Here is a 57,671-nt window from a genome sequence, read left to right as displayed (position 1 = left end):
AAGCAACGAAGTGCGTGGCGACCAACTGTTGGCACAGATCGAACGGGTGCTGGAAGGAACCGGCGCCCAACAGGTCAACCTGATCGGTCACAGTCAGGGTGCCCTCGCGGCACGTTACGCAGCCGCCATCGCGCCGGAGATCGTCGCGTCGGTGACCTCGGTCAGCGGCCCGAACCACGGCTCGGAACTGGCCGACTTCCTGCGCAAGGCCCTCACGCCAGGACGACTACCGGAACACGTCGCGGCAACGGTTGCGACGCTGTTTGCTGATTTCCTGTCGCTGCTCAGCGGCCACCAGACATTGCCGCAAAATGCCATCGCCGCGCTGAATGCGTTGACCACTGAAGGCGTGGGTGCTTTCAACGACAAATACCCGCAAGGACTGCCGAAAACCTGGGGTGGCAAGGGCCGTGAACTGGTTAACGGCGTGCGTTATTACTCCTGGAGCGGGACATTGCAGGGTGACCTTCTCGATAAAGGGCTGGAGGCGGTCAGTCCGCTGCACGGTTTCCTCCAGGCCTTCTCCCGCTACTTCACCACCGAGGCGGAACAGAATGACGGCATGGTTGGCCGCTACAGCTCCCATTTAGGCAAAGTTATCCGTTCCGACTATCCGCTGGATCATCTGGACAGCCTCAGTCAAACCGCCGGCCCGCTGCGCAAGGGCATCGATCCGATTGCCTTGTATGTGCAGCACGCCGAGCGCCTGAGAAATGCCGGCCTATAATTCGTCCGGAACTTTGACGAGAAATAGGCCACTGAATCCGGTAGGCTCCGCACTTTACTGAACATTGAAAGGAGAATTTTTTCATGGCTAAAGCCACTGCCCGTCACATCCTGGTTGCCTCGGAAGCCAAGTGCAACGAACTCAAAGCGCAGATCGAAGGCGGCGCTGATTTCGCCGAAGTTGCCAAAGCCAACTCCACTTGCCCGTCCAGCCGTCAGGGCGGTGACCTGGGTTCGTTCGGTCCAGGCCAGATGGTCAAGGAGTTCGACGCCGTCGTCTTCAGCGCACCGATCAACGTGGTGCAAGGCCCGGTCAAGACCCAATTTGGTTATCACCTGCTGGAAGTGACCAGCCGTCAGGACTGATCAACGCTCTGATATTCTGCACAGCGGCCCGCCTTTTGGTGGGCCGTTGTGTTTCGGATATGTAATACGGCTGGCGAGGGACGCGCCGCTAGCGTACAAATTGCGGTTATCGACCACCCGGCTCTAAGGCTGACAATGCGACTGGCTTTCCCCACTTTGTTGTTCACTGCCGTGGCCCTGCTATTGGGTGCTGCCGGTGTGAATGCAGCACCGCAACATGCGTTGACCGTGTACGGCGAACCGGCGAAGTACCAAGCCGGCTTCAGTCATTTCGCCTACGCCAACCCGCGAGCCCCCAAGGGCGGCACGATGCGTCGCTCGGCCATCGAAATCGGGCATTTCGACCATATATTGCCGTACATCGACAAAGGCATTGGCGTCACGCAGATCGACGGCTTGCTCTACTCGCCCCTGGCCCAGCGTTCGCTGGACGAACCCTTTACCGTGTACGGCCTGGTGGCACAGAAAATGGAGCGCTCCGACGACGGTATGTCGCTGCGCTTCTACTTGAACCCGAAGGCGCGTTTCGCCGACGGCACACCGATTACCGCCCAGGACGTGCGCTACACCTTCGACCTGTTGATGACCCAGGGCAGCCTGCGCTATCGCACCCAGTTCGCCGACGTCAAAGGCGTCGAAGTCGAAGCACCGCTAACGGTCCGGTTCGACTTCAAAAGCAACGAAAACCGCACCCTGCCCCTCGACATCGCCACGTTGCCGGTATTTCCCGAACACTGGTGGAAGACCCGCGACTTCGCCAATGGCGGTGGTTATGAGGCGCCATTGGGCAGCGGCCCTTACAAGGTGGGCAAAGTCGATTCCGGTCGCAGCATCACCTTCGAGCGCAACGCCACCTGGTGGGGCAAGGATTTGCCGGTCAGCCGCGGCCTCTACAACTTCGATCATTTCAGCATTGAGTACTTCGGCGATACCGACGTCGCACGCCAGGTCCTGCGTGGCGGCGCCTACGACTACAACCGCGAATTCTCCGCGACCGGTTACTCCATCGGCTACGAAAGCCCAGCCCTGAGCGACGGCCGCCTGCAAAAAGCGCATCTGGCCACAGAAGCCCCGCAATCGGCCCAGGGTTTTGTCTTCAACCTGCAAAACCCGATGTTCCAGGACCGCCGAGTGCGCCAGGCCCTGGCCATGCTCTGGGATTTCGAGTGGAGCAATCGGCAGATGATGCGCAACCTCTACATCCGCCAGCAGAGCTTCTTTTCCAACAGCGACCTCGCCGCTCGCCACCTGCCGGATGCCGGCGAACTGGCGATTCTCGAACCGCTGCGCGGGCAAATTCCCGACGAGGTCTTCACCCACGTCTTCGAAGCGCCGAAAACCGATGGCAGCGGCGTGATTCGCGACAAACAACTGCAAGCGCTGGGCTTGCTCGAGCAGGCCGGCTGGAAACCCGATGGCGACCATTTGGTCAATGCCGAAGGCACGCCGCTGAGTTTCACCTTCCTGGTCAGCCAGAACGGCATGGACCGGTTGCTGCTGCCTTACAAGCGAACCTTGAAACAGATCGGCATCGACCTGAATATTCGCCGCATCGACTCGTCCCAGTACGTGAATCGCCTGATGAGCCGCGATTACGACATGATCGTCACCGGCTACCCGGTCACTACTTCACCCGGTGGCGAGCTGTTCAACTACTTTGGTTCGACCTCAGCTCACGATCCCGGCGCCAACAACTACATGGTGCTGAAGAACCCGGCGGTCGACACCCTGATCAACGGGCTGGTCCGCGCCGACACCCAGCCGCAAATGCTGCGTTACGCCCACGCACTCGACCGGGTGCTGCAATGGAACTACTACTGGATTCCCAACTATTACCCGCCGGGCACTTCAACGGTGTGGTGGAACCGGTTCGGCATGCCCAACGAGCAGGCCAGCAATGACGAAGCCATCGAAAGCTGGTGGGAAGTGAGCACCACGCCACTGACCAACCAGCAGATGACAGCCGAAAAAATCCGCCGAGGCACACCCGGAGGGCCGCATTGATGTGGGCTTATATACTGCGGCGCCTGCTGCTGATCATCCCGACGCTGGTGATCATTCTTCTGGTCAACTTCATCATCGTCCAGGCCGCGCCCGGCGGTCCGGTGGAACAGGCCATCGCGCACTTGCAAGGCATCGGCGGCGCGAGTGTCGGCGGCGGCTCTGGCGAAACCCTGTCCGGCACGTCCCGGGCCAGTCGCGGCCTCGACCCGCAATTGATCAAGGACATCGAAAAGCAGTACGGCTTTGACAAACCGGCACCCGAACGGCTGTGGCTGATGCTCACCAGCTACGCGCGCCTGGACTTCGGCAAGAGTTTCTTCCGCGGCGCGACCGTCACTGACCTGATCCTGGAAAAAATGCCGGTGACCATTTCCCTCGGGCTCTGGGCGACGCTGATCACGTACCTGGTGTCGATCCCGCTCGGTATCCGCAAGGCCGTGCATCATGGCAGCCATTTCGACATCTGGAGCAGCACGGCAATCATCATCGGTTACGCGATGCCGGCGTTCCTGTTCGCGATGTTCCTGATCGTGGTCTTCGCCGGTGGCACCTCGCTGAACTGGTTCCCGGTGCGCGGGCTGGTTTCGGACAACTTCGAATCGCTGTCGACCGTGGGCAAGATCGCCGACTACTTCTGGCACCTGGTGTTGCCGGTGACGGCGCTGGTGATCGGCGGTTTCGCCACCCTGACGATCCTCACCAAAAATTCGTTCCTCAATGAAATCACGCGCCAGTACGTGGTCACCGCACGGGCCAAAGGCTTGAGCGAACGACGCGTGCTGTACGGCCATGTGTTCCGCAATGCGATGTTGCTGGTGGTGTCGGGGATTCCCCAGGCGTTCATCAGCGTGTTCTTCGCCGGTTCGCTGCTGATCGAGGTAATTTTCTCCCTCGATGGCCTGGGGCGCATGAGCTATGAGGCCGCCGTGTCGCGTGACTATCCGGTGGTGTTCGGCTCGCTGTTTATCTTCACGCTGTTCGGGCTTTTGATAAAACTGATCGGCGACCTCTGCTACACCCTGGTCGACCCGCGTATCGACTTCGCCGCGAGGAACGCCTGATGTTCAAGCTCTCGCCATTAGGCCGTCGCCGCTTTGAACGCTTCAAGAAAAACCGCCGGGGCTGGTGGTCGCTGTGGCTGTTCATCGGTCTGTTTTTGCTGACGTTAGGCGGCGAGTTGATCGCCAACGACAAACCGCTGATGGTCAGTTATCAGGGCCAGTGGTACTTCCCGGTATTCAAGCGCCACACCGAGCAGGAGTTTGGCGGGCAACTGCCGTTTCAGGCTGATTATCGCAGCGACTATGTGCAGAAGCTGATTCACAAGGACGGCGGCTGGATGCTGTTCCCACCGATTCCGTTCAGCGATGACACGCCCAACTATGAACTCAATAAACCGGCACCGAGCCCGCCCTCGAGTGTCAATTGGCTAGGCACCGACGACCAGTCCCGGGACGTCATGGCCCGGGTGATTTTCGGTGCACGGGTGTCGATCCTGTTTGCGTTGATGCTGACCTTTGTCAGTGCGCTGATCGGCATCGCCGCCGGCGCCCTGCAAGGCTATTACGGCGGCTGGGTCGACCTGTTGGGTCAACGCTTGCTGGAGGTCTGGTCCGGGCTGCCGGTACTCTACTTGCTGATCATTCTGTCGGGGTTCGTCGAGCCGAATTTCTGGTGGCTGCTGGGGATCATGGCGCTGTTTTCCTGGCTGGCGCTGGTCGACGTAGTGCGCGCCGAGTTCCTGCGCGGGCGCAACCTGGAATACGTCAAAGCCGCCCGAGCGCTGGGCCTCTCGGATCGTAAAGTGATTGTCCGGCATATCCTGCCCAACGCCATGAACGCGACCTTGAGCTACCTGCCGTTCATTCTCACCGGGGCGATTTCCACCCTTACAGCGCTGGATTTCCTCGGTTTCGGCATGCCGGCGGGCAGCGCATCGCTGGGCGAGTTGATCGGCCAGGGCAAGCAGAACCTGCAAGCGCCGTGGCTGGGGCTGACCGCATTTTTCACTTTGGCGCTGATTCTTTCCTTATTGGTTTTTATCGGCGAGGCGTTGCGTGATGCGTTTGATCCGCGCTCTTGAGCCGCGCTCTTGAGCCTCGATCGTAAAATGGGACAGCTGATATGAGTACCAACCTGATCGAAATCCGTGACCTCAGCGTTGCCTTCAATGGCCAGACGGTGGTGCGCAACCTGTGCCTGGACATCCACCCCGGCGAATGCCTAGCGTTAGTGGGCGAGTCGGGCTCCGGCAAATCGGTGACGGCCCACTCGATCCTGCAACTGCTGCCCGAGACCGGCACCCAGACCACGGGCAGCATTCGCTATCGCGGCAAGGAACTGCTCGGCGCCCCGCCCCAGGTGTTGCGTGAGTTGCGCGGCAACCGGATCGCGATGATCTTTCAGGAACCGATGACCTCGCTCAATCCGTTGCACAGCATCGAAAAGCAGATCGGCGAAACCCTGCTGGTGCACAAGGGCCTGACGGGCAAAGCGGCGCAAGCGCGGATACTGGAGTTGCTGCATCTGGTCGGAATCCAGAAGCCCAAGGAGCGGCTCAAGGCTTACCCCCATCAACTGTCCGGCGGCCAGCGGCAACGGGTGATGATCGCCATGGCTCTGGCCTGCGAGCCACAGTTGCTGATTGCCGACGAACCCACCACGGCGCTGGACGTGACGGTACAGCGCAAAATTCTGATTCTGCTCAAGTCCTTGCAACAGCGGCTCGGCATGTCGCTGCTGCTGATCAGTCATGACCTTAATCTGGTGCGCAGCATCGCTCAGCGCGTGTGCGTGATGAAGGCCGGGGAAATCGTCGAAGAGGCCACGTGCGAAACGATCTTCACCGAACCGAAACATCCCTACAGTTGTTTGCTGCTGAACGCCGAACCGGAAGGCGGAGCCCTGCCCCGGGACGAGCGCGAGAACGTGCTGGAAGTGGACAACCTGCGTGTGCAGTTTGCCCTCGGTGGCGGCTTGTTCCAGCGCAAGACGTACCTGAACGCGGTGGACGGCATCAGCCTCAACATTCAGCGCGGTAAAACCCTGGGCATCGTTGGCGAGTCCGGCTCGGGCAAGTCGACGCTGGGCCAGGCGATCCTGCGCTTGCTCGACTCCGAAGGCAGCATTCGCTTCCAGGGCGAAGCGCTTGACGGTCTGACGCAAAAGCAGCTGCGGCCCTGGCGCAAGAAAATGCAGGTGGTGTTTCAGGACCCCTTCGGCAGCCTCAGCCCGCGCATGTCCGTGGCGCAGATCATCAGTGAAGGGCTGGAAGTGCATAGCCAGCTGACGGCGCAAGAGTGCAAGGCCGAAGTGATTCGCGCGCTGGAAGAAGTCGGCCTCGACCCGCAAAGCCGTGATCGCTATCCCCACGAATTCTCCGGCGGACAACGTCAGCGCATCGCGATTGCCCGGGCGCTGGTGCTGAAGCCGGCGCTGATTCTGCTCGACGAACCGACCTCGGCACTGGATCGCACCGTGCAAAAACAAGTGGTCGCCCTGCTCCGCCAGCTTCAGGAAAAACACGGCCTGACCTACCTGTTCATCAGCCACGACCTGGCGGTGGTACGTGCCCTGGCCCACGACCTGATCGTGATCAAGGACGGCAAAGTGGTGGAAAGCGGTGCCAGCCACGACGTATTCGATTCGCCGCAGCATCCGTACACCAAAGAGCTGTTGGCGGCGGCGCATCCGCGGTAGGCATAATCGCGGCCATCGCGGGCAAGCCTCGCTCCTACAGGTTTTGTGGTTACCGTTGAATTTGTGGCTCGACGCAAACCCTGTAGGAGCGAGGCTTGCCCGCGAAGAGGCCCGCCAAGACAACACACATTCTGGACATGAAACCCATGAACACCACCGAAAGCCTCAAGGACTACCAGCGCGTTCGCCTGCTGGCGATCCGTTCGCTGTTCGAAATCATCGAGCAGTCCAGCGAAGGCACGGTGATTGTCGACCGCGATGCGAACATCGTCTGGATGAACGAGCGCTATGCCCGACGCTTCGGTCTGGAGTCCGCCGAAGGGGCCATCGGCAAAGCCTGCGAAAGCGTGATACCGGGCAGCTTGTTACGTGAGGTGGTTCGCACCGGCCGCCCGATCTTGCTGGACATGCAGGACACGCCAAAAGAACCGTTGGTGGTCATGCGCTTGCCGATCCACGACGACGCGGGCGCCGTGATCGGCGCCATTGGTTTTGCGCTGTTCGACGAACTGCACAGCCTGTCACCGATGCTCAAACGTTACCTGAGCATGCAGGAGGAACTGGCCTCCACCCGCTCGTTGCTGCGGTCGCGGCAAACCAAATACAACTTCGCCCACTTCATCGGCACCAGCGCCGCCAGCCTGGAAGTCAAACGCCGCGCCCGGCGCAGTGCCAGTGCCGAGTCACCGGTGCTGTTGCTCGGCGAAACCGGCACCGGCAAGGAGCTGCTGGCCCAGGCGATCCACGGTGCATCGCCACGTGCGCACAAAGCCTTCGTCAGCATCAACAGCGCGGCGATTCCCGAGTCGTTGCTGGAAGCCGAATTTTTCGGCACAGCGCCGGGCGCCTTCACCGGCGCAGATCGCAAGGGCCGGGCCGGCAAGTTGCAGATCGCCCAGGGCGGCACGCTGTTTCTCGACGAAATCGGCGACATGCCGCTGCCGCTGCAAAGCAAGTTGCTGCGCGTGTTGCAGGAAAAGGAGTTTGAGCCGGTCGGTTCCAATGAAGTCGTCCAGAGTGATGTGCGAGTGATTGCAGCCACCTCCACCGATCTGGAAGCGGCGATCAAGCGCGGCGAATTTCGCGCCGATTTGTATTACCGCCTCAACGTGCTGCCGATCAACGTGCCGCCCCTGCGCGATCGTCTTGATGACTTGCCAGCGCTCAGTGAAGCGATCCTTGAGGAACTGCGCAGCCAGCATGAGTTGAACACCGAAGCATTGGATTTGCTGGGGCAGCATGCCTGGCCGGGGAATATCCGCGAACTGCGCAATGTGCTGGAACGCGCGGCGCTGCTCAGTGACGACCTGGTGCTGAATGCAGGGGACATCCGCGCGGCAATCGGGACGTTTACGCCGGTGGAGCGTGTGGCGCCGAGTGTGATTGAGGCGGATGCGCATGAGACGTTCAGTGAGGCGCGGGAGCGGTTTGACCGGCAGCTGATTGAATCTGCCTTGGCGCAATGCGGGGGCAACGTGATTGACGCGGCGGCGCGGCTGGGGCTGGGGCGGTCGACTTTGTATAAGAAGATGGTGGCGTTGGGGATTGTTTAGTCTCCATAAGGAGACATGCATCTCCATTGGTAGACAGGACCTCTTCGCGGGCAAACCTCGCTCCTACGGGGCACGGGCGCTTCCATTTGCCGGCCCGACCAAAAACCTGTAGGAGCGAGGCTTGCCCGCGAAGGCATCCGCACGGGCGGAAAAAATCTCATATTAGAGACAAATCATTCAACATCACCTTACCAAAAAATAAATATCCTTATATTTCAATACGTTGCATTCATGGCACGAATCTCGCTAAAGCCCTCTCCCACAAAAGATCCCCCCTACAAAAATAACAATCCAGGAGACACACCATGAGTGTGATCATTGCCTTGGCAGCCCTCACGCTGCTGATGCTGGCTGCTTACCGTGGCTACAGCGTTATTCTCTTCGCCCCGATTGCCGCCCTCGGCGCCGTCTTGCTCACCGACCCTTCCGCCGTCGCCCCTGCTTTCACTGGGGTGTTCATGGAGAAAATGGTCGGCTTCATCAAACTGTATTTCCCGGTGTTCCTGCTCGGCGCGGTGTTCGGCAAGCTGATCGAGCTGTCGGGTTTCTCGCGCTCCATCGTCGCGGCAGCGATTCGGCTGCTCGGCACCCGCCAGGCCATGCTGGTGATCGTGCTGGTCTGCGCCCTGCTGACTTACGGCGGCGTGTCACTGTTTGTGGTGGTGTTCGCGGTCTATCCGTTTGCCGCTGAAATGTTCCGCCAGAGCAACATCCCCAAGCGGCTGATCCCGGCGACCATCGCCCTCGGCGCCTTCTCGTTCACCATGGACGCCCTGCCCGGCACCCCGCAGATCCAGAACATCATCCCCAGCACCTTCTTCAACACCACCGCGTGGGCGGCGCCGTGGCTGGGTGTGATCGGCGCGATCTTCGTGTTCAGCGCCGGCATGCTGTTTCTCCAGCGCCAGCGCAACAAGGCTCAGGCCGCCGGTGAAGGTTATGGCACCGAACTGCGCAACGAGCCTGAAACCGCGCCCGACATCAAACTGCCGAACCCGTGGATCGCCCTGTCGCCGCTGCTGGCCGTCGGCATCATGAACCTACTGTTTACCCAGTGGATTCCGCAGTGGTACGGCAAGACCCACAGCCTCGCGCTGCCGGGCATGGCCGCCCCGGTCACCACCGAAATCGCCAAGCTCACGGCGATCTGGGCGGTTCAGGCGGCCTTGCTGGTGGGCATCATCATGGTGCTGGTGTTCGGCTTCAAGGCGATTCGCGGCAAGTTGGCTGAAGGCAGTCGCAGCGCGGTCGGCGGCTCGTTGCTGGCCGCGATGAACACTGCGTCGGAATACGGCTTTGGTGCTGTGATCGCTTCCTTGCCGGGCTTCCTGGTATTGGCCGACTGGCTCAAGAGCATTCCCAATCCGCTGGTCAACGAAGCGATTACCGTAACCCTGCTGGCCGGCATCACCGGGTCGGCGTCGGGCGGCATGAGCATTGCGCTGGCAGCCATGGCCAATGACTTCATCGCTGCGGCCCACGCTGCCAACATCCCGCTGGAAGTGCTGCACCGGGTGGCCTCGATGGCCAGTGGCGGCATGGACACCCTGCCGCACAACGGCGCGGTGATTACCCTGCTGGCGGTCACCGGCCTGACCCACCGTGAAGCCTACAAAGACATTTTCTGTATTACGCTGATCAAGACCCTGGCGGTCTTTGTGGTGATCGGTACTTTCTACGCCACTGGCATTGTGTGAGGTATACATGACGACTCTTTCGGGCAAGACCGCACTGGTCACCGGCTCCACCAGCGGCATTGGCCTGGGCATTGCCCTGAGCCTGGCCAAGGCTGGCGCCAATCTGATCCTCAACGGTTTCGGCGATGCGTCCAAGGTGATTGCCGAGGTCGAGCAATTCGGCGGCAAGGTCGGCCATCATCCGGCCGATGTCAGCGACCCGGCGCAGATCGCCGACATGGTTGCCTACGCCGAGCGTGAATTCGGCGGCGTCGACATCCTGGTCAACAACGCCGGAATCCAGCACGTGGCGCCGGTCGAAGCGTTCCCGGTAGAACGTTGGGACTCGATCATTGCGATCAACCTGTCCTCGGTGTTCCACAGCACCCGCTTGAGCCTGCCGGGCATGCGCGCCAAAGGTTGGGGACGGATCATCAACATCGCCTCGGTGCACGGCCAGGTGGGCTCGGTGGGTAAAGCCGCCTACGTCGCGGCCAAACATGGCGTGATCGGTTTGACCAAAGTCGTCGGGCTGGAAACAGCGACAACGAATGTGACCTGCAATGCCATTTGCCCGGGCTGGGTGTTGACGCCGCTGGTGCAGAAGCAGATTGATGATCGCATCGCGACCGGGATCGAGCCGCAACAGGCGCAGCATGATTTGTTGGCGGAGAAGCAGCCGTCGCTGGAGTTCGTCACTCCGCCCCAATTGGGTGAGCTGGTGTTGTTCTTGTGCAGTGAGGCCGGAAGCCAGGTGCGCGGCGCGGCGTGGAATATTGATGGTGGGTGGTTGGCGCAGTAATCAGTCAACACCCCCCTGTTATGATCGTTCCCACGCTCTGCGTGGGAATGCAGCCCGGGACGCTCTGCGTCCAAAGAGCCGAACGCGGAGCGTCCGTTGAGGCATTCCCACGCGGAGCGTGGGAACGAGAGAGGCAAGCCATGTCCGACACCCTCTGGCAACCCAGCGCCGAGCGCATCAGTAATACCCGCATGGAGGCCTTCCGGCGCTTCATCGTAAAGCGGCACAACATCCACCTCGACGACTACCCCGCCCTGCACCAATTCTCCATCGACAGGCGCGAAGCCTTTTGGCAGGCGATCGTCGACTTCTTCGACATCCGTTTCCACGACCAACCAGACGCGGTACTGGTGGAAGGCCCGCAAATGCCCAGCGCCGAGTGGTTCCCAGGCGCCACCCTGAATTTCGCCGAGCACTTGCTGCGCCGTCGCGACGATGCCGTGGCGGTAATTGCCATTGGCGAGAACGGCCAGCGTGAACACCTGACCTGGGCCGAACTTACCGAGCATGTCGCCGGTTTTCAGAACAGCTTGATCGCCGCCGGTGTCGGCCTCGGCGACCGTGTCGCCGCGTGCATGCCCAACACCTGGCAAACCCTGGTGGCCATGCTCGGCACCACCAGCCTGGGGGCGATCTGGTCCTGTTCATCACCGGACTTCGGCACCCAGGGCGTCATTGACCGTTTCGGCCAGATCGAACCGAAAGTGCTCATCACCTGCGCCGGTTATCGCTATGCCGGCAAGGACATCGACCAGACCGCCAAGGTCAATGAAATCCTCGAACGCCTGCCGTCCTTGCAGCAGTTGATCGTGGTGCCATATGCCCGGCCACAGGCACACATCGAGCATTTCCACACCCGGGCCAACGTGACGCTTTGGGATGATTTCTACGACATCGGCGGCGAGCCGGATTTCGTCCCCGTGCCTTTCGCCCATCCGCTGTACATCCTCTATTCCAGCGGCACCACTGGCGTGCCGAAATGCATCGTCCACAGCACCGGCGGCGTGTTGCTGCAACACGTCAAGGAACACGGGCTGCATTGCGACCTCGGCCCCGACGATCGGCTGTTTTACTACACCACCTGCGGCTGGATGATGTGGAACTGGCTGGTCTCGGCCCTGGCCGTGGGCAGCGCGGTGGTGCTGTACGACGGCTCGCCGTTCCATCCGGATCCCCACCGCTTGATCGACCTGATCGACGATGAACGCATCAGCGTCTTCGGTACGAGCCCAAAATTCCTCGCGACCTTGGAAACCCATGGTGTCAAACCACGCGAGAGCCATGACCTGAGCAGCCTGAAAACCCTGCTCTGCACCGGTTCAGCGTTGTCACCACAGAGTTACGACTACGTTTATCGCGACCTCAAGAGCGACCTGTGCCTGGCCTCGATGTCCGGCGGTACCGACATCGTTTCGTGCTTTGTGAACAGCAATCCTTTTGAGCGAGTGCGTCGCGGCGAAATCCAGGGCAAGAGCCTGGGCATGGCGGTTGAAGTCTGGAGCGACGACGGCAAGCCTGTGATCGGCGAGAAAGGTGAACTGGTGTGCACCCGGCACTTCCCGGCCATGCCCATCGGTTTCTGGAACGACCCTCTGCAGGAAAAGCTGCGCGCTGCGTATTTCAGTCAGTTCCCCGGCGTCTGGGCCCAGGGCGATTACGCCGAACAACTGCCCCACGGCGCGATGATGATTCACGGCCGCTCGGACGCAGTGCTCAACCCCGGCGGCGTGCGCATCGGCACGGCGGAAATCTATCGTCAGGTGGAGAAGGTCCAGCAGGTGCTGGACAGCGTGGCCATTGGTCAGCAATGGCAGGATGACGTGCGGGTGGTGCTGTTCGTGAAATTGCGCGACGGCGTCGAACTGGATGAGGCCTTGCAGCAGCAGATCCGCCAGGTCATCCGCGCCAACACCACGCCGCGGCATGTACCGGCGAAGATCGTCGCGGTGACCGATATACCACGGACCATCAGCGGCAAGGTCGTTGAGCTGGCGGTGAGGAACGTGGTGCATGGACAGAAGGTGAAGAACACCGATGCGCTGGCCAATCCCGCGGCGCTGGAGCAATTTCGGGATCGGCCGGAACTCGCTTTTTAAACGGTTCTATTGAACGCTCGTGCCAGGCCTGCCAGTGCCAGAGGCAGGCCTCTGCGCAGGCACGGAATGGTTCAACGTGATCCGCACCGGATCGAGGATCGCGCTATCGGGATTTGCTTCCAGTGTGTTCCGCAGGAGCGACATGTTGCGGTCAAACCCGGCCTCGTCGGTGTGCAACTGGCTCAGCAGCGAAGTGACCACCGCCAGTGAGTCAGCGTTTTCAAAGGCTTTGGAACTGGCGTGACGGGCACTGCCTTCATCTGTCACCGCAAGCCGGCCGGAGGCCAGGTTCAGCAGCGACGCCACGTCCAGCGACTGTCCACCGCCGACGTTGCCAGCGTCGCGGGCATAGGCGACATCACCGATCTGCGCAGGCCCGTGAAACAGCTCATGGATCAAGTCGTCTGCGACGACTTCATGGTTGAATCCCAGGCCAATGAAGTGCCGGTTGAGATTGGACGTATAGATTTCAATGAACTTCGCGTCGGATTGCCCGGCTGCACCTTTCCACTGTTGGTAAGCGCTCGTGTCGAAAGCGGCAATGTGGTGGGTGTCCTTAAGTGGATCAAGGATGAAGTTACTGATGGAAACGCCCGCAAAGTCGGCCCTGACCGCTCTCAAATAGTTCAACAACTGATTGATTGCATCGTTCGAGTCGCTTCCCATCAGCAGTCTGGCAACCAGATTGCGCTGCGACTCAAAGTCACGATGGGTCAAGGCATTGATCGCGTTTTCGATTTTCGTCCGGGCCCGCGGCAGACTTTCTTCGATGAACTGCCGGGTATAACTGACAGGCAATGTCTTGGTAGATCGCGGCAAGCGGACAGGAGCCACATAGGCAAAGTTGTCGAGTTTTGGTCCCCAGGCTTTGCCCAGACGGTCGAGGGCATACCATTGAAAATTGTTGCGGGCCGCCACCACCGTGAGTTCCTCGCCGATTGCACCACGGGGTCGCCAGGTACCCTGTCCGGCGTTGACGTTACTGGCTGCGCGGACCAGGTCATAGGATTTGTGGCTGCCATGGAGTCTGCCCAACTGGGACTTTGCCAGTCCGAGAAGCTCTTCAGTCTGCCTGCTGAACCGTAACGTGCCCTTGTGGATGAGTTTCCCGGCACCATAAAACACCGTTGGCACATCATCCACGGGGTTGAACAGGGAAACGGACGTCACAAACGCCAGTTTGGTCAGGCGGGCGCCTTTGGACGACAAGGAGATCGCCTTCGACGAGATGCTCAGCGCTTTGGCGCCAGCCCCCACAAATGCGCCGCCCAAAGCCATAGCGTCCATGACGCAACCGTAGATCCCGTCAACGACCTTATTGTGTTCTCCAGAAGACAAGTCCTCGATGCAGTTCTTGAACGGAACCACCAGATTCACGATGTAATCTGCAGTCTCTTCGCCATTTTGGCGTTCTGTTTCAAGTGCTGTCGGCACCGTGGCCATTAACTCGATTTCGTCAAATGTGCGCAACGGATGACTGTTCACAACGAACTCGGCAATTCGCAGCAGCTGCGGATTACCGAAATTACGGTAGTTACTCTGCTGCCGCGCCGTCACAGACGCGGGTGCGGGGAGCTCACCCAGTTTTTCAATAATCCCCATGGTGCTGCTGGCGTCATTTTCAGCGAAAACGCCGCTAGTGAATTCAACAACCGAAAGAGGCAACAATTCGGGAGTCGCAGGTCGCAGGGGCGCATTCAGCTCCCCGTTAAAATCCATTCGGGCGGCAGTCCGCAATTTGCCCGTTGAGGTTATCAGCGAGGCCAGCGTGGTGTTTTTCCGTAATTCACCCCGCAAGGTAAACAACTCATAACATGCAACCGCATTGCCGTGGGCAGCGAACATTACAATGCCAAAACGCCCCTTCACAGCATCGTTACTTTGCTGGGTTTCGTAAGTCGTTGAAATGGGCACCGGCGATAGTGAGAAGTAAGACTCGGTTCTGATCGCTGGAAGACGAACGGTAAAAAAGGTGATCTTACCTTTTAGAAAAATCTCCAGATCATGGGCAAGCATGTGTGAAAGGGCCAACTTCACATTGGTCGCCAGCGCTTTATTCAAATTACCGAGATAATCCCGTAACAGGCGATGGTATTCGACATTGTTGGCCGGCAGGCTCCGTAACCTTGGAAAGCGGCTATAAAGGCTGGTGACGGAGGGATCGTAGTGAGTGGGTCTTTTTTGATTGGTCACACCAGCCAACAAATCAGGCGTTCTGGAAATAACGTTGCCGGGAAAGACCGCGCGGAAATCCCACTGGCCAACCGCGAGATCGGCCGACATGTGCAAACCGACCATCGACATGGGGTTGGGGGATGCATAAAGGCCGGGGTGTTGATAAAGCACTTTGTCGTCCAGGAAATGACACTCCGGCACCGCTCCTTTCAACGCTTCGCGCGCGATGGTTTCGCGGTTGGGCATGGGGATGGAATAGACGTTCGCCAGATGGGTGAAGTTCTCCGCGTATGCCTGGAACGCCGTGATTGCCCGGTCGGTGGTTTCCTTTGCCGCTTGAGTAAGCTCGCTTGCGCTGATAACGCCATTCAATAGCGCCCAGTCAACGATCGGATCGATCATTGCCAACTCCCGCAGTCGGAACAGCGGTTCGCTGACAGGCTCCAGTTCGACATAAGCCATGATCTGCGCATACGTCAGCACACGCGACGCACCCTTCCTGACCGCTTCCGCCAGAGCAACGCCATGGCAAAAGGTGACCCAGGCAACCGAGCCCATCGTCATCGATGCTGGCACGCCCTTGACCAGAAATTCCGGCGCCATGTCCGCCAGCAGCAGATGACACGCCAGCGGCGCCGCGGCAGGATCAGCCCAGCCTTTGGTATAGAGAAAGGCCTGCAACTGCTCGCGCACCATGGCCGGCGACCGCTCAACGTTGCTCGGCGCATATAAAGCGAAGCCGGCGATACGCTTGCGGTCTTGGGTGCTACCCAGAGACGGATAAAGATCCAGCAACAGGCTGGTTACCAGCAGTTGCTCAAGATCTTGTGAAGAGACGTCTTGCCCGGATTGCGCGCCGAACCAAGCCGACTCCTCCAGGAGTTTCCTGGCACAGGCTTGGGCCACCGGATGCTTGATCAACTGAACAATCCGCTCAGCGGCATTATCGTGCGTCGCAATGACGCGCCCCGTTTCGCGGAACAACTTATCCAGCAGTTTGGTGTTTTTGGCGACACGCTGGGTGACCTGCCGAATGGCGTTGCGCTGCTCAACCGACAAGACGGCTAACGACGGATCATCCGTAACAAGCTGCCCCCAATAGTTACCCAACTCATCAACCTCAGGATCGAACTCGGAAAGCGCGATCAGGTTTTTTGTTTCGCTGGCATTCCTTGGAACCCTCAGGCCATGAAACTTCAGCCATTGGTCCACATCGACGAAATCTTCGCTATAAATGTAACCACCGGCTTGTTTGGCAATATCACCTATCACCAGAAGCTTCTGACAATAGTGGGACTCTTAGACGATATTCACGTCGACGACGTCCCACACTAACCGGTCTTTTCGGAATATCTCAAGCCCGCCGGCTTCGTTGATACGGGTCGCTGCCATGTTCTCGGGGCGGTGGCGACGGAGTTCGTCCATCACGACCGTGTAGTTGGCCAGGTTATTCCATGCCACTCGACCCGGCATATGGACTTCATACAGCGAAGAACCTTTCGCCAGCTCAAACTCGTAGCCTTGCCAATGGTAGGGCCCTTCGTCCTCTTGATCCTCGAAGACACTTTGCAATAAGCGCACAACCACCTGCCGCTCAGCCGCATCAGCCTTTAACCAAATATGTTGAACTTCGGAAACCGCCCCGGACAACTGATAGTCTTTATATTTAAACTTAGAAGACACCTAACAACCTTATGAAATTAGTTAACTGATTAGTTCAACGAAGGTGAATCCTTACTCACCGAAGAATAACTAAACAGTAAAAAGTCATAAGGCAATATTTCATAACCACTTACACTAACAACACAATCAATCCATCAATCCCCAGTCTCCACTCGGCGCATTAACGGTCGAAGCCCCTGTACCATAAAGTTTAAGACGCAATTTCAGATTGCTCAGCGAGTCCGCATGCTTTAGCGCCTCCTCCTCACTGATTGCGCCTTCCACCACTAGTGCATACAGTGCGCCATCAAACGTCTGCATACCGAACTCAGCAGACTTTTCCATGATGTTTTTAAGTTCGTCCAGTTCATTGCGTCTAATCAAGTCAGCAACCGTCGCTGTTCCCAACATCACTTCCACTGCCGCCCTGCGCTGACCGTCGCGGGTACGCACCAGTCGTTGGGAAACAAACGCTTTCAGATTGTTGCTCAAGTCATGCAGCAACTGCATCCGCCGCTCTTCGGGAAAGAAATTGATGATGCGGTCCAGCGCCTGATGGGCGTTGTGCGCGTGCAACGTAGAGATCACCAGATGACCGGTATCGGCAAATGCCAGCGCATGCTCCATGGTTTCGCGGTCGCGAATTTCACCGATCAGCACCACGTCCGGGGCCTGGCGCAGGGTATTTTTCAATGCTGCATGAAAACTGCGGGTATCAACGCCGACCTCGCGCTGGTTGATGATCGACTGCTTGTGCCGATGGATGTACTCGATCGGGTCTTCGATGGTGACGATGTGGCCAGTGCTGTGGCGGTTGCGATAATCGATCAACGCCGCGAGGGAGGTAGACTTGCCGCAATCGGTGGCACCGACGAACAGCATCAATCCTTGTTTGAGCATCACGGTTTCGAGCAGCACCGCCGGTAGTTTGAGGTCTTCGAAACGCGGGATGTCGAGCTTGATGTTGCGTGCCACGATTGACACATCGTTGCGTTGCTTGAAGATGTTGACCCGAAAGCGACCGACACCCGCCAAGGAGATCGCCAGGTTCATCTCCAGCTCCCGGTCGAACTCCAGGCGCTGTTCGGCGTCCATGATGGACTTGGCAATCGCCGCAACGTCTCCCGGTTTGAACGGCTGATCGGTCAACGGCTTGAGCACGCCGTCGAACCGTGCGCTGGGTGGCGCGCCGGTGGAGAGATAGAGATCGGATCCGTTCCGGTCAGCCAGTATCTGCAACAGTGCATCGATTTCCATGGCAAAAAGCACCCGCGAAGCATTCAATGAAAAAACAATGACCCATGGCGGGTCATCCAGCGTCTACCGCCCTGCAAGGATAGTAGACGCCGCCACACCGACTTAAGCGCAGGACAATTTGATGAACGCATCACCGACGGGCAGCGATGCCCAGGCCCTGATCGCCAGACTGGACTGGACACGCACCCCGCTGGGCGCTGCCAGTACCTGGCCACAGAGCCTGCGTACCGCGGTCGACATCGTGATTCATTCACCGATGCCGATGCTGTTGCTCTGGGGGCCGCAGCTCACGCAGATCTACAACGACGGCTTCGCCCTCCTCGCCGGCAGCAAACATCCACACGCTTTCGGACAACCGACGCACCAGATCTGGCCAGAACTCCAGGACTTTACCGACCCCATTTACAGCGCCGTCCTACAAGGCCAGGTGCGAACCTACAGCGAACAACGCTTCAACTTGCAGCGCGACGTAGGTGATTCCGACTTCTGGCTGGACCTGACCTACAGTCCGATCCGCGATGAAAACGCTCAGGTCGCCGGCATTCTGGTCACTGCCATCGAAACCAACGAACGCCGCCGCATCGCACTGGAACTCGAACAGCGGTCGGCCGCCAGCCTCAAGGCCCAGCACGAAACCGAACAGCGTCTGCAATTGGCTCTGGCGGCCACCGACGCCGTCGGCACCTGGGATTGGGACATCGGCGAAGACCGCTTCATCGCCGACGCGCGCTTCGCCGAACTGCACAACATCGACCCGCTGCTCGCCAGTCAGTTGCCCATCAGCGCCTACCTCCAGGCCGTGCACCCGGAAGATCGCGCAATGGTCGCCCGCAGCATTAAATATTCCATCACCCACGGCACCGAATACGCCGAGGAATATCGCCTGCTGCAACCCAGCGGTCACCTGCGCTGGGTGTTTTCACGCGGTCGCTGCTACAAGGACCACCATGGCCGGCCGATCCGGTTCCTTGGGGCTGCCCTGGATTTGACCGAACGCAAACTCACCGAGCAAGCCCTGCGCCAGAGCCAGACCGAGCTGCAGCTGATCATCAACGCCATGCCGATCCTGATCAGTTACGTCGACCGCGAAGAGCGGTTTCGCCTGAACAATGCCGCCTATCTGGACTGGTATGGCCTGACACCGCAGGAACTCTACGGCCGCACCATTCGTGAAGTGTTGGGCGAGGACGCCTATGCCCTGCGTGCCGAGCACATTGCCGAGGCGCTGACTGGCAAGACGTGCTGTTTCAGCATTGATGCTCCCCACCGGGATGGCAGCACGCGGCATGCGCTGATGAACTACCTGCCACGTCACGGCCCGGATGGCGCGGTGAATGGTTTCTACATCTTCGTGATCGACGAAACCGAGCGCAAACAGACGGAAGAGGCGCTGCGCAATCTCAACGATACCCTTGAGGAACGGGTCGCCGCCCGTACCCAGCAACTGGCCGAAGCCAACCAACGGCTGCAAAACGAAATGTGCGAGCGCGAACGCGCAGAAGATGCCTTGCGCCACGCACAGAAAATGGAAGCGGTCGGCCAGCTTACCGGCGGCATTGCCCACGACTTCAACAACATGCTGACCGGGATTATCGGCAGTCTCGACCTGATGCAGCGCTATATCGCTGACGGGCGAACCGCCGAGATTGGCCGATTCACCGAAGCAGCGGTGTCCTCGGCCAATCGTGCTGCGGCCCTGACCCATCGCCTGTTGGCATTCTCCCGGCGTCAGTCGCTGGATCGCAGGCCGTTGAACGCTAATGATCTGGTGCACTCACTGGAAGATTTGCTCAGCCGCACCAAGGGCGAACACATCGAGCTCAAGCTGCTGCTGGCCGACGAGGTCTGGCCGGTGAGCACCGACGTCAGCCAACTGGAAAACGCGCTGCTCAACCTCGTCATCAACGCCCGGGATGCCATGCCCGATGGTGGCGAGTTGCTGATTGAAACCGCTAACATGCACCTCGACGGCAGCGACATCACCACATTGGAATCGGTCAAGGCCGGGGATTACGTGATGATTGCCGTCAGCGACAACGGCAGCGGCATGACACCGTCGGTATTGGCCAAGGCCTTCGACCCGTTTTTCACCACCAAGCCCATCGGCCAGGGCACTGGCTTGGGTTTGTCGATGATTTACGGATTCGCCCAGCAGTCGGGCGGGCATGTCAGCCTGTTCAGTTTGCCGGGCAAGGGCACCAGCGTGCGCTTGTACTTACCGCGGTTGCACACAACAGAACCGCAAAATGTCTTGCTGCCGTTGACAGGTGCGGCGCCGGCGGCGATTGCTGGTGAAACCGTGGTGCTGGTGGAGGATGATCCGGCAGTACGGATGCTCGTGCTCGACCTGCTCAACGAGCTGGGTTACCACGCCCACGAAGCAGAAGACGCGAAGACCGCCCTGCCCTTGCTGGAGTCGGACCTGCGGGTCGATCTGCTGGTGACTGATGTGGGCCTGCCGGGCATGAACGGCCGACAACTGGCGGAGATCGCTCGTCAGCACCGCCCCGAACTCAAGGTCCTGTTCATGACCGGTTATGCGGAGAAAGCCGCCGAACGCCAGGGTTTCCTGGAAGAAGGCATGGACATGGTCGCCAAACCGTTTTCCATCGACCTGTTGGCCAACAAGATTCGCACGATGATCGGCCAACCGGAGTGAGTTGAGGCATAATCGCGCGCCCCCGCTGGCACCAACATAGCCACCACCGTTGCAAGGTATGCCCCCATGAAAGCTCAAGCCCGCCATATTCTGGTGAAAACCTCGGAAGAAGCCGAGCAGCTCAAGCAACGCATCGCCAAGGGCGAAGCCTTTGATGTGCTGGCCAAAAAGTACTCCACCTGCCCGTCCGGCAAACGCGGCGGCGACCTGGGTGAAGTGCGGCCCGGGCAAATGGTCGGGGTCATCGATGCAGTGATCTTCAAAAAACCGCTGCGGGTGGTGCATGGGCCGATCAAGAGCAAGTTCGGGTATCACCTGGTGCAGGTGTTTTACCGGGACTGATGGGTTTGGCTTGAAGGCCCTGTGGCGAGGGAGCTTGCTCCCGCTGGGCTTCGTAGCGGCCCCAATTTACGGATGCTGCGCACCCGAACGGGAGCAAGCTCCCTCGCCACAAAAGCTTATTTCAATCTTTGGGGATCAGCGCTCCGGGCACTTGAATCACCCGACTCGCCAACCGGTGCCCCGCTTCAGCCGCTTCAACCGTACTCCCGCCCTTGAGCCGACTGGCCAGGTACGCCGCGCTAAACGAATCCCCCGCCGCCGTGGTGTCCACCACCCGCTCAACCTTCTGCGCGGGCACTTCAAACAACTCACCATCACAGCGAATCAAACACGCCTCGGCACCACGCTTGAGCACCACTTCGGGGGTGCCGATCTGCTCGTAAGCGGCAAACACCGTCTCGCAATCGGAAAAATGAAACAACGCTTGCTCGTCATCGACCGTCAGCAACGCCAGGTCAACATAGGGCAAGACGCTGCGATAAGCCGCCCGCGCCTCTTCGACTGTCGCCCACAAGCGTGGTCGGTAGTTGTTGTCGAACACAATCCGCGCATCCCGCTGGCGGGCTTCAATCAGGGTTTCCAGCAACTTCTCTCGACCTTGCGCGCCGAGCACCGCGAGGGTGATGCCACTGAAATACAGCACGTCGTAATCCGGCAGCGCCGCCAGGATCGGCGCGGCGGCCGGGGTCGTGAAGCAATCGCGCACGGCCGCTTCGTTGCGCCAATAGAGGAAACGTCGCTCGCCGGCAGCGTCGGTCTGGATGCAGTACAAACCGGGCAGTCGACCAGGCAGGCGCTGGACCATGCCCAACCCGATGTTTTCGTCGGCCCAGGTCTGGCACATGGCATCGCTGAAACTGTCGTCGCCCAGCGCGGTGACGTAATCGACGACGCCGCTCGTGCCGAGTTCCCGGGACAGGTAGACCGCGGTGTTCAACGTATCGCCGCCGAAGCTCTGTTGCAGCGTGCCATCGGCGCGCTGTTGCAACTCGATCATGCACTCGCCGATCAGGGCGATGCGCGGGGTGTTGGGGCCGAGGGTGTTGATGGTGTTCATTGTTTTTGTCGTCTCTGGTGTAGCGATGTTGTCTGGGCGGATGCCTTCGCGGGCAAGCCTCGCTCCTACGGTCCGGAGTCGTACACACATCATGTGAGCGACCGAAACCCTGTAGGAGCGAGGCTTGCCCGCGAAGGCCGCGCCTCGGTCTCAAACCTTTAGAAACAGGTTTCCATGGTTTCAATCACGTTCATCTGCTCATCCACCAGACACCCCGTGCGCCACTTGTCGAACGTCAGGCACGGGTGCGAAGTGCCGAACGAAATGATGTCGCCCACGCGCAACTCAACCCCCGGCGCCACGGTCATGAACGCATGTTGGTCCATCACCGCCGTCACTTTGCAGGCGCCGACATCGTCGCCGGTGGCAGGCACCACGCCGGCCTTGTAACGCAGCAGCGGCACCGGCAAACCGGCGTCGTAAGCCACGTCGCGTTTACCCAGGGCGATCACCGCGAAACCTGGCTCCGGCAACGACTGCACATGCGCCCAGACTTCCAGCGCCGGGCGCAGGCCTTCGTGCAGATCGCTGCGCCGGTCGAGCACGCAGCATTGCGCTTCTTTGTAGATGCCATGGTCGTGAGCCACGTAGCTACCGGGGCGCAACACGCTGAGGAAACGTCCAGCCGCGTTCTGCACTTCGAAGGACTCAGCGATCAAGTCGTACCAGGCCGAACCCGACGCGGTGATGATCGGCTTGGGAATGGCGAATGCGCCGCTGTCCTGCAACTGCACAGCCAGGCGCACCAGAGAGGCGGCGAATTCACGAATGCCCGTGACCGCATGATCACCGTGGATCACGCCTTCGTAGCCTTCGATGCCGGTCAGCGCCAGCGCCGGTTGGGCGTTGATGGCTTTGGCCAGCGCGATCACTTCCTCTTCACTGCGGCAACCGCAACGGCCGCCGACCACGCCGTACTCGATCATCACGTTCAGGCGCACACCGCGCGAGGCGAAATACGCGCCCAGGTCAGCGACGTTGTCCGGGTGATCGACCATGCAATGGAAGTCGAACGTCGGGTCCGCCAGCAAATCGGCGATCAGCGCCATGTTTGGTGTACCGACCAATTGGTTGGCCATCAGCACCCGACGCACGCCATGGGCATAGGCCGCGCGGGTTTGCGTGGCGCTGGCCAGGGTGATGCCCCAGGCGCCGGCGTCCAGTTGGCGACGGAACAGCGCAGGCGTCATGCTGGTTTTGCCGTGGGGCGCGAGTTCGGCGCCGCTGTTGCTGACAAACGCCTGCATCCAGCGAATGTTGTGCTCCAGCGCTTCGCGGTGCAGCACCAGCGCAGGCAGGCTGACGTCGCGTACCAGGCTGGCGCCGGTCTGGGCAAAGCCCTTTTCCACGGCGGCGGTATTTTGGGCAGAAGACATGGTCGAACTCCTCACATTCACGGCTGCAGACAGCCGCTGTTATTCGTTGATACGCCGGGCCAGGCTATTGGCGCTTTCGATCAGCACCCGGCGATAGTCGTTGTAATTGTTCTTGGCGTCGTCCCGAGGGGCGACGATGCACAGGGTCGCAATGGCCACGCCGCTCGGGTCTTTGACCGGGGCAGCGAAGCAATGGGTAAAGGTGTCGGCAACGCTATCGAAAGAGAAAAAGCCATCGATACCGGCCTGACGGATTTCCTTGAGAAACTGCTCCAGCGGCAGGCGTTCGCCGTCGGGCAGGATGAAGTCGTCGTGGTCGATCAGGTCGATGATCTCCTGATCACTCAGGTGCGCCAGCAGCAGGCGCCCGGACGCGGTCCAGGGGATTGGGGCGTTCTCGCCGATGTCCGAGGAAATACGGAAATGCCGCTCGCCCTCTTTCATCAGCGCCACGGTGTATTTGCGCCCGTTGAGCAGGCACATCTGCGCGGTTTCATGGGTCTGGCTGACGATTTCCTGCAAGGCGTGATCGGCCTCGCGGGTCAGGTCGAAATGGCGCAAATGCGCTTGCCCGAGAAAGTACAGCTGACGGCCGAGGTAGACGTGACCGTCCTTGCCCACGGGTTCGAGAATGCGTCGTTCCAGCAGGGAAGCAACCAGTTCGTAAATCGTGGATTTCGGGCTGCCGATGCCGCTGGCGATTTCATTCGGGCGCAGCGGTTTACCGACTTCCTTGAGGAAATCGAGGATGTCGAACGCCCGGTCGAGACCGCGTGCCCGGCGCTTGATGGTGTCTTCGGTCATGTCAGTGGTTCCCATAAAAGTGCCGGGAGTTTAACCAGAGTGCGGTGGCGACTGTTAGGCCGCCATCTCTGGCAGGTCAGCTCCCACATTAGATTGCGTTCCCCTGTGGGTGCTGGTCTGCCAGCGATGGGCGCGCCGCGGTTCAGGCCTTTTTCTTGTACGCGATGCAGTCGATCTCGACCTTGCAGTCGACCATCATGTTCGCCTGCACGCAGGCCCGGGCCGGTGCGTGCTCGCTTTTTAAGTACTCGGAGAAGACCTTGTTGAAACTGGTGAAATCCCGCGGATCCTCCAGCCACACGCCAGCACGCACCACGTCTTCGAGGCCATAACCGGCCTCTTCGAGAATAGCGATCAGGTTCTTCATGGTCTGGTGAGTCTGCTCGACGATGCCACCGGTAATGATCTCGCCGTCCACCGCCGGCACCTGCCCGGAAACGTGCAGCCAGCCATCGGCTTCAACGGCTCGGGCGAAAGGGCGAGGCTGACCGCCAGCGGCGGTGCTGCCGGTGCCGTAACGAGTAATGCTCATGAGTGTTTCTCCTGATTGAAAATGGAAATTTTAAAACCGCGTGTTCTTGAGAAATTCAGCCAGACGCGGCGATTGCGGGCGTTCGAACAGTTCCTTGGGAGGCCCCTGCTCTTCGATCCGCCCCTGATTCATGAAAACGATCTTGTCCGATACCTCGAAGGCAAAACGCATCTCGTGGGTGACCAGCAACATGGTCATGCCCTCATCGGCCAGGCCCTTGATCACGTTTAGCACTTCGCCGACCAGTTCCGGGTCGAGGGCCGAGGTGACTTCGTCAAACAGCATCAGGCTCGGGTTCATCGCAATCGCCCGGGCAATCGCCACACGCTGTTGCTGACCGCCGGACAACTGGCCGGGGTAGTGATCGCGGCGTTCCAGCAAGCCAACCCGCTCCAGCCATTTTTCCGCCAGTGCCACGGCTTCGTCCTTGTGCAATTTTTTTACCTTGAGCAAGCCGAGGGTGACGTTTTGCAATGCGGTCAGGTGCGGGAACAGGTTGAACTGCTGGAACGCCATGCCGGTCATTGCCCGGTGCCGGGCGATGACTTTTTCCGGGTGACGCACACGCTTGCCGTTGACCTCGTCATAACCGATGGACTCTCCATCGAGCACAATCTGCCCGCCCTGGAATTCTTCGAGCATGTTCACGCAACGCAGCAGCGTAGTCTTGCCCGAGCCGCTGGAGCCGATCAGTGTGACCACGTTGCCGCGCTGCATGCTCAGGTCGACGCCTTTCAGCACTTCAAGCTTGCCGTACTGTTTGTGCAGGCCGCGAATGTCCAGCAGGGCCTGGTTTTGTGTCGAAACTTGAGGTTGAGTCATGGCAAAGCCACCCGCTTTTCAATGTGCCGGCCGAGTAATTCGATGGCGTAGTTGATGACGAAAAACAGAAATCCGGCGAACAGGTAAAACTCGAGGGTCATGAAGGTGCGGGCGATGATCTGCTGCGTGCTGAGCAGCAATTCCGCCACACCAATGACCGACAGCAAGGTCGAGGCCTTGACGATTTCGGTCGACGAGTTGACCCAGGTCGGCAGGATCTGCCGTAACGCCTGGGGCAACAACACGTAGCCGAGGGATTGATAAAACGTCAGGCCGATGGCCTTGCTCGCTTCCATCTGGCCACTGGGCAACGCTTGCAGAGCGCCGCGCACAATCTCCGCCACGTGGGAGCCGCAGAACAGCGTCAGCCCCAAGGCGCCGGCCTGAAACGCGCTGATCTGCCATCCCGCCGCGGGCGCCATGTAGAAGCAGGCCAGCACCAACACAAACACCGGCGTGCCGCGAATAATGTCCACGTAAAACCGGAACGGCGCGCGCATCCAGAACTTGCCGTAGGTCAGCACCAGCCCGGCGACAATGCCGACCATCGTGCCCAGCAAAATCGCCAGGGCCGAGACCTGCACACTGGTCAAAAAGCCTTGCCACAACACTTCGCGGGCAACCCACAACTCATGCAACCAACTGGGTGATTCGTACATGGGGGTCTCCTATCGGCGGATCGCCAGACGCTGCTCGAGGTAACGCAGCATCATGGCAATGAGGTAACAGGCCGCCACATAGAGCGCAGTGGTCACCAGCCAGGTTTCGATCACCCGGTAGCTCTCGACATTGATCTTGCGCGCGTAATAGGTCAGCTCCGGCACCGCAATCGCGGCGGCCAGCGAGGTGTCCTTGAACAGCGAAATGAAGTTGTTCGACAAGGCCGGCAGCACATTGCGCAGCATCACCGGCACGGTGACGTAGGCCTTGACCTGCCACTCGCCGAGACCAATCGCCAACCCGGCTTCACGCTGGCCCTTGGGAATGCTCAACAAGCCGCCACGGAACACTTCAGTCAGGTACGCCCCCGCATACAGCGACAGGGTGATGATGAACGACGGGATCTTGTCCAGACGGATCCCCAGGCTCGGCAAGGCGAAATAGATCAACAGAATCAACACCAGAATCGGCGTATTACGGATCACCGTTACGTACACCGACGCCAGCCCCCGCAATGCGCGGTGCTTTGACAGCAAAGCAAACGCCATCATCAGGCCGATCACGCAACCGATGGCGATCGACACCAGCGCCAGCTCAAGGCCCAGAGCGAGCCCCGCCAGCAAGGTGTCGAAATCGCGCCACACGGCGGCAAAGTTCAACTGATAGTTCATGGTCAGCAGTACCTTGAACGGGGCGCGTCATCAGCGCCCCGCTCTCACGGGATCATTTGAATTCGACAGGGAAACCGATGGCCGGGGTCGGCAGGTCTACGCCGAACCATTGCTTGAAGGACGCCGCGTAAGTCGGGAACTCAACGCCGGTCATGGCTTCATGCAGGGTGGTATTGACGAAGTTCAGCCAGTCCTGATCGCCGCGTTTGACCGCGCAGGCGTAAGTCTGCGGGCTCCAGGCGTAGGCCGGGCTGCGATAGCGGCCAGGGTTCTGCACCATCAGGTATTTCACCGACGATTGATCGGTGGCGGCGGCGTCGGCACGGCCGGAGTTCACGGCCTGATACATCAGATCAACGCTGTCGTACTGATCGACCTTGGCCTTGGGCAAGGCTTGATGCACCAGCTCTTCGGCGTACACGTTCTGCAGCACCGCCACGGTCACGCTGTCATTGGCGGCCTTGAGGTCTTCGATTTCCTTGTACTTGCTGCTGGCCGGCAGCAGCAGGCCAACGCCTTCGCGGTAGTACGGCAGCGTGAACGCCACTTGCTGGGCCCGGCTGGCGGTCACGGTGATGAACTGGCAACTGATGTCGACCTTGTCAGTCAGCAGGTTGGGAATCCGCGCATCGGAGGACTGCACCACGAACTCAACCTTGGCCGGGTCGTTGAACAACCCCTTGGCGATCATGCGCCCGATGTCGATATCAAAACCCTGCAACTTGCCATCCGCTCCCTGGAAGTGCCACGGCGCATTGGTACTGCCCGTGCCCACAATCAGTTTCCCACGGGCCAGCACGCTATCGAGCTTGCTGTCCGCCGCCTGGGCGACGCCCATGGCAGCAGCCGAAGCTGCGACAAGAAAAATACACGCTTTAAACAAGGAAGGTCGGCGATGCATGGCAAGCACTCCAGGGTGATGTTTATTCCGCTATACCGGACATTGGTATGTAACAGCGGAATAGACAGCAGAAAGTGTGCCACAGGTTGTGAGCGGAATGTTGGGGAGATTGAAAAGTGATTTGAATCAAATGGATGGGTGAACGTTAAACATTGACGTTACGAAACGCACAGGGGAATGAACGCTACCGTTGGCTACAACGGTTCGGGTACTTGCACCACATTCGTCGTGAGGCGATTCAAATTGGAGAAGTGTGGTACCTGTAATTTCTGACAGTAGACTCACCCGCCTCCGCGCCTTTAACGTCGACAGACGCTCAATGCACAGAGAAAAAAGGAGGTTTCAATGCGCTCGGTAAACGCCCTCAAACAGCTGGCTCCGGTCTATCGCAAAGCCCTGAAAACCTGGCGCCCAGTGATTTTGTACTTCGGCAGCCAGCACTGTCCGGCCTGCGAAATGGCCGGGCCGATCTTCCGTCAGATTGCCGAGGCCTATCGGCATCAAGCGCACGTCTACATGCTGAACACCGATGAATCGCCTCGGCATCTGTGCGTCACCGGGACTCCGACCGTGCTGTTTTATAAAGACGGGAAACTGGTGAAGAAGCTCAAGGGGATTGGGACTGAACAAACGTTGAAAGAGGATTTCGCCAGGCACATTGGCAAGGTGAAACCGGCAAGGGTGAAGCGTAAACCGACGCATGATCTTGCTTGGTTACGGCAGACCTTGCGCAGGCTGTGCACGGTGCCTCGCGCCACTGAGCGGTTTAATCGTCGGGTTAGCTGTTAGGTTGGGGCATTTGTGAGGTTTGGTAGATTACTTTCGCGAGCAGGCTCGCTCCCACAGGGATCTTGTGAACACTGAAGATTCAATGTGGGAGTGAGCCTGCTCCGGGCGGCGTTCCGACGAAAGTTTTTCCCTTAGCGATTTTTCACTTGCTCGATGTACCGAGCCACCGCCGCCGACTTCTCGAACCGCCGATGAATCAACGACAACCACGACGTCGCCTCGCAGCCCTTGATCGTGCGGTACACCACGCCGGGCAACCCGACATGCCCGACCACCGACTCCGGCACGACCGCAACGCCCTGCCCCAGCGAAACCAGCGCGATCACCGCCACCAGCCCACCCGGCTGTGCGCCCAGTTTCGGTGCAAACCCGCCTTCGGCGGCGACTTGCAAAGTGCCGCTGATTTGCTCCGGCAAAATGAACGTCTCGTTTTGCAAATGCTCCGGAGCAATCTCCGGCAGTCGGCACAACCAGGACTCGGAAGACAGCGCCAGCACAAAGCCTTCTGAGTCCAGACGAATAGCCTCCAGGCCGTCGGGCAGGGTCATCGGTGAGCGGACATAACCCACATCGAATCGCCCCTCGACCACCATGGTCGGCAATGACACCATGGGGCTTTCCCGCACATTCAGGCTGACGTCCGGGCACTCACGACTGAAGGCCTGCACCTGTTTTTGCAGCAACCCCGAGTACACCGCCGACGCCACGTAACCGAGTTCGATATGACCAATATCCCCACGTCCGGCCCGCTGTGCATTTTGCTGAGCGAATTCGAACTGTCGCACCGTCGCCTCGGCCTCGATCATTAGCGCGGCACCGGCCTCGGTCAGGCTGACTTCACGTGTCTGGCGCACGAACAGTCGCGTGCCGAGCTCGTTCTCCATGTCCTGGATCTGTCGAGTCAAGGTCGGCGGTGCGATACCGAGCTGCTCGGCGGCGCGAGTGAAATTGCCTTGCCGGGCAACGGCCAGGAAATAGCGGAAATGCCGTATGTCCATGGGTGTATTAGCTCAAAGGTAATGAAGACCCGATGCCTGGCTAACAAAGCCGATAATCGGCCGCGATAAGCTCATTGGCAATCACAGTAGAGAGCCAACGCCATGTCCGTCAAACCCCTTTTCGCCGCCGCAGCCAACGATCTTGCCCAAAAGGCAATCACGTCATGAGCCGGGTTAGTCCACGCCTGACACTGCTGACGGCCTCCGGCGTGTGCTCGCTGATCGTGCTCGACACCAACATCGTCGCCGTCACCCTGCCGACCATCGCACGGGACCTGGGCGCGAACTTTGCCGACATTGAATGGGTGGTCAGTGCTTACATGCTGGCGTTCGCGGCCTTGTTGCTGCCGGCGGGCAGCATTGCCGACCGTTTTGGCCGACAGAAAACCCTGCTCTGGGGGCTGGGGATTTTCATCCTTGCCTCCATCGGTTGCGGCGCGGCGCCCACGGCGTTGTTCCTCGACATCGCTCGGGCGGTCAAGGGTGTCGGCGCGGCACTGTTGTTGACCTCGGCCCTTGCCTCCATCGGCCACACCTTTCACGATGAAGTCGAACGGGCTAAGGCCTGGGCGTTCTGGGGCGCGTGCATGGGCGTAGCGATGACCGCCGCACCGACGGTCGGCGGGGTGATCACCGAATACATCGGTTGGCGCTGGATCTTCTACCTCAACCTACCGGTGGGCGCGTTCTTGATGTTCATGGTCTGGCGCGCCGTGCCGGAATCCAGGGACACCCAATCGGCGCGCCTCGATCCCTGGGGCAGCCTGGCATTCAGTGCGAGTTTGCTGTGCCTGATCTGGGGTTTGATCGAAGCCAACCGGATCGGCTGGAGCAACCCACTTACCTACGCCCGGCTCATCGGTGGCGCACTGCTGTTGGGGTTGTTTGTGCTGATTGAGCGGATGCAGCAGCGGCCAATGGTCGACCTGCAATTGTTCAAGCATCCGCGTTTCATCGGCGCCCTGCTCGGCATGTTTGCCTATGCCGGTTGCGCCCAGGTGATGATGACGCTGCTGCCGTTCTACTTGCAAAACGGCCTGGGCTTCTCGGCCATCGCGTCGGGGCTGGGAATGTTGCCGTTTGCCGTGACCATGCTGATTTGCCCGCGAATCGGTGCGCGGCTCGCCCATCGATATGCCCCGGCCACGCTCATGGCGGCGGGTTTGACCCTGGTCGGTAGCGGCAACCTGCTCAGCGCCTGGGCCGTCAGCAGCGGCGGCTACCTGCCCTTCGCGCTGGCCATTGCTGTGACGGGCGCCGGTGCCGGCCTGCTCAATGGCGACACGCAGAAAAACATCATGGCCTGCGTCCCCCGCGAGCGCACCGGCATGGCCTCGGGCATGAGCACCACCATGCGTTTCAGCGCGATCGTGCTGGCCATCGGTGTCTTTGGTGCGTTGCTGTCCAGCCATACCGAACTGTTGTTGCGCACCGGCCTGTCGACGCAGGGCACGCAATGGCTCGGCCAGACCCAAGGCATTGCATCACGGGTGGTCGCCGGTGACATGACGGCGGCGATGAACCTGCTGCCGGAAACCGCGCGTGCGTTGGTCGAGCCACTGGCGCGTCAGGCCTTCGTCGGCGGCTTCAGCCTGCTGCTTCTGGTCGCCGGTTTGCTGGCTTTGCTGGGGGCACTGGTGGTCGGCACGCTGATGCGCAATCCGATCCCGGCACCGAAAAGTTTTTCCCTGAGCCTGGAATAAACCCCAACGGGGCTCGTCGTACTGCCACTGAAATCGTTCAGTAGCCACTACGAGAGCCCCATCATGAAACGCATTCTGTCCGCCCTGTTTCTCATCAGTCTGAGCGGTGTTGCAGCGGCCGCTTCCGTCGACAATTCCAGCACGCCGAAAGTCGAGGACTACAAGTATTCGACGCCGCTCCATATCGCCAAAGTGCTCAACATGACTCGCGACGATGGTTGCGGCCCCCTGCCGCGGGAGATGACCTACATTGATACTGCGGGCACCACCCACGTCCTGCGCTACCAGGCCTTTGGCGAAAACTGTCTCGGGCAGAACTAATGCTTGATCGACGCCAGCACCCGCTCGGCATTCTCACCGCAGGCCATTCCTTCGGGCCGTGCCTGGATGTTTTCGATCAACCCCAGCAGCTGCGCCTTGCTCTGCGCCAGGTGCAGTTGCATCGCTTCGATCTGTTCGACTTTGCGCCCCAGGCTCGCCACCAGTTCATCGTGCTTGAACTCGCCTGTCACCGTGTCCGGCAACAATAACTTCAGCTCTTCGAGGCTGAACCCGGCCTGCTGTGCGCACTGGATGATCTTCAGGGTTTGCAGGACTTGTGGCGGGTAACGTCGATAGCCGTTGGCCAGGCGTTCCACTTGCCGGATCAGGCCTTGAGCCTCATAAAAGCGAATGCGCGATGCATTCAACCCGCTCAATTGCGCCAATTCACCAATCTTCATCCCGGCCTCATCTGCCTGCTTGACATTAAAGTTAACTTTAAGCTTAGCCTCTCTGCATTACTGATGAGGAGTCAAGCATGTCGCCCTTTCAAACGCTGAATTTGCCCAACGGCCAGACCCTCGGCAATCGCATCGCCAAAGCGGCGATGGAGGAGAACCTCGCGGATACCGGACAAGCGCCATCCAGCGCACTGTTTCAGCTATATCAAGCCTGGGCCGAGGGCGAAGCGGGTCTGCTGCTGACCGGCAACGTGATGATCGATCGCCGCGCCATGACCGGCCCCGCAGGCGTGGTGCTGGAAGACGAGCGACATCTTGAGCAGTTCCGTCAGTGGGCCACTATTGGCCGCTCCTGTGGCGCGCATTTCTGGGTGCAGCTCAATCATCCCGGCCGCCAGACCATGGCCAACCTCGGCCAGCAAGCCTGGGCGCCGTCGGCCGTGGCGCTGGATCTGGGTTCGTTCTCCAAGCTGTTTGCCGAACCCAAACCGATGTCGGAAAGCGATATCGCCGAGGTCATCCAACGCTTTGCCACCAGTGCTGCACTGGCGGAAAAAGCCGGTTTCACGGGTGTGCAGATTCATGCGGCGCACGGTTACCTGATCAGCCAGTTTCTCTCGCCATTGACCAACCGTCGTAATGATCGTTGGGGGGGCTTACTGGAGAATCGCGCCCGGCTGTTGCTGGCCGTGGTCAGTGCTGTTCGCCAAGCCGTATCGCCACAGTTTTGTGTCGCGGTAAAACTCAATTCCGCAGACTTCCAGCGCGGCGGGTTCGACGCCGACGACGCCCGGCAAGTGATCCAGTGGCTCAACGCTCAACAGATCGACTTGCTGGAACTCTCCGGGGGCAGCTACGAAGCGCCGGCCATGCAAGGCGAAGCCCGCGACGGCAGAACCTTGGCCCGGGAGGCGTACTTTCTGGAAATGGCCGGCGAACTGGCCAGCGTTGCGAGCATGCCAGTGATGGTGACAGGCGGGATCCGACGCCTGGCCATCGTCGAACAGGTGCTCGACAGCGGCATCGCCATGGCCGGCATTGGCACGGCGCTGGCCATCGAACCGCAGCTGGTCAAACGCTGGCGCGAAGGCCAGAACAGCCACCCGCAATTGCCGCCGATCCGCTGGAAGCGCAAACCGCTGGCCGCCCTGGCGAGCATGGCCGTGGTCAAGTTCCAACTGCATCGCCTGAGCCGCGGGCGCAAGACCCGGCCACAGATTTGGGCGATATGGGCGTTGATTCTTGATCAGCTGTACATCGCCCGGCGCACGCGTCAGTACCGGCAGGCGATGGGCAAGTAATCTCAAATCAGGGTGAGTCATGGTTGCCGCAGCGTTGTCCTCTTTTAACCCCCGAGGACAATTCATTGATCACTGGAGCACCCCATGGCGAAAATCACCCTTGCCCGGCAACTGGCAACCACCCTTGAACAGGCCGGCGTGAAACGCATCTGGGGCTTGACGGGCGACAGCCTGAACGGCCTGACCGAAGCCCTGCGGACCATGGACAGCATCGAGTGGATGCACGTGCGTCACGAGGAAGTTGCGGCGTTCGCTGCGGGTGCCGAAGCGGCGGTCACCGGGGGACTGGCGGTGTGCGCTGGCAGCTGTGGTCCCGGCAATCTGCACTTGATCAACGGGCTCTTTGACTGCCACAAAAACCATGTACCCGTGTTGGCCATCGCCGCGCAGATTCCGTCCTCGGAAGTGGGCCTCAATTACTTTCAGGAGACCCACCCCCAGGAACTGTTCAAGGAATGCAGCCACTTCATCGAGCTGGTCAGCAACCCGGCGCAGATGCCACAGGTGCTGCATCGGGCGATGCGAAGTGCAATCCTCAATCGCGGTGTCGCAGTGGTGGTGATTCCAGGCGATGTGGCGCTGCAGGAAGTCGAAGACAACCTCAAGCCCTGGCCGGCGCTGTCGAAACCTCGCACCCTCCCCGCGCCTCACGACCTGGATCGGCTGGTCGAATTGCTCAATCAAAGCAAAGCTGTAACGTTGATGTGCGGCGCCGGCTGCGCGGGGGCTCACGATCAGGTGGTGGCGTTGGCCGACGCGCTCGGTGCGCCAGTGGTGCATGCGTTGCGCGGCAAGGAGCACGTGGAGTGGGACAATCCGTTCGACGTCGGTATGACCGGGCTGATCGGTTTCAGCTCTGGTTATCATGCGATGCTCAACTGCGACACGCTGGTGATGCTCGGGACTGACTTTCCCTATCGGCAGTTCTACCCAACCGACGCCACCGTCATTCAGATCGACCATGACCCGCAAGCCCTCGGGCGGCGCGCCACGCTGGATTTGGGCATCACCGCCGACGTCGGCGAAACCCTCGCCGCGTTGCTGCCGCGCCTGCCTTATCGTGGCGACCGGAGCTTTCTCGAGTCATCCCTCAAGCACTATCAAAAGGCCCGCCAAGGGCTGGATGACCTGGCTCAACCGTCGGCGTCGGGCCGACCGATTCATCCGCAGTACCTCACTCGCCTGCTCAGTGAGCTGGCCGATGACGATGCAATCTTTACCGCCGACGTGGGCACTCCGACGGTCTGGGCCGCGCGTTATCTGAAAATGAATGGCCTGCGCCGACTGCTCGGCTCGTTCAATCACGGCTCCATGGCGAACGCGATGCCCCAGGCCATTGGCGCGCAAGCGGCTTTTCCCGGTCGGCAGGTGATTTCGCTGTCCGGCGATGGTGGTTTCAGCATGCTGATGGGGGATTTCATCTCGCTGGCGCAACTGAAACTGCCGGTAAAAATCATCGTCTACGACAATGCCTCGCTCGGGTTCGTGGCGATGGAAATGAAATCCAGCGGGCTGCTGGATACCGGCACCGACCTGCACAATCCGGACTTCGCGGCGATGGCCAATGCCATGGGTATCCTGGGGATTCGTGTCGAAGAATCCGAGGCGCTGGAACCGGCCTTGCGCCACGCGCTGGCGCATGACGGACCCGTGCTGGTGGACGTGGTGACCGCGACTCAGGAACTGGCGATGCCCCCGACGATCAAGCTGGAACAGGCCAAAGGGTTCAGTCTGTACATGCTTAAAGCGGTGATGAGTGGGCGTGGGGATGAGGTGATTGAGTTAGCGCGCACGAATTGGTTTCGCTGACGCGCCTGAACCGAGTCGCCCCTTTCGCGAGCAAGCCCGCTCCCACACTGGATCTCTGGCGTTCACAAAATCCTGTGGGAGCGAGCTTGCTCGCGATGGGGCCAGTGAAGTCAGTGATTTACTGCCCGGAAAAATGCAATCTCGACAGCATCCGCAAATTCCCCTCGACATAATAATCACCGGTCCAGCTGTCATCCGCCGCCAACGGCTGGACCTGCTTGAGCGCCAGTTTTTTCGCGTAATAGCGAAACCGGTAATGCTCATAAAACCGCAGCAATTCCAGACCATAACGATCGGCCAAATCGGTATCGCCGCGGATGATCAGGTAGTTTTCGTCATTGCTGTTACTGGCCGCCGCACTGAGGTTATGACTGCCGCTGATGATCGTTGGCGTATCGCTGGTGAAATCCGTGACGATGGCTTTGGTGTGCACCAGCAGGTTGCCTTTCTGGCCTTCCTTGCTTTCCATGAGCCAACCTTCCAGGCCGGTATTGAGCAGCGCCACCGTGGTGAATTCGGCGCTGCGGTCGGCATGAAACCCGGTGATTTTGCTCGCGGAGTTTTGCAGGCCGTAGCGCAAGATGTCGTCGTGGGGCTGGCCGAGCAACGCGTTGAGGATGGCATCGGGCAAGGTGAACGCGGTGACGAACAGCAGGTCTTTTTTTGCCGCATTGATGATGTCGACGAACTCATGCAGGTCGTCCTGACCCGAGCGCGGTGAGAATCCGGCGAACAAAGGTTGGGTCGGGTCCATCGGGTTGTGTTCGGTAATCCACTGCCGCGTAGCACCGACATCCTCTGGAGTGCTCCAGACCTGCTCGAACGTTTGCAGATAACGGGCACCGACCTGAGCATCGTCCAGCACATGCACCACGTTGGCCTGACGGTAAATGCCGTTGGGGGTGAAGTTGGTGCTGCCGCAGAGCACCGCTTCAGGCTGACGCAGACCCGCTGCATCGAGCCGGCTCAGGACCATGAACTTGTTGTGGAAAATGCTGTGGGTGACGCGCCCGCGCTTGTTTGCCGCCGGGATCTTTTCCAGGCTGGCCTCGTTCATGGCGGTGGTGTCTTCACCCGGTTGCGCGTGATACAGAACACGAACGTGCACGCCGCGCGCCTGCGCCGCGTTCACCGCCTCGACAATCACCGGCAACTGATACTCGTAGATGGCGACATCCAGTGCCCACTCGCTGCCGACGGCACGTTCGATAAAACCCAGCAAGCGGCCGAGCAGTCCATTCTCCAGCCATTGGCGCGGGGCATCGGGCCAGGCTTCGATGGGCAATCTGTCTTTGCCGCTGAGGAGCGCGTCGAGTTCGGGAAACTTGCGCTGGAACGCCTGGCTGGCGGCCACTGCGCGGTTGAAATTGACACTTTGGTTGCCAGGGTGGCCGTCGTCGGAAGTGACCGTCACCTCCAGGAACTCACCCAGTTGCGGCGCATCGGCGCTGCCGTAAGCCAGATAGACCCGGTATTGAATCGTCAGCCCCGGATTGACCGCGTAATCGGCCCAGCGGAATTTCTGCAACGGCGCGATATTGCTCGGGGTGGCGTGGAATTGCGGAAAGGTATGGGACTTGCCCGGGAACGTCAGGCTGTTGAACAAAAACTGCCAGGGTTTGTTGCCCTGCTGCTTTTCGATGGCAAAACCCAGCAAGCCTATGCGACGGGGTTCAGCCACATCCATGGCCAACAGCACACCATTGGTGCCGGCGTAGGCTTTGACGCGGAAATCGTTCTGAGGGTTAACGGCAAGTACGCGCATGATTCATTCCTTTGATCGAATGGCTCTCAGAGCATAGGGCAGCGATCTCGAATTGCATGATTATCCGGAATCGAGGTGATGCCATCGCGAGCAGGCTCGCTCCCACAGGGGTTTTGTGAACCCAAGGAGACTCAATGTGGGAGCGAGCCTGCTCGCGATGGGGGCCTTGCAAACAACATAGCCCTTAGCCTGAAATCAGCTCATCAATGTGCCGATAATCCGCTTGCAGCGCTGCCGCCATCTGTCTGGCCCGACCTAGCCGAATCGGCCCGCGCTCGATATCAATCAATAACCCCGGGCAATCCAGCACCGGTAACCCCGGCCATTCCTTCAATCGCCCATCGGTCAGCAGCAACAGCCTTTGCCGTTCCGCGGGAAAGCGTTTTTGCCGGGCCGCCAGCCAACGCCCCGCTTCGCCCAGCGCCGCCAGCAGCGGCGTACCGCCGCCCGCGCCCAGGCCATCAAGCCAGTCGCGCAGCCCCGCCGAAGCCTTCAAGCCTTGCACCTGCCACTTCGGCACATTGCCGCTGGCAGTCAGCAAGGCCAGGCGAGCGCGTTGGCGATACGCATCGTCGAACACCTGCGCGAGCAAACCCTTGGCATCGCTCAACGCCTGATGACGGCGGGTCGAGGCCGATGCGTCGACGATCACCAGCCACAGTTCATGCGAGGAACGCGTGCGCAGGTGGAACAGGACATCTTTGTACTGACGAGGTCGGCCGTTGAGCAAAGTGCCGGGCCAGTTGATCGAGCCACTGCGTGCGGCGTGGCGCTTGCCCTGTTTACCGTTAGCCAGCCGGCCTGCGCGGGTTCTGGCATCCGCCCCCGCGTCAGATCGAGGGCGAATGCCTACGGCTTTTTTGGCCAGCTCGGCACTTCACGGCGGGCGCCGACCGGCAGCGCCTGAGCGGGCATTTCGCCCCATTGGCCCTGGCCTTCGCTTGGGTTGGAAGATTGCGCCGAGGGCGACTGATTGTGTTGCGGCGCTGGTGGCGATTGCTCGCGACGACGATGACGCAGGGCAAACTCGGCGACGGCGTCGATGTCTTCCTCACCGATGGCGCTCGCCCCTCGCCATGCAGCGTGGGCACGGGCCGCGCGCAACCAGACCAGATCGGCGCGCAGGCCATCGACCCCGGCAGCAAAACAGCGCTCGGTAATCTGCGCCAGTGCTTCATCATCCAGGGGGATGCTCGCCAATGCGCCGCGCGCTTTCTGGCAACGTTCACGCAGGGACTGCTGCTGGCTTTCCCACTCGACGCAGAAACCCTGGGGATCGCTGTCGAAATCCAGGCGCCGGCGAATGATCTGGCCACGTTCGGCCGGTACGGTGTGACCACTGAGGGCGACGTTCAGGCCAAAACGGTCGAGCAGTTGCGGACGCAGCTCGCCCTCTTCCGGGTTCATGGTGCCGATCAGTACGAACTTCGCCGAATGCCGATGGGAAATGCCGTCGCGCTCGATCAGGTTGGTGCCACTGGCGGCCACGTCGAGCAACAGGTCAACGAGGTGATCGGGCAGCAGATTGACTTCATCGACGTACAGCACACCGCCGTCGGCCTTGGCCAATACGCCGGGGGAAAATTGCGCGCGGCCTTCGCTCAGGGCGGCGTCGAGATCGAGGGTGCCGACCAGCCGTTCTTCGGTGGCGCCGAGGGGCAAGGTGACGAATTGACCGCTGGCCAGCAAGTCCGCCAGGCCTCGGGCGAGGGTCGACTTGGCCATGCCGCGCGGGCCTTCGATCAGCACTCCACCGATCTTGGGATCGATAGCGGTCAAGTAGAGCGCGAGCTTCAGATCGTCGGCGCCGACCACGGCGGAGAGCGGGAAATGTGGGGTGTCGGTCATTTTCAATACTCGGTCATGGTCCGTAACAGCGATCTCAAGAACACACTCAAAACCTGTGGCGAGGGAGCTTGCTCCCGTTCGGCTGCGAAGCAGCCGTAGATACTGACACTAAGGTATGCCTGACAAAATGTGCATTCAGGTTTTTGGGCTGCTGCGCAGCCCAGCGGGAGCAAGCTCCCTCGCCACAGGTCCATTTCAGCTGTCTTCTTCTATATCCAGCAATAGGTTTTCCAGCGCCTCACGATACGCGCCCGGTTCCTGCCACATCCCCCGCTGCTGCGCTTCGAGCATGCGCTCGGTCATGTCGCGCAGCGCATGCGGATTATGCTCACGCACAAAATCCCGGGTTGCCGGATCGAGCAAATACGCATCCGCCAACAACGCATATTGATGATCGTCGATCAGCTGCGTCGTGGCGTCGAATGCGAACAGGTTATCGACCGTCGCAGCCAATTCGAACGCGCCTTTATAGCCGTGACGCTTCACTCCGTCGATCCACTTCGGGTTGGCCGCCCGGGAGCGGATCACCCGGTTCAGCTCTTCCTTCAAGGTACGGATCTTAGGCACGTCCGGCTGACTGTGGTCGCCGTGGTAACTGGCCGCCGCTTCGCCACTGAGGCTTTCCACGGCGGCGAGCATGCCGCCCTGGAATTGGTAATAGTCATTGGAATCGAGCAGGTCATGCTCGCGATTGTCCTGGTTTTGCAGCACCGCCTGAACCTGGCTCAGGCGCTGGGCGAATTGTTCGCGGGCGGCGGTGCCTTCATCGGACCCGCCGTAAGCGTAGCCGCCCCAGTTCAGGTAAACCTCGGCCAGATCTTCGCGGCTTTGCCACAGACGACCGTCGATGGCGCCCTGCACGCCGGCACCATAAGCACCGGGTTTGGCACCGAAGATGCGCCAACCGGCCTGACGCCTGGCCGCGTCTTCATCAAGGCCCGATTGCATCAGCGCTTCACGTTCGGCGCGCACTTTGGCGGCCAGCGGGTTGAGGTCGTCCGGTTCGTCCAGCGCGGCGACCGCTTGCACGGCGGCGTCGAACAGGCGGATCAGATTGGCGAAGGCATCGCGGAAGAATCCGGACACGCGCAAGGTCACATCCACACGCGGACGGTCGAGCAAGCTCAGCGGCAGGATTTCAAAGTCATCGACCCGCTGACTGCCAGTGGCCCAGACCGGACGCACACCCATCAACGCCATGGCCTGGGCAATGTCGTCGCCGCCGGTGCGCATGGTCGCGGTGCCCCAGACGGACAGGCCGAGCTGGCGCAGATGATCGCCATGGTCTTGCAGATGCCGTTCGAGAATCAGATTGGCCGACTGGAAACCGATGCGCCACGCCGTGGTGGTCGGCAGGTTGCGCACGTCCACCGAGTAAAAATTTCGCCCGGTCGGCAGCACGTCCAGACGACCGCGACTCGGCGCGCCGCTGGGGCCGGCCGGGACGAAGCGGCCGCTCAAGGCATCGAGCAGACCGCGCATTTCTGCCGGACCGCAGGCGTCCAGACGCGGGGCGACGACTTCGCACAGGCTGTCGAGGATGGCGCTCACTTCAGACCAACGTGCCTCCTGTGGGAACAGACATTTGTGGCGAGGGAGCTTGTCGGAATGCCGCATCATCCCGCTGGACTGCGCAGCAGTCCCATTTTCTGGGTCCGCTTCGCGAACCAACGGGAGCAAGCTCCCTCGCCACAGAGCCTCGTTCCCACGGGGTTCGGCGTCGGTATTCAGAGTTTGCGCGATGAGTTGAGCGGCGAACAGTTCCAGACGCTCGCGGGTATCGCCCGCCGTGCGCCAGGCCTCATCGTTAAGCGATTGCAGTTCCACAGGACGCGGCCCGATCCACGGCTCGGCCAGCGCACAATCCAGCGGATCAAACCCCAGTTCGAACGCCTTGGCCAACGCCCGCAGCAGGCTGGATTGCGCCCCGCGACCGTCGCCACGGGGAATGCGCAACAAGGCCAACAACGTGTCGATGCGCAAGCGGCCGGTCGGCGACTCGCCAAAAATGTGCAGGCCATCGCGGATCTGCGACTCTTTCAAGTCGCACAGATAGGTGTCCAGGCGCGGCAACCAGATCGCCGCATCGGCGTCGCTGTTGAGCTTGTCGTCCAGTTGCAGTTCACGGTCGATGTGCGTCTCGCGCACCAGTTGCAGGATGTCGCGCTGCAATTCACGGGCACGTCGCGGATCGAGCAACTGTGCTTCGTAATACTCGTCCGCCAGCAACTCAAGGTTGCGCAACGGGCCGTAGGTTTCGGCGCGGGTCAGCGGCGGCATCAGGTGGTCGATGATCACCGCTTGCGTGCGACGCTTGGCCTGGGCGCCCTCGCCCGGGTCGTTGACGATAAACGGATAGATGTTCGGCAGCGGCCCGAGCAGCGCGTCCGGCCAGCAATTTTCTGACAGCCCGACGCCCTTGCCCGGCAGCCATTCGAGGTTGCCGTGCTTGCCGACGTGGATGACGCCGTGGGCGCCATAGGTGTTGCGCAGCCAGAAGTAGAACGCCAGGTAGCCGTGAGGTGGCACCAGGTCCGGGTCGTGATACACCGCGCTCGGATCGACCTGATACCCCCGCGCCGGCTGAATGCCGACGAAGGTCAGGCCAAAGCGCAACCCGGCGATCATCATGCGTCCGTCACGGCACATCGGATCGCTTTCGGGCGTGCCCCAGCGCTCCAGCACCGCTTGCTGATTGGCTTCGGGCAATCGGTTGAACATCAGCCGATAGTCGTCCATTGCCAAACTTTGCGCGCAGGGACGCTGATCAATGGTGTCGAGGTCGTTGCTGACACCGCCGAGCAATTGTTGAATCAACGCAGTGCCGCTGTCCGGCAACTCGTCGGGCAACGGATATCCTTCAGTGTGCAGCGCCCGCAGGATGTTCAGCGCGGCGGCCGGGGTATCGAGGCCCACGCCATTGCCAATGCGCCCATCGCGGGTCGGGTAGTTGGCGAGGATCAGCGCGATGCGTTTTTCGCTGTTCGGCACTCGCGCCAGATCAATCCAGCGCCGCGCCAGTTCGGCGACGAAATCCATGCGTTCGGGTTGCGCCCGATAGCACACCACGTCCGACTGACTGCGCTCGCTGCGCCACGCCAGGTCCTTGAAGCTGATCGGCCGGCTGATGATCCGTCCGTCCAGTTCCGGCAGCGCGATGTGCATCGCCAGATCACGCGGGCCGAGGCCCTGTTCACTGGCAAGCCAGCCCGGCTCGTTGTCCTGGGCGCAGATCGCCTGGATCACCGGAATGTTGCGTCGAAACGGCCGCAGATGCGGCGCTTCGGGGCTGGATTGAGCGAAACCGGTGGTGTTGAGGATCACCCCCGCCTCGACTTCGTCCAGCAGGTCCTCGACCACCGTCAGGCAGCCGGGCTCTTTCAGACTGGCCAGCGCAATCGGCAACGGATTTAAACCCGCCGCCTGCAAACGCTGGCAGAAAACATCGATGAACGCGGTGTTCGCCGCCTGTAAATGCGAGCGATAAAACAGCACCGCCGCCACCGGTTGACCGGCCTGCCAATCGGCTTGCCAATCGTGAAGGTCAGCGGGGCTCTTATGCGGGTGGTAAATCGCCGTGCGCGGCAAGGTTTGCGGCTCGGCCCAGGCGTAATCGCGATCCAGCCAGCGATTGGCCAGGCAGCGGAAAAAATCCAGGGCATTGGCCATGCCGCCCTGCCGCAAAAACTGCCAGAGCCGGTCGCGGTCGTCGGCGGTCACGGTGCTCAGGTCACTGAGTTCCGGGTCCGGCCGGTCATCCCCCGGTACCAGAATCAGTTGCACACCGCGCTGGGACAGCTCCACCAGACGTTCGACCCCGTAACGCCAATAGGCGATGCCGCCGTGCAGCGAAATCAGAATCACCTTGGCATGGCGCAGCACTTCGTCGACATACAGGTCGACCGATGCGTGATTCTGCACCTGCATCGGATTGGCCAGGCGCACGCTCGGGTAATCGTCCGGCAGTTGCTGCGCCGCTTCGGCAAGCAGCGCCAGGCTGGAATCGCCGCTGCACAGGATCACCAGCTCGGCAGGGGTTTGTCCAAGGTCGGCAATGTTGTCATCCGACACGAAACCGCCGGGCTGGGTCCTGAGCAGGTGCATGGCTTAAACGCTGAGCGCGGCGCGCAATTGCGCTTCAAGCAAAGCGGCGTCCAGTTCCTGGCCGATCAGCACCAGGCGCGTGGTGCGCGCTTCATCGGCGCCCCACTGACGGTCGAAATGCTTGTCGAAACGCGTGCCCACGCCCTGAATCAGCAGGCGCATCGGTTTGTTCGGAATCGCCGCGAAACCTTTGACCCGCAGAATGCCGTGCTGGACCACCAGTTGGGTCAGCGCGTCCAGCAGCAGGCTTTCGTCGGCTTGGGGCAGTTCGATGGAGATGGAATCGAAGGCGTCGTGATCGTGATCGTCTTCGCCTTCATGGTGGTGATCGTGATGGCTGTGCCGGCTGTCGATGTGTTCTTCGGAACCGGCGCCGAGGCCGATCAACACATCCAGTGGCACGCGGCCGCTGCTGGCTTCGATGACTTTGACGGCTGGCGGCAGTTCTTCGGCGACTTCCAGGCGCACACGGGCCAGGTCTTCCGGGCTGATCAGGTCGGCCTTGTTGAGGATCACCAGGTCGGCGCTGGCCAGTTGGTCGGCGAACAGCTCGTGCAGCGGCGATTCGTGGTCCAGGTTCGGGTCGAGTTTGCGCTGGGCGTCGACCTGATCCGGGAAAGCCGCGAAAGTGCCGGCGGCAACGGCTGGGCTGTCGACCACGGTGATGACCGCGTCAACGGTGCAGGCGCTGCGGATTTCCGGCCACTGGAAGGCTTGAACCAGCGGCTTTGGCAGGGCCAGGCCCGAGGTTTCGATCAGGATGTGGTCGAGGTCGCCGCGACGGGCGACGAGTTCGCGCATCACCGGGAAGAATTCTTCCTGGACGGTGCAGCACAGGCAACCGTTGGCCAGTTCGTAGACGCGACCGTTGGCTTCTTCTTCGGTGCAACCGATGGAGCACTGCTTGAGGATTTCGCCGTCAATGCCCAGCTCGCCGAACTCGTTGACGATCACCGCGATGCGGCGGCCCTGCGCGTTGTCGAGCATGTGCCGCAGCAAGGTGGTTTTACCCGAGCCGAGGAAGCCGGTAACGATGGTGACGGGGAGTTTGGCCAGTGTTTTCATCGGATGCCCTTTGGCAAGGTGGCGGGCATACGGGACGACAATCGCTGCGACGGATGCGCGCGCGGAAGAGTTCGCCACCGGATCACCCCGCCCGGTTGTAGTGAGAATCTGTGTCGAGGCAGGTCTCCTGGCTGACGGTGTGCCGGGCTTGTGGGCCTGGCATTCACTGCGCCTTCCCGCGAACCCGCTGAACAGGGTTTGCAGTGGCGTGGCAGCGAACATCACCGTTCACAGTTGCGGGGGCAGCCGCGGCATCGACCGCGTTCCCTTCTTAGCTTCGGCAAATGCCGAAGAACCTCGAAAGCGCAAGGCTACGCATGGTGTGGGGGCGGGTCAATGTCTTGTGGTGCCCTCACCGGCCCCTTCGCGGGCAAGCCTCGCTCCTACAGGATGGCGGTGCTTTTGTAGGAGCGAGGCTTGCCCGCGAAGAATTCACCTCGGCATCGAAATGAGAACCCATGCCAATTGACGCCAAACCCCCGCCCATGCTCTCCTACACGCCTTGTTACGGGTGCCCTTCACAGGGTGAAACGGGAAACCGGTGAATCATGTGCTTTACTCAAAGCCATGTCAGTCCGGTGCTGCCCCCGCAACGGTAAGCGAGCGAAGCGTCAGATCCACTGTGCCAGCAGTTCGGCATGGGAAGGTGATGCTTGCAGGTTCAGGCGCAAGCCTTGGCCCCTCGTGAGCCCGGAGACCGGCCCGCAACACAAAGTGACCTTTACGTCACCGAATAACAAACCCGCGGTGGGCGGGCGCTGTTTGAACCTCTGCGCGCCCGACTCGCAGGGGGCTTCCATGCGCTCTATTCACCCACTGACAGACCAGAGGGAAGCGCCATGTCGATCATCAGCAGCACCGGCCACAGCACCGCCAGCACCACCACGACCCTGAGCCAACGCCTGACCACCGCCGTATGCGCGTCGATCCTCGGTGCGTGCCTCGTGTATTTCGCCGGTTTCTCGCACATCGAAGCGGTGCACAATGCCGCGCACGATACCCGTCACAGCTCAGCCTTCCCGTGCCATTGAGACCTGCCGACATGATCAAGCGTATTGCGCAAACCGCAGGTTTCAGCGGGCTGCTGGCCGCCCTGTTGCTGACCCTGCTGCAAAGTTTCTGGGTCTCTCCGCTGATTCTGCAGGCCGAAACCTACGAAAAATCCGAGCCGGCCGCTGTTGAAGTTCACGAACACGCCGCCGGTGTCGCCGCTCACACTCACGACGCCGAAGCCTGGGAGCCGGAAGACGGCTGGCAGCGTGTGCTGTCGACCACGGGCGGCAACCTGGTGGTCGCCGTCGGTTTCGCCCTGATGCTCGCCGGTCTCTACACCTTGCGTGCACCGACCAAAACCTCCCAAGGCTTGCTTTGGGGCCTGGCCGGTTACGCGACCTTCGTGCTGGCGCCGACCCTCGGCCTGCCGCCTGAACTGCCGGGCACTGCCGCGGCTGATCTGGCCCAACGGCAACTCTGGTGGATCGGCACGGCCGCGTCCACGGCGGTCGGCATCGCGCTGATCGTGTTCAGTCGTCACTGGCTGATGAAGATCCTCGGCGTGGCGATTCTCGCCGTTCCGCACGTGATCGGCGCGCCGCAACCGGAAGTGCACTCAATGCTCGCTCCGGAAGCGCTGGAAGCGCAGTTCAAAATCGCATCGCAGCTGACCAACGTCGCGTTCTGGCTGGCCCTGGGCCTGATCAGCGCCTGGTTGTTTCGCCGCAAAAGCGATGGCCAATACCACGCATGATTGTTACTCGCACAGCGCCGACTTTAGTCGTCGGCCTGGGCTGCCAGCGCGGCTGCCCTGCCAGTACGCTGCGGGCGTTACTCGATCAGGCGTTACAGGCTCATAAAATCGGACTTCACCAGATCAAGGCCCTGGCCAGTATCGACCTGAAGCGCGATGAACCTGGCCTGGTCGAACTCGCCGCACAACTCGCGTTGCCGCTGATGTATTTCAGCAGCGAGCAATTGGAAGGTTACAAACCGCAACTCAGCCATCATTCGGACATCGCGTTCGAACGCACTGGCTGCTACGGCGTGGCGGAAAGTGCCGCCCTGGCCCTCGCCGAACAACTGGCCCAGGCACCGGCGAAACTGCTGATTCCGCGACAAAAATATGCCCAGGCCACCCTGGCGTTGGCTTGCGTTGCGTAAGATCCCCGATAATCCCCGCCTTCGATCATGAGCAATCTTCATCTGAAGCCTTGCCCAAGCCCTTTTTCTGACAGACTCTTTATTCAAAGGAACGGACGATGACCGTCTACTTCATTGGCGCAGGTCCCGGCGACCCGGAACTGATCACCGTCAAAGGCCAACGGCTGATCCGCAGTTGCCCGGTGATCATCTATGCCGGCTCTTTGGTGCCCGCCGCCGTGCTTGAAGGCCATTGCGCCGAGCAGGTGGTCAACAGTGCCGAACTGCATCTGGAGCAGATCATCGAACTGATCAAAACTGCCCATGCCAACGGCCAGGACGTGGCGCGGGTGCATTCGGGTGATCCGAGTCTTTACGGGGCGATTGGCGAGCAGATTCGCTACTTGCGCGAATTCGACATTCCATTTGAAATCATCCCGGGCGTGACGGCGACTGCCGCGTGTGCAGCGTTGTTGGGGGCTGAACTGACCCTGCCGGACGTGTCACAAAGCGTGATTCTGACCCGCTACGCCGACAAAACCGTGATGCCGGCCGGTGAAGAACTGGGGAGCCTGGCCCAGCACGGGGCGACCATGGCGATTCATTTGGGGGTCAATTATCTGGAGAAGATTCTGGCGGAGTTGCTGCCGCATTACGGCGCAGACTGCCCGATCGCGGTGATTCACCGGGCGACGTGGCCGGACCAGGATTGGGTGGTGGGAACGATTGAAGACATTGCCGGGAAGGTTGCAGCGAAGGGTTTTCGGCGCACGGCGCTGATTCTGGTGGGTCGGGTGTTGGGCAGTGATCAGTTCAGCGAGTCGTCGCTGTATCGCGCCGGGCATGCGCATCTCTACAGGCCCTGAGCCAAGCACAACTCTGTGATAAGGGGGGCTTCCTGTGGCGAGGGGATTTAGCGAAACGTCGCCACAGGTTATCGATCACCCATAAAAAAACGGCGCTCACGGGGCGCCGTTTTTTTATGTCTGCAGCGAACACCTTACTCAGTAGTAGGCGTTTTCTTTCTGCGTATGGTCCGTCACATCGCGTACACCCTTGAGCTCGGGAATGCGCTCAAGCAAGGTGCGCTCGATGCCTTCGCGAAGGGTGACGTCGGCCTGGCCGCAGCCCTGGCAACCACCGCCGAACTTCAGTACGGCGATGCCGTCTTCGACCACATCGATCAGGCTGACCTGGCCGCCGTGGCTGGCCAGCCCCGGGTTGATCTCAGTTTGCAGGTAGTAGTTGATGCGCTCGTTGACCGGACTGTCAGCGTTGACCATCGGGACTTTGGCGTTGGGCGCCTTGATCGTCAGCTGGCCACCCATGCGGTCGGTGGCGTAGTCGACGACCGCGTCATCCAGGAAAGCTTCGCTGAATGAGTCGATGTAAGCGGTGAAGCTTTTGAGCCCCAACGCGGTGTCTTCAGGTTTCTCTTCGCCCGGCTTGCAGTAGGCAATGCAGGTTTCGGCGTACTGGGTGCCAGGCTGGGTGATAAAGACGCGGATGCCAATACCCGGGGTGTTCTGCTTGGAGAGCAGATCAGCCAGATAATCGTGGGCGGCGTCGGTGATGGTAATAGCGGTCATGGAAACTCCTCGCAGGCTTGGGCGCAGTTTACGCCAATCATCGCGCCGTACAAAGTCCTAGTATTTTTGTCGGGAAAGAGCCGGAACAGCGTTGTTTGCCGATTCGCCGTCGATCCGCTCTTTAAGCCACCGATAGCTGCATTTTTCTACATATTCGTAACTTGCCCAGGAAGCCACGCCGATGGTCAACGCGCAAAAGGCGAACATCACGTAGGGATTCACCCCATAACGCTGTGCGACAAACCCGCCGACAGACAGCACCAGCACGTGCATCAGGTAAACCGAGTAGGAACAATCGCCAAGCACCTTGAACACACGGGTGTTCTCGAAAAAGCGTTCCAGCGCCATGCACGCCATCACCAACACCGCACCGGGCACGCCCCAGGCCAGGAAGCGTGGCTGCGGTGCCAGGTTATAAATCGCCAGCAACGCGCCGCCAATCCCCAGCAAGGGCAGCCAGAAACCGGGTTTGATCCAGCCGCGCCGGTAGATCATGCCGATGGCGATCCCCAGCAGAAACTCATAAACAATGTCCGAGCGGTAGAACTCGCTGATCCAGCCATATCCGGTCCACGCCTGGCACACCGCAAACAGCAACGCCGCGACGATCAGCAGCCGAACTTGCAAGCGGAACAGCAATGCCCAGGCAAACAGCACGTAGAACAGCATTTCGTAATTCAGCGTCCAGCCGACATTGAGGGTCGGATAGATCCCGTAGCCACTGGGATTTTCCGTAGGAATAAACAACAGCGACAGCAGGAAATGTGGCCAGTCCACCGTCTGATCCGGCAACACAGGCTGTGCGAACACGACCACCAGCGCCATCAGCACCGTGTACAGCCAGTACGCCGGCACGATGCGAAACAGTCGGTACAAGAGAAACCGCGCGGGCGGCAGCGATTTACCTTCGGTGGACAGGAAGATCACCAGGCCACTGATGACGAAGAAGATATCAACGCCCACCGCGCCCTTGTCGATGAACATCTGCCCCACCGGGCCACGGGCCTTGAAGTCGAAGAAAATCTGCATGAAGTGGTGGCAGACCACCGTCCAGGCCGCAACGGCGCGCAGTGCCTGTACTGAAATCAACATCAGCGCTCCTCCCGACCGCAAACCCAAAACCACTACACATCCCTGTAGGAGCGAAGCTTGCTCGCGAAGAGGCCGGTACATTCAACATCATTGTTGGCCGTCGATTGCCTTCGCGAGCAAGCTTCGCTCCTACAGGGGAATAGCGGTGCCTATTGAGTCCGACACCGGCCAGCAGTCAAAGGTCGATCAAAGATTCTCGTACCGGTTCATGTCCAGCACGCCCTCTTCCACCGGCTCGGTTTCGTGGAGGTAGCGACTCAGGTCGTGGAAGTAAAACCAGAACTGCGGATGGCTGCGGCGAATGCCCCAGCGTTCGACGATTTTCTCGAAGCGGTGCGCGTCCTTGGCGTTTTCCATCGCGTCGACAAAATCAGGCACCTGGTCGGCGGGAATATTGAACATGAAGTTCGGGTAGCTGCTGAGCACACCCGGGAAAATCGTCAAGGTATCGAGCCCCGGCTGATAGCGCAGCGATTCACCGAGCAGGAAGGCCACATTGCTGTGGGCCCGGTTGCGCAGCAGGCTGTAGACCTCGCGCTTGCCGCTCGCCGTCGCGATGCGCAGCATGGTCGCTTCCGGCAACTGATCGATGACCCTCAAACCGGCCGCAGGGCGTGAAGTCAAGCGACTCAACGCCTGCTCGGCGCTCTGCAACGCCGGGTCGATGTTCGGTCGCGAGCAGTACGCGCCATCGCAACGGTTGATCGGATCGGGCCTTGCATCGAGCTCGCCGTAACGGGCCAGCAGTTGCGTCGCGAAGTCACGCTTGGGGTCCTTCTCATCCAGTTTCAGGGCCGTCGGCTTGTCATTGTCGATGGCCTCGTAATCCGCCCACATCTTGAACTGGCCACCGTTCTGGTACCAATCATCGAGGTAATCATCCCGCGAATTGGCCGGCATCAGGCGCAGGAAATTCTGCTCCGCGCCGTTGCGGATCAGGTCGAAGTACAGGCGTGTCTGGGCCTGGTGAGACACGTTGCCGAACACGTCGAAGTTGACCACCAACTGATAATACGTGCGTTCCAGCAGCGGATAGTCGAACAGCCAGATGGTTTGCGGCACTTCACCGATCAGGCCCTTGTTCACCGACGCGCTGTCGAAATGCCGAAAGATACTCAGCAGCGCGTTGTCGTTGCCCGCCCACAGGGTCGACCAGCTTGGCGCCGGCAGATCGGCGTAATTGTCCCGGCGTAGCGCTTCGTACTCGTTGCGCTTGTCGCGGTAGTCATGCCACAGGCCCAGGACGCTGCCGACGTCGTCGTTTTGCCCCGGCATCGCCAACAACGGCGTGGCTTGACCGCGGTAGTTCGGGTCGGTGATGTAGAGGTCGTGTTCCGGCGCCTGGAACAACGCCCAGAAGTTGTCACGAATCACGTCCGTGGCGATCTGGCCACGGCAGACCGGGCCGCGAATGAAGGTGCGGACGAAGTATTCGGCGTTATCGAGCATGAACTGATAACGCGCCTGAGCCGGGATCGCTTCAAACGTGCTGAACGGGTTGGCCCGGCGTTCTGGTCCGTATCCCGGCAAGGCATCGACCTGCCAGTTGCCGCTGTAAAAAAGGCTTTTGATCCGCGCCATCTTCGCCGCGCTCAGCGGATAGGTGATGTGGGTCTTGTGCACGATCACGCCCTGCACCGGCCACAAACGGTAATAAATCCGGGTGCCCGGATCGTCATTCGGGCGGCGAGTGTCGATCAGGTCGATCGGCTGTCCGGTCGGGGTGCGCGAACGCACCCATTGGAAGAAATGCCCGGGTTCACCGTCCTTGAAGTAAATATGGGCGATAAACCAATGCTCGAACAACCAGCGGCCGACCAGACTTTGCCGGGCGCCCGGGGCGTTGAGCAGGTTTTCCCACTGCACCACCTGCAAGGCTTCCCTCGCGCTCGGGACGAGGCCTTGCTCATCGATGGGCGCACCAGAGGCCAGCCAGCGCTGGAGCGTCTGGTATTGCTGGTCGGTCAGGCCGGTGACCGCCAGCGGCATGCCTTCTTTCGGGTGGGTACTGGCGTAGCCGTCGAACTCCGCCGGCATGGCGCACATGTTTTCCCGGTTCAGGCCCAGGACGATGTCTTCCGGCAACTTGGCGTTGGGTTGTATCGGGGTTGTGTGACCCAGCTCCAGCATTCGCGCCATCAATGCCGCCTGGCTGCCTTGGGCGTCGAGTACCGAATAGAAGCCCTTCTGCTGCCAGGCACGCTTGCCAAAGGCGTCATAAAACAACCGGGTCGGCGCCGCGGCCTGGCTGCGTTCGCCGTCGTAGACCGGAGTTTGGGTCGCGCCACGCGCCACCCCTTCACCGTTGCCCAGATTGAGCTGACAGGCGGAGTCGTAGCAGGCATGGCAGGCCACGCACTTTTCGGTGAAGATCGGTTGAATGTCACGCGTGTAGGAAATCACCGGACCCTGCGCAACGGCATCCCAGCTTATAAGCAGCATCAAAATGCTGGTGATGACGCGATACGACATGTCCCTGGTCCCGATCCTGAAAATCGCCGCGATTCTACCGTTCCGGCCCTCGCACCAACATGAGCGATATTCATGCAAATCCGGGACATGCTCTAAAAGCGCACAGGTTTGCTATTATCCCGGCCCTTCGTCATGGTCTTTCCGAGTAGTCCCAATGTCCGATCGCAGTGTTCGCCTTCAAGCTCTCAAGCACGCCCTCAAAGAGCGCATTCTGATTCTCGATGGCGGTATGGGCACGATGATCCAGAGCTACAAGCTCGAAGAGAAGGATTATCGCGGAAAACGCTTCGCTGACTGGCCAAGTGACGTCAAAGGTAACAACGACCTCTTGGTGTTGACGCGCCCGGACGTGATCGGCTCCATCGAGAAAGCCTACCTGGATGCCGGCGCCGACATTCTGGAAACCAACACGTTCAACGCCACTCAGGTTTCCCTGGCCGATTACGGCATGCAAGGCCTAGCCTACGAGTTAAACGTAGAAGGCGCACGCCTGGCACGCAAGGTGGCCGACGCCAAGACCCTGGAAACGCCGGACAAGCCGCGCTTCGTCGCTGGCGTGATCGGGCCGACCAGCCGCACCTGCTCGCTGTCGCCGGACGTGAACAACCCCGGCTACCGCAACGTGACCTTCGATGAATTGGTGGAAAACTACACCGAGGCCACCAAAGGCCTGATCGAAGGCGGCGCCGACCTGATCCTGATCGAAACCATTTTCGACACGCTGAACGCCAAAGCCGCGATCTTCGCCGTACAAGGTGTGTTTGAAGAGTTGGGTATCGAACTGCCGATCATGATTTCCGGCACCATCACCGACGCCTCCGGCCGTACCCTGTCCGGCCAGACCACCGAAGCATTCTGGAACTCGGTAGCCCACGCCAAGCCGATCTCGGTCGGCCTGAACTGTGCCCTCGGCGCCAGCGAATTGCGCCCGTACCTGGAAGAACTGTCGAACAAGGCCGGCACCCACGTTTCGGCGCACCCGAACGCCGGCCTGCCGAACGAATTCGGCGAGTACGACGAACTGCCGTCGGAAACCGCCAAGGTCATCGAAGAATTCGCCCAGAGCGGTTTCCTCAACATCGTTGGCGGCTGCTGCGGCACCACGCCGGGCCACATCGAAGCCATCGCCAAAGCCGTGGCCGGTTATGCGCCACGTGTCATTCCGGAAATCCCGAAGGCTTGCCGCCTCTCGGGCCTGGAGCCGTTCACCATCGATCGCAGCTCGCTGTTCGTCAACGTTGGCGAGCGCACCAACATCACCGGTTCCGCCAAATTCGCCCGTCTGATCCGTGAAGACAACTACACCGAAGCGCTGGAAGTGGCCCTGCAACAGGTTGAAGCGGGCGCCCAGATCATCGACATCAACATGGACGAAGGGATGCTCGATTCGAAGAAGGCCATGGTGACCTTCCTCAATCTGATCGCCGGTGAACCCGACATCTCCCGTGTGCCGATCATGATCGACTCCTCGAAGTGGGAAGTGATCGAAGCCGGCCTCAAGTGCATCCAGGGCAAGGGCATCGTCAACTCGATCAGCATGAAAGAAGGCGTCGAGCAGTTCATTCACCACGCCAAACTGTGCAAGCGCTATGGCGCCGCCGTGGTCGTGATGGCGTTTGACGAAGCCGGCCAGGCCGACACTGAAGCGCGCAAGAAAGAGATCTGCAAACGCTCCTACGACATTCTGGTCAACGAAGTCGGTTTCCCGCCGGAAGACATCATCTTCGACCCGAACATCTTCGCCGTGGCCACCGGCATCGAAGAACACAACAACTACGCTGTGGACTTCATCAACGCCTGCGCCTACATCCGCGACGAACTGCCATTCGCGCTGACCTCGGGTGGCGTGTCCAACGTGTCGTTCTCGTTCCGCGGCAACAACCCGGTGCGTGAGGCGATCCACTCGGTGTTCCTGCTGTATGCGATCCGCAACGGCCTGACCATGGGTATCGTCAACGCCGGGCAGCTGGAGATCTACGACCAGATCCCGGCGGAACTGCGCGATGCCGTGGAAGACGTGGTGCTCAACCGCACGCCGAACGGCACTGACGCCCTCCTCGCCATCGCCGACAAGTACAAGGGCGACGGCAGCGTCAAGGAAGCCGAGACCGAAGAGTGGCGCAACTGGGACGTCAACAAGCGTCTGGAGCATGCGCTGGTCAAGGGCATCACCACGCACATCGTGGAAGACACCGAAGAATCGCGCCAGTCGTTCTCGCGTCCGATCGAAGTGATCGAAGGCCCGCTGATGTCCGGCATGAACATCGTCGGCGACCTGTTCGGTGCCGGCAAAATGTTCCTGCCGCAGGTGGTGAAATCCGCCCGCGTGATGAAACAGGCTGTCGCTCACCTGATTCCGTTCATCGAGCTGGAAAAAGGCGACAAGCCGGAAGCCAAGGGCAAGATCCTGATGGCTACGGTGAAGGGCGACGTGCACGACATCGGCAAGAACATCGTCGGCGTGGTGCTGGGCTGTAACGGCTACGACATCGTCGACCTCGGCGTGATGGTCCCGGCGGAGAAAATCCTGCAAGTGGCCAAGGAGCAGAAGTGCGACATCATCGGCCTGTCCGGTCTGATCACACCGTCGCTGGATGAAATGGTCCACGTGGCCCGCGAAATGCAGCGTCAGGATTTCCATCTGCCGCTGATGATCGGTGGCGCGACCACCTCCAAGGCGCACACGGCGGTGAAGATCGAGCCGAAGTACAGCAATGATGCGGTGATCTACGTCACCGACGCCTCCCGCGCCGTGGGCGTGGCGACGCAGTTGCTGTCCAAGGAATTGAAGCCGGCGTTCGTCGAGAAGACCCGCCTGGAGTACATCGATGTTCGCGAGCGCACTGCCAACCGCAGCGCCCGCACCGAACGCCTGAGCTACCCGGCCGCCATTGCCAAGAAGCCGCAGTTCGACTGGAGCACTTACGAGCCGGTCAAACCGACGTTTACCGGTTCCCGCGTGCTGGACAATATCGATTTGAAGGTGCTGGCCGAATACATCGACTGGACGCCGTTCTTTATCTCCTGGGACCTGGCCGGCAAGTTCCCGCGCATCCTCACTGATGAAGTGGTCGGTGAAGCCGCCACCTCGCTGTACGCCGATGCCCAGGAAATGCTCGCCAAACTGATCGACGAGAAACTCATCAGCGCCCGTGCGGTGTTTGGCTTCTGGCCGGCCAACCAGGTGCGCGAGGATGACATCGAAGTCTACGGCGATGACGGCAAGCCGATTGCCAAACTGCATCACTTGCGTCAGCAGATCATCAAGACCGACGGCAAGCCGAACTTCTCCCTCGCCGACTTCGTCGCGCCGAAGGACTGCGAAATCACCGATTACGTGGGTGGTTTCATCACCACCGCCGGGATCGGCGCCGAAGAAGTGGCCAAGGCTTATCAAGACGCTGGCGATGATTACAACTCGATCATGGTCAAGGCACTGGCCGACAGACTGGCCGAGGCCTGCGCCGAGTGGCTGCACCAACAGGTCCGTAAGGAACACTGGGGTTACGCCAAGGACGAGACGCTCGACAACGAGGCGCTGATCAAAGAGCAATACACCGGCATCCGCCCTGCCCCGGGCTACCCGGCCTGCCCTGATCACACCGAGAAAAGCACCCTGTTTGCCTTGCTCGACCCCGAAGCCCGCGAGATGCAGGCCGGCCGCAGCGGCGTGTTCCTCACCGAGCACTACGCTATGTTCCCGGCAGCAGCGGTCAGCGGCTGGTACTTCGCTCACCCGCAGGCGCAATACTTTGCAGTGGGCAAGATCGACAAGGACCAGGTGCAGAGCTACACGTCCCGTAAAGGCCAGGAACTGAGCGTGACCGAACGGTGGCTGGCGCCTAACCTCGGGTACGACAACTAACCAAGCCTCCTGGCCACAACACCGTGGCCAAAGAAGATCCCCTGTGGGAGTGAGCCTGCTCGCGATGGCGGTGCAACAGTCAACTAAGAAGTCGACTGTTATGCCCCCTTCGCGAGCAAGCTCGCTCCCACAGTGCTTTGGGTTGGTCACCAATGCCCGGTTCAACCCGATCAAGTGTAGGAGTGAGCCTGCTCGCGATGGCGGTGCAACAGTCAACGAAGAAGTTGACTGTTATGACCCCTTCGCGAGCAAGCTCGCTCCCACAGGATTCGTGTGCATTGTCTATGCTTGCCTGACACACATTCATGACGAGGGATTTATGGACGATCCAGTCGACAACAAACCACCGACGTTCTGGCAAATGCTGCACAGCATCATGGCGGCGGCGTTCGGGGTGCAGAGCGGGAAGAACCGGGCGCGGGATTTCACCCACGGCAAGCCGAGTCATTTCGTGATTCTGGGGATTCTGTTCACGGCGGTGTTTGCATTAACGCTGTTCGGCATTGTGCAGTTGGTGGTGCACCTGGCGGGGCGTTAGCGCATCAGGGTTTGCAGGCTGAACGGGTAGCGATAAGACGTCGGCCGCCCCTTGGCCGACAGACGACGGAAGTTCACCCCGTAATTCGGTGATGCGCCCATGGCCAACAATCGTTTGGCCTGGGCCTTGTTGATCAGTTGCAGTAACGGAATCAGCCGGTCGCGCCCGCCGTACTGGTCCAGATCCACGCCCCGCTCCAAGTCATGCAATTCCACCAGCGCCCAACCGCCCAACGTGAAATGCCCGCCCAACAACACGTTCAGGCGACCGTCAACCATCGCCTGCAGTGCCGAGGGCGATGTGTTCACCGCGCTGAACAAGGCATCTTTGCCGGGCACGCCACCCGCCTCCGAATACGCTTGCATCGCGCCAAACGCCATTTCGTCATTGGCAGACCACACCAACGAGACTTTCGGGTAACGTCGGAACAGCAATTTGGCCTGTTCATAGGCCCGGTCCCGGTTCCAGCCGCCGTAAACCAGTTGGCGCAAACGTACTTCTGGATGCTCGGCCAAGGCGCGCAGCATGCCTTGTTCGCGCAGTTGCGACGACGGCGTGATCTTCAGGCCGGAAAACGCCAGTAATTCGATGATCTGACCGGGCGCCACGGGTGGATGCTGGCGAATCAGCTCCTTGAGCATCAGGTAGCCGCCCTCTTCATCGTTCGGCACCAGGCTGCCCAATCGATCAGCGCGCTCCCCCAGCAGGCTCAGCTGATTGGGCGTCAGCGCAGCGTTGACCGTAAACAGCTTGACCCCACTGCCTTGAGCCAGGCGCAGGATTTGCGGAGCGACATATTGTTCGTTGACGAACACCAGATAATCCGGCCGCTGAGGGCCTTGCAGCGCCAGGCGGGCTTGTGCCACGGTGAGTTCGGGCATGCGTTGGGAATAGAGAATGCGCAGATCAATGCCCAGATCCTTGGCGGCCGCCTGCATGAATTGCGAATAGCTGATCCAGAAGGCCTCATCCGTCTTTCCCGGATTGAGAAACAACACCGACTCTGCATGCGCGACAGGACCGTAAGCCGCGCCAAGCATCAGCAGGAAGGTGTAGACAAACTTCAACATTTACGTCCGAGCCCCCGGAAATTTCGCCGCGCATTATAGCCAGCGAAGACCCGGCGAACGGCGTTTATTCCGGTTTTCCTCCGACAATCGTCGGAACCGGGCCCGGACGGGGTCGGTTATTGATGACTGACCCAATATACGGCGGTGCCCACGACCAGGATGATCAGGAACAGAATCGCCCAAGCATCGACCGTGCTATCAGGTTTTGTCGCTTTGGTAGGGTTGCTCATTGCATCGCCTCTTGTCGGTTTTATCGGTGATTGCATAAAGACTCGACCACAGTAAAGACGACGATTGCCCTCACGACAAATACGGGTTTATCAATAACAGATCTTGTTAGTCGTTTTGGTTCTTTACATATACTCAAACATCACTTTTGCGCATAACTGCAAACTGGTATCTTGCCCCGGCTCCGTAGGGAGTGCGCGGCCGTGCGCGCAGAATTGCCGAGGCAGCATCGGAGACCTCCAGGCGAAAAAACGCAACGGGATCCGCCCGGCCCAAGCCTGAGAACAGGACTTATATGTACGTATACGACGAGTACGATCAGCGGATCATCGAGGACCGCGTCAAGCAGTTCCGTGATCAGACCCGACGCTATCTGGCAGGCGAGCTGAGCGAAGAAGAATTCCGCCCCCTGCGCCTGCAAAACGGGCTCTATATCCAACGCTTCGCGCCGATGTTGCGGGTGGCGGTGCCTTATGGCCAGCTCACTTCGCGCCAGACGCGGATGATGGCCAAGATTGCCCGCGACTATGACAAAGGCTACGCCCACATCAGTACCCGGCAGAACGTGCAGTTCAACTGGCCGGCGCTGGAAGACATCCCGGACATCCTGGAAGAACTGGCGACCGTGCAGATGCACGCGATCCAGACCAGCGGCAACTGTCTGCGCAACGTCACCACCGACCAGTTCGCCGGTGTCGCCGCCGATGAGCTGATTGACCCGCGCCCTTGGTGTGAGA

At 60.3% G+C, this 57,671-nt stretch carries 46 protein-coding genes and 2 riboswitches (2 of these 48 running past the window's edge); of the genes, 24 read left to right on the top strand and 22 right to left on the bottom strand.

Annotated elements, in window-relative coordinates:
* The 10 genes from ACA051_RS14285 to ACA051_RS14240 form a co-directional block, all read left to right on the top strand.
* A protein-coding gene (locus tag ACA051_RS14285) for an esterase/lipase family protein (RefSeq protein ID WP_497310380.1) crosses the window boundary here: on the top strand, nt 1-727 show its 3' portion. It extends 155 nt beyond the left edge of the window; the window shows 727 of its 882 coding nt (coding positions 156-882); its start codon lies beyond the left edge, outside the window; the stop codon is at nt 725-727.
* Between the two features lie 83 nt (nt 728-810).
* Nucleotides 811-1,092, top strand: coding sequence for a peptidylprolyl isomerase (locus ACA051_RS14280; RefSeq protein WP_046048458.1), 282 nt, complete (start codon nt 811-813; stop codon nt 1,090-1,092).
* A gap of 135 nt (nt 1,093-1,227) precedes the next feature.
* Nucleotides 1,228-3,096, top strand: coding sequence for an extracellular solute-binding protein (locus tag ACA051_RS14275; protein ID WP_497310379.1), 1,869 nt, complete (start codon nt 1,228-1,230; stop codon nt 3,094-3,096).
* A complete protein-coding gene (locus ACA051_RS14270) occupies nt 3,096-4,157 on the top strand; it encodes a microcin C ABC transporter permease YejB (RefSeq protein WP_497310378.1) in 1,062 nt (353 codons plus the stop codon). The genes ACA051_RS14275 and ACA051_RS14270 overlap by 1 nt, the downstream gene beginning before the upstream one ends.
* Entirely contained in the window at nt 4,157-5,179 is a 1,023-nt protein-coding gene (locus ACA051_RS14265; protein ID WP_497375352.1) for an ABC transporter permease, read from the top strand. Before ACA051_RS14270 ends, ACA051_RS14265 begins: the two co-directional genes overlap by 1 nt.
* A gap of 41 nt (nt 5,180-5,220) precedes the next feature.
* Complete coding sequence (locus ACA051_RS14260; RefSeq protein WP_497310376.1) at nt 5,221-6,795, top strand: ABC transporter ATP-binding protein; 1,575 nt, start codon at nt 5,221-5,223, stop codon at nt 6,793-6,795.
* Between the two features lie 146 nt (nt 6,796-6,941).
* The gene (locus ACA051_RS14255; protein ID WP_497375350.1) at nt 6,942-8,348 is read left to right on the top strand and encodes a sigma-54 interaction domain-containing protein; all 1,407 of its coding nucleotides are present in this window, start codon (nt 6,942-6,944) and stop codon (nt 8,346-8,348) included.
* 305 nt (nt 8,349-8,653) lie between these two features.
* Nucleotides 8,654-10,045 (top strand): GntP family permease, encoded by a 1,392-nt coding sequence (locus tag ACA051_RS14250; protein ID WP_497310374.1) that lies wholly within the window; start codon nt 8,654-8,656, stop codon nt 10,043-10,045.
* A 7-nt stretch (nt 10,046-10,052) separates the two neighbouring features.
* Nucleotides 10,053-10,826: a 3-hydroxybutyrate dehydrogenase gene (gene hbdH / locus ACA051_RS14245; RefSeq protein ID WP_497375348.1), complete on the top strand. Its 774-nt coding sequence runs from the start codon at nt 10,053-10,055 to the stop codon at nt 10,824-10,826.
* A gap of 140 nt (nt 10,827-10,966) precedes the next feature.
* On the top strand, nt 10,967-12,922 hold the full coding sequence (locus ACA051_RS14240; RefSeq protein ID WP_497375346.1) for an acetoacetate--CoA ligase: 1,956 nt from the start codon (nt 10,967-10,969) through the stop codon (nt 12,920-12,922).
* A 6-nt stretch (nt 12,923-12,928) separates the two neighbouring features.
* Here ACA051_RS14240 and ACA051_RS14235 read toward each other — a convergent pair whose 3' ends face one another.
* The 3 genes from ACA051_RS14235 to ACA051_RS14225 form a co-directional block, all read right to left on the bottom strand.
* A complete protein-coding gene (locus tag ACA051_RS14235; protein WP_497375345.1) occupies nt 12,929-16,369 on the bottom strand; it encodes a hypothetical protein in 3,441 nt (1,146 codons plus the stop codon).
* A gap of 27 nt (nt 16,370-16,396) precedes the next feature.
* On the bottom strand, nt 16,397-16,780 hold the full coding sequence (locus tag ACA051_RS14230) for a hypothetical protein (protein WP_497375344.1): 384 nt from the start codon (nt 16,778-16,780) through the stop codon (nt 16,397-16,399).
* A 126-nt stretch (nt 16,781-16,906) separates the two neighbouring features.
* The gene (locus tag ACA051_RS14225; protein ID WP_497375342.1) at nt 16,907-18,016 is read right to left on the bottom strand and encodes a PilT/PilU family type 4a pilus ATPase; all 1,110 of its coding nucleotides are present in this window, start codon (nt 18,014-18,016) and stop codon (nt 16,907-16,909) included.
* 121 nt (nt 18,017-18,137) lie between these two features.
* On the opposite strand from ACA051_RS14225, the gene ACA051_RS14220 reads away from it, so the two are divergent.
* Together ACA051_RS14220 and ACA051_RS14215 are read left to right on the top strand one after the other, a co-directional pair.
* Nucleotides 18,138-20,675 carry a hybrid sensor histidine kinase/response regulator gene (locus ACA051_RS14220; RefSeq protein WP_497375341.1) on the top strand — a complete coding sequence of 846 codons (2,538 nt, stop codon included), beginning with the start codon at nt 18,138-18,140 and terminating at the stop codon, nt 20,673-20,675.
* A gap of 66 nt (nt 20,676-20,741) precedes the next feature.
* Nucleotides 20,742-21,017, top strand: coding sequence for a peptidylprolyl isomerase (locus ACA051_RS14215; RefSeq protein WP_007898282.1), 276 nt, complete (start codon nt 20,742-20,744; stop codon nt 21,015-21,017).
* A 121-nt stretch (nt 21,018-21,138) separates the two neighbouring features.
* Here ACA051_RS14215 and ACA051_RS14210 read toward each other — a convergent pair whose 3' ends face one another.
* The 8 genes from ACA051_RS14210 to ACA051_RS14175 all read right to left on the bottom strand — a co-directional run bounded on the left by ACA051_RS14210 (nt 21,139) and on the right by ACA051_RS14175 (nt 27,840).
* A complete protein-coding gene (locus ACA051_RS14210; protein ID WP_497375340.1) occupies nt 21,139-22,074 on the bottom strand; it encodes a sugar kinase in 936 nt (311 codons plus the stop codon).
* Nucleotides 22,075-22,232: 158 nt separating this feature from the next.
* Entirely contained in the window at nt 22,233-23,450 is a 1,218-nt protein-coding gene (locus ACA051_RS14205; protein ID WP_497375339.1) for an amino acid deaminase, read from the bottom strand.
* A 39-nt stretch (nt 23,451-23,489) separates the two neighbouring features.
* Nucleotides 23,490-24,254, bottom strand: a complete 765-nt coding sequence (locus tag ACA051_RS14200; RefSeq protein ID WP_497375337.1) for an IclR family transcriptional regulator — start codon at nt 24,252-24,254, stop codon at nt 23,490-23,492.
* Nucleotides 24,255-24,396: 142 nt separating this feature from the next.
* Nucleotides 24,397-24,786: a RidA family protein gene (locus ACA051_RS14195; protein WP_497375335.1), complete on the bottom strand. Its 390-nt coding sequence runs from the start codon at nt 24,784-24,786 to the stop codon at nt 24,397-24,399.
* Nucleotides 24,787-24,816: 30 nt separating this feature from the next.
* On the bottom strand, nt 24,817-25,608 hold the full coding sequence (locus ACA051_RS14190; RefSeq protein WP_497310365.1) for an amino acid ABC transporter ATP-binding protein: 792 nt from the start codon (nt 25,606-25,608) through the stop codon (nt 24,817-24,819).
* Entirely contained in the window at nt 25,605-26,267 is a 663-nt protein-coding gene (locus ACA051_RS14185) for an amino acid ABC transporter permease (protein ID WP_497375333.1), read from the bottom strand. The genes ACA051_RS14190 and ACA051_RS14185 overlap by 4 nt, the downstream gene beginning before the upstream one ends.
* Before the next feature lie 9 nt (nt 26,268-26,276).
* Nucleotides 26,277-26,939, bottom strand: coding sequence for an amino acid ABC transporter permease (locus ACA051_RS14180; RefSeq protein WP_497310363.1), 663 nt, complete (start codon nt 26,937-26,939; stop codon nt 26,277-26,279).
* Between the two features lie 52 nt (nt 26,940-26,991).
* The gene (locus ACA051_RS14175) at nt 26,992-27,840 is read right to left on the bottom strand and encodes a transporter substrate-binding protein (protein ID WP_497375331.1); all 849 of its coding nucleotides are present in this window, start codon (nt 27,838-27,840) and stop codon (nt 26,992-26,994) included.
* 345 nt (nt 27,841-28,185) lie between these two features.
* Between ACA051_RS14175 and ACA051_RS14170 the strand changes: the two genes are divergently transcribed.
* Complete coding sequence (locus tag ACA051_RS14170; protein WP_497375329.1) at nt 28,186-28,629, top strand: thioredoxin family protein; 444 nt, start codon at nt 28,186-28,188, stop codon at nt 28,627-28,629.
* A gap of 131 nt (nt 28,630-28,760) precedes the next feature.
* Here ACA051_RS14170 and ACA051_RS14165 read toward each other — a convergent pair whose 3' ends face one another.
* A complete protein-coding gene (locus ACA051_RS14165; protein WP_497375327.1) occupies nt 28,761-29,627 on the bottom strand; it encodes a LysR family transcriptional regulator in 867 nt (288 codons plus the stop codon).
* A gap of 164 nt (nt 29,628-29,791) precedes the next feature.
* Between ACA051_RS14165 and ACA051_RS14160 the strand changes: the two genes are divergently transcribed.
* Both ACA051_RS14160 and ACA051_RS14155 read left to right on the top strand, forming a co-directional pair.
* Nucleotides 29,792-31,330 (top strand): MFS transporter, encoded by a 1,539-nt coding sequence (locus tag ACA051_RS14160; protein ID WP_497375325.1) that lies wholly within the window; start codon nt 29,792-29,794, stop codon nt 31,328-31,330.
* A 63-nt stretch (nt 31,331-31,393) separates the two neighbouring features.
* Nucleotides 31,394-31,651: a DUF2790 domain-containing protein gene (locus ACA051_RS14155; protein ID WP_497310358.1), complete on the top strand. Its 258-nt coding sequence runs from the start codon at nt 31,394-31,396 to the stop codon at nt 31,649-31,651.
* Here ACA051_RS14155 and ACA051_RS14150 read toward each other — a convergent pair.
* Nucleotides 31,648-32,052 carry a MerR family transcriptional regulator gene (locus ACA051_RS14150; protein WP_403098155.1) on the bottom strand — a complete coding sequence of 135 codons (405 nt, stop codon included), beginning with the start codon at nt 32,050-32,052 and terminating at the stop codon, nt 31,648-31,650. The genes ACA051_RS14155 and ACA051_RS14150 overlap by 4 nt on opposite strands.
* 77 nt (nt 32,053-32,129) lie before the next feature.
* Here ACA051_RS14150 and ACA051_RS14145 point away from each other — a divergent pair, with 77 nt between their 5' ends.
* Complete coding sequence (locus ACA051_RS14145) at nt 32,130-33,353, top strand: NADH:flavin oxidoreductase/NADH oxidase family protein (RefSeq protein WP_497375323.1); 1,224 nt, start codon at nt 32,130-32,132, stop codon at nt 33,351-33,353.
* Between the two features lie 84 nt (nt 33,354-33,437).
* A complete protein-coding gene (gene poxB / locus ACA051_RS14140; RefSeq protein WP_497375321.1) occupies nt 33,438-35,162 on the top strand; it encodes a ubiquinone-dependent pyruvate dehydrogenase in 1,725 nt (574 codons plus the stop codon).
* Between the two features lie 118 nt (nt 35,163-35,280).
* Here the strand turns inward: poxB and ACA051_RS14135 are convergent, their stop codons facing one another.
* From ACA051_RS14135 to cobW, 5 genes are all read right to left on the bottom strand, one after another.
* Complete coding sequence (locus ACA051_RS14135; RefSeq protein WP_497375319.1) at nt 35,281-36,927, bottom strand: phospholipase D-like domain-containing protein; 1,647 nt, start codon at nt 36,925-36,927, stop codon at nt 35,281-35,283.
* Between the two features lie 184 nt (nt 36,928-37,111).
* Nucleotides 37,112-37,657 carry a vWA domain-containing protein gene (locus tag ACA051_RS14130; protein WP_497375317.1) on the bottom strand — a complete coding sequence of 182 codons (546 nt, stop codon included), beginning with the start codon at nt 37,655-37,657 and terminating at the stop codon, nt 37,112-37,114.
* Between the two features lie 119 nt (nt 37,658-37,776).
* Nucleotides 37,777-38,775, bottom strand: a complete 999-nt coding sequence (locus tag ACA051_RS14125) for a magnesium chelatase ATPase subunit I (protein ID WP_497375315.1) — start codon at nt 38,773-38,775, stop codon at nt 37,777-37,779.
* Nucleotides 38,776-38,970: 195 nt separating this feature from the next.
* The gene (gene cobN / locus ACA051_RS14120; RefSeq protein WP_497375313.1) at nt 38,971-42,879 is read right to left on the bottom strand and encodes a cobaltochelatase subunit CobN; all 3,909 of its coding nucleotides are present in this window, start codon (nt 42,877-42,879) and stop codon (nt 38,971-38,973) included.
* A 3-nt stretch (nt 42,880-42,882) separates the two neighbouring features.
* Nucleotides 42,883-43,944, bottom strand: coding sequence for a cobalamin biosynthesis protein CobW (gene cobW, locus ACA051_RS14115; RefSeq protein WP_438658071.1), 1,062 nt, complete (start codon nt 43,942-43,944; stop codon nt 42,883-42,885).
* 100 nt (nt 43,945-44,044) lie between these two features.
* A riboswitch (cobalamin riboswitch) is annotated at nt 44,045-44,259 on the bottom strand.
* A gap of 177 nt (nt 44,260-44,436) precedes the next feature.
* A riboswitch (cobalamin riboswitch) is annotated at nt 44,437-44,664 on the top strand.
* A 119-nt stretch (nt 44,665-44,783) separates the two neighbouring features.
* Here cobW and ACA051_RS14110 point away from each other — a divergent pair.
* From ACA051_RS14110 to cobM, 4 genes are all read left to right on the top strand, one after another.
* Nucleotides 44,784-44,975: a CbtB domain-containing protein gene (locus tag ACA051_RS14110; RefSeq protein ID WP_497310350.1), complete on the top strand. Its 192-nt coding sequence runs from the start codon at nt 44,784-44,786 to the stop codon at nt 44,973-44,975.
* A gap of 11 nt (nt 44,976-44,986) precedes the next feature.
* On the top strand, nt 44,987-45,691 hold the full coding sequence (locus ACA051_RS14105) for a CbtA family protein (protein ID WP_497375311.1): 705 nt from the start codon (nt 44,987-44,989) through the stop codon (nt 45,689-45,691).
* Nucleotides 45,688-46,101 carry a cobalamin biosynthesis protein gene (locus tag ACA051_RS14100; protein ID WP_497375309.1) on the top strand — a complete coding sequence of 138 codons (414 nt, stop codon included), beginning with the start codon at nt 45,688-45,690 and terminating at the stop codon, nt 46,099-46,101. The genes ACA051_RS14105 and ACA051_RS14100 overlap by 4 nt, the downstream gene beginning before the upstream one ends.
* A 98-nt stretch (nt 46,102-46,199) precedes the next feature.
* Nucleotides 46,200-46,946, top strand: coding sequence for a precorrin-4 C(11)-methyltransferase (cobM, locus tag ACA051_RS14095; protein WP_497375307.1), 747 nt, complete (start codon nt 46,200-46,202; stop codon nt 46,944-46,946).
* A gap of 138 nt (nt 46,947-47,084) precedes the next feature.
* On the opposite strand, the gene nfuA is transcribed toward cobM, so the two are convergent.
* The 3 genes from nfuA to ACA051_RS14080 form a co-directional block, all read right to left on the bottom strand.
* Nucleotides 47,085-47,669, bottom strand: a complete 585-nt coding sequence (gene nfuA, locus ACA051_RS14090; RefSeq protein ID WP_007898222.1) for a Fe-S biogenesis protein NfuA — start codon at nt 47,667-47,669, stop codon at nt 47,085-47,087.
* A 57-nt stretch (nt 47,670-47,726) separates the two neighbouring features.
* Nucleotides 47,727-48,761, bottom strand: a complete 1,035-nt coding sequence (locus tag ACA051_RS14085) for an acyltransferase family protein (protein ID WP_497310346.1) — start codon at nt 48,759-48,761, stop codon at nt 47,727-47,729.
* 186 nt (nt 48,762-48,947) lie between these two features.
* Nucleotides 48,948-51,233 carry a fatty acid cis/trans isomerase gene (locus ACA051_RS14080; protein WP_497375305.1) on the bottom strand — a complete coding sequence of 762 codons (2,286 nt, stop codon included), beginning with the start codon at nt 51,231-51,233 and terminating at the stop codon, nt 48,948-48,950.
* 154 nt (nt 51,234-51,387) lie between these two features.
* Here ACA051_RS14080 and metH point away from each other — a divergent pair, with 154 nt between their 5' ends.
* Complete coding sequence (metH, locus tag ACA051_RS14075) at nt 51,388-55,098, top strand: methionine synthase (protein ID WP_497375303.1); 3,711 nt, start codon at nt 51,388-51,390, stop codon at nt 55,096-55,098.
* A gap of 319 nt (nt 55,099-55,417) precedes the next feature.
* Nucleotides 55,418-55,636, top strand: a complete 219-nt coding sequence (locus ACA051_RS14070) for a DUF2970 domain-containing protein (RefSeq protein WP_497310343.1) — start codon at nt 55,418-55,420, stop codon at nt 55,634-55,636.
* On the opposite strand, the gene ACA051_RS14065 is transcribed toward ACA051_RS14070, so the two are convergent.
* Complete coding sequence (locus ACA051_RS14065) at nt 55,633-56,706, bottom strand: ABC transporter substrate-binding protein (RefSeq protein ID WP_497310342.1); 1,074 nt, start codon at nt 56,704-56,706, stop codon at nt 55,633-55,635. The genes ACA051_RS14070 and ACA051_RS14065 overlap by 4 nt on opposite strands.
* Before the next feature lie 523 nt (nt 56,707-57,229).
* Between ACA051_RS14065 and ACA051_RS14060 the strand changes: the two genes are divergently transcribed.
* A protein-coding gene (locus ACA051_RS14060; protein WP_497375302.1) for a nitrite/sulfite reductase crosses the window boundary here: on the top strand, nt 57,230-57,671 show its 5' portion. 1,217 nt of this gene lie beyond the right edge of the window; only the first 442 of its 1,659 coding nucleotides appear in the window; the start codon lies at nt 57,230-57,232; its stop codon lies beyond the right edge, outside the window.

Source organism: Pseudomonas sp. LBUM1669 (assembly GCF_059695705.1).
Note: the sequence above shows the minus strand (reverse complement) of the source record. Positions and strands in the feature narration are given on the sequence as shown.

Coding starts and splice junctions, on each gene's coding strand:
- ACA051_RS14280 (WP_046048458.1), top strand. CDS start 811: ATGGCTAAAGCCACTGCCCGTCACATCCTGGTTGCCTCGGAAGCCAAG.
- ACA051_RS14275 (WP_497310379.1), top strand. CDS start 1,228: ATGCGACTGGCTTTCCCCACTTTGTTGTTCACTGCCGTGGCCCTGCTA.
- ACA051_RS14270 (WP_497310378.1), top strand. CDS start 3,096: ATGTGGGCTTATATACTGCGGCGCCTGCTGCTGATCATCCCGACGCTG.
- ACA051_RS14265 (WP_497375352.1), top strand. CDS start 4,157: ATGTTCAAGCTCTCGCCATTAGGCCGTCGCCGCTTTGAACGCTTCAAG.
- ACA051_RS14260 (WP_497310376.1), top strand. CDS start 5,221: ATGAGTACCAACCTGATCGAAATCCGTGACCTCAGCGTTGCCTTCAAT.
- ACA051_RS14255 (WP_497375350.1), top strand. CDS start 6,942: ATGAACACCACCGAAAGCCTCAAGGACTACCAGCGCGTTCGCCTGCTG.
- ACA051_RS14250 (WP_497310374.1), top strand. CDS start 8,654: ATGAGTGTGATCATTGCCTTGGCAGCCCTCACGCTGCTGATGCTGGCT.
- hbdH (WP_497375348.1), top strand. CDS start 10,053: ATGACGACTCTTTCGGGCAAGACCGCACTGGTCACCGGCTCCACCAGC.
- ACA051_RS14240 (WP_497375346.1), top strand. CDS start 10,967: ATGTCCGACACCCTCTGGCAACCCAGCGCCGAGCGCATCAGTAATACC.
- ACA051_RS14225 (WP_497375342.1), bottom strand. CDS start 18,016: ATGGAAATCGATGCACTGTTGCAGATACTGGCTGACCGGAACGGATCC.
- ACA051_RS14220 (WP_497375341.1), top strand. CDS start 18,138: ATGAACGCATCACCGACGGGCAGCGATGCCCAGGCCCTGATCGCCAGA.
- ACA051_RS14215 (WP_007898282.1), top strand. CDS start 20,742: ATGAAAGCTCAAGCCCGCCATATTCTGGTGAAAACCTCGGAAGAAGCC.
- ACA051_RS14210 (WP_497375340.1), bottom strand. CDS start 22,074: ATGAACACCATCAACACCCTCGGCCCCAACACCCCGCGCATCGCCCTG.
- ACA051_RS14205 (WP_497375339.1), bottom strand. CDS start 23,450: ATGTCTTCTGCCCAAAATACCGCCGCCGTGGAAAAGGGCTTTGCCCAG.
- ACA051_RS14200 (WP_497375337.1), bottom strand. CDS start 24,254: ATGACCGAAGACACCATCAAGCGCCGGGCACGCGGTCTCGACCGGGCG.
- ACA051_RS14195 (WP_497375335.1), bottom strand. CDS start 24,786: ATGAGCATTACTCGTTACGGCACCGGCAGCACCGCCGCTGGCGGTCAG.
- ACA051_RS14190 (WP_497310365.1), bottom strand. CDS start 25,608: ATGACTCAACCTCAAGTTTCGACACAAAACCAGGCCCTGCTGGACATT.
- ACA051_RS14185 (WP_497375333.1), bottom strand. CDS start 26,267: ATGTACGAATCACCCAGTTGGTTGCATGAGTTGTGGGTTGCCCGCGAA.
- ACA051_RS14180 (WP_497310363.1), bottom strand. CDS start 26,939: ATGAACTATCAGTTGAACTTTGCCGCCGTGTGGCGCGATTTCGACACC.
- ACA051_RS14175 (WP_497375331.1), bottom strand. CDS start 27,840: ATGCATCGCCGACCTTCCTTGTTTAAAGCGTGTATTTTTCTTGTCGCA.
- ACA051_RS14170 (WP_497375329.1), top strand. CDS start 28,186: ATGCGCTCGGTAAACGCCCTCAAACAGCTGGCTCCGGTCTATCGCAAA.
- ACA051_RS14165 (WP_497375327.1), bottom strand. CDS start 29,627: ATGGACATACGGCATTTCCGCTATTTCCTGGCCGTTGCCCGGCAAGGC.
- ACA051_RS14160 (WP_497375325.1), top strand. CDS start 29,792: ATGAGCCGGGTTAGTCCACGCCTGACACTGCTGACGGCCTCCGGCGTG.
- ACA051_RS14155 (WP_497310358.1), top strand. CDS start 31,394: ATGAAACGCATTCTGTCCGCCCTGTTTCTCATCAGTCTGAGCGGTGTT.
- ACA051_RS14150 (WP_403098155.1), bottom strand. CDS start 32,052: ATGAAGATTGGTGAATTGGCGCAATTGAGCGGGTTGAATGCATCGCGC.
- ACA051_RS14145 (WP_497375323.1), top strand. CDS start 32,130: ATGTCGCCCTTTCAAACGCTGAATTTGCCCAACGGCCAGACCCTCGGC.
- poxB (WP_497375321.1), top strand. CDS start 33,438: ATGGCGAAAATCACCCTTGCCCGGCAACTGGCAACCACCCTTGAACAG.
- ACA051_RS14135 (WP_497375319.1), bottom strand. CDS start 36,927: ATGCGCGTACTTGCCGTTAACCCTCAGAACGATTTCCGCGTCAAAGCC.
- ACA051_RS14125 (WP_497375315.1), bottom strand. CDS start 38,775: ATGACCGACACCCCACATTTCCCGCTCTCCGCCGTGGTCGGCGCCGAC.
- cobN (WP_497375313.1), bottom strand. CDS start 42,879: ATGCACCTGCTCAGGACCCAGCCCGGCGGTTTCGTGTCGGATGACAAC.
- cobW (WP_438658071.1), bottom strand. CDS start 43,944: ATGAAAACACTGGCCAAACTCCCCGTCACCATCGTTACCGGCTTCCTC.
- ACA051_RS14110 (WP_497310350.1), top strand. CDS start 44,784: ATGTCGATCATCAGCAGCACCGGCCACAGCACCGCCAGCACCACCACG.
- ACA051_RS14105 (WP_497375311.1), top strand. CDS start 44,987: ATGATCAAGCGTATTGCGCAAACCGCAGGTTTCAGCGGGCTGCTGGCC.
- ACA051_RS14100 (WP_497375309.1), top strand. CDS start 45,688: ATGATTGTTACTCGCACAGCGCCGACTTTAGTCGTCGGCCTGGGCTGC.
- cobM (WP_497375307.1), top strand. CDS start 46,200: ATGACCGTCTACTTCATTGGCGCAGGTCCCGGCGACCCGGAACTGATC.
- nfuA (WP_007898222.1), bottom strand. CDS start 47,669: ATGACCGCTATTACCATCACCGACGCCGCCCACGATTATCTGGCTGAT.
- ACA051_RS14085 (WP_497310346.1), bottom strand. CDS start 48,761: ATGTTGATTTCAGTACAGGCACTGCGCGCCGTTGCGGCCTGGACGGTG.
- ACA051_RS14080 (WP_497375305.1), bottom strand. CDS start 51,233: ATGTCGTATCGCGTCATCACCAGCATTTTGATGCTGCTTATAAGCTGG.
- metH (WP_497375303.1), top strand. CDS start 51,388: ATGTCCGATCGCAGTGTTCGCCTTCAAGCTCTCAAGCACGCCCTCAAA.
- ACA051_RS14070 (WP_497310343.1), top strand. CDS start 55,418: ATGGACGATCCAGTCGACAACAAACCACCGACGTTCTGGCAAATGCTG.
- ACA051_RS14065 (WP_497310342.1), bottom strand. CDS start 56,706: ATGTTGAAGTTTGTCTACACCTTCCTGCTGATGCTTGGCGCGGCTTAC.